Genomic DNA, 57,671 nt, shown 5'->3' on the forward strand with positions numbered 1-57,671 from the left:
GCGAGGCCGCCGGGCCGTAGTGGTTGACCCGCAGCATCGAGTCGGCGAGGGCGCCGCCGCCGGGCTGGACGGGGAGGGTCGGGTCGAGGCGCAGCAGGTCCGCGGCGAGCCCGGCGGCGGACAGGCCGGCGGGGGTGCGCAGGGTGGTGGCGACCGGCGCCGCGTGGGCGTCGTCCGGGACGAACGGGGCGACGGTGCCCAGGGCGCGGACGCCCGCCCGGACCGCCGCGGCGGCGGCGCGGTGGCGGGCGATCACGGCGGGCAGGCCGGCCGCGGCGATCCGGTCCAGGCAGGCGCCGAGCGCCAGCATCTCCAACTGGGCCGGGGCGTGCGGGAGTGCGGTGCGCCCGGCGTCCGTCCAGCGCTCCTTCCAGTCCAGCAGCGAGAGGTAGGAGCGGCGCGGCGCGGCCGGGTTGGCGGCGATCCGCTCCCAGGCGCGCTCGGAGACCGAGACGGCGGACACCCCGGCCGGGCCGCCCATCGCCTTCTGCCCGCCGATCACGCAGAGGTCGATGCCCCAGGCATCGGTGAGCAGCGGTTCGGCGGCCACCGAGGCGACGGCGTCCACCATCAGCAGCGCACCGTGCGCGCGGACCACGGCGGCGATCTCGGCGACCGGGTTGGTGTTGCCGGTGGCGGCCTCGGCGTGGACCAGCGAGACGAAGTCGATCGCCGGGTGGGCCGCCAGCGCCTCGGCGACCTGCGCGGCGGTGACGGCGGTGTCGAACGGCACCGCGAGGTCCACGACCGTCGCCCCGCAGTCGCGCAGCCAGTTGCCGAAGGTCTGGCCGTACGGGCCGGTGACGATGTTCAGCGCGGTGGAGCCAGGCCGCGCGGCGCTGCGGATCGCGGCCTCCAGCGGCAGCAGCGCCTCACCCTGGGTGACGATCACATCGGCGGAGGTGTGCAGCAGCGCGGCGACCTTGTCCTCGATCGCCGCGAAGTCGGCGGCGCTGAGCGGAGGAAGGTCGAGGAACGGGCTCACGGTGGCGGCCGGCCTTTCGGAGAACGGGACGGAGAACGGGACGGAGGGCGGAACGGAGAACGGGACGGAGGAGGGGAGGCGGTTCGGACAGGGACGAGTCTGCCTCATCCTCCCCGCGCGCCGGGAAGGCCCTGCCCGGGCGGGACCCCGCTCGGTAGAGTGCGGGGCATGAGCGATGGTGCGGTGCTGCACGTCAGGGGCCGGGTGCTGGTCGGGCCGGAGGACGTCCGGGACGAACTCTGGGTGGTGGACGGCCGGGTGGCGTTCGACCGCCCGGCGGCCGCCGCGGACGTGCGCACGGTGACCGGCTGGGTGCTGCCCGGGCTGGTGGACGCGCACTGCCACGTCGGGCTGGACGCGCACGGCGCCGTCGACGCCGCGACCAGTGAGAAGCAGGCGGTGACCGACCGGGACGCCGGCACCCTGCTGATCCGCGACGCCGGTTCGGCCGCCGACACCCGGTGGATCGACGACCGGGACGACCTGCCCCGGATCATCCGGGCCGGCCGGCACATCGCCCGTACCCGGCGCTACATCCGCAACTACGCGCACGAGATCGAGCCCGGTGACCTCGCCGCCTACGTCCGGGCCGAGGCCCGGCGCGGGGACGGCTGGGTCAAGCTGGTCGGTGACTGGATCGACCGCGGCACCGGCGACCTCGCCGCCTGCTGGCCCGGCGACGCGCTGGCCGAGGCGATCGCGGCGGCGCACGAGGAGGGCGCGCGGGTCACCGCGCACTGCTTCGCCGCCGATTCGCTGCCGGACCTGCTGGCGGCCGGGATCGACTGCGTCGAGCACGCCACCGGGCTGACCGAGGAGCTGATCCCGGCCTTCGCCGAGCGCGGCGTCGCGATCGTCCCGACCCTCGTCAACATCGCCACCTTCCCGACCCTCGCGGCCGGTGGCGAGGCCAAGTTCCCGGCCTGGTCCGCGCACATGCGTCGGCTGCACGAGCGCCGCTACGACACCGTCGGGGCCGCGCACGACGCGGGCATCCCGGTCTTCGTCGGGACGGACGCGGGCGGTTCGCTCGCCCACGGGCTGGTCGCCGAGGAGGTGACCGAGCTGGTCAAGGCCGGGCTCGCTCCCGTCGAGGCGCTGTCGGCGGCCACCTGGGGGGCGCGCCGGTGGCTCGGCCGACCGGGCCTGGAGGAGGGGGCGTCGGCGGACTTCGTGGTGTACGACGAGGACCCGCGGGCGGACGTCCGGGTGCTCGCCGATCCGCGGCTGGTGGTGCTGCGCGGGCGGCCGGTGGGCTGAGCGGTCCTCCCCGGGGGCCGTGCGGCCGATGGTCGCTTTGATGATCATCCGGGTGAACGGCCTGTCCGAGTAGGCCGATAGGGTGGCGACCATGGCACCGCGTCCACTGAACGAGATCGTCGAGCCCGGCTGGGCCACCGCGCTGGAGCCGGTCGCCGGCCGGGTCGCCGCCATGGGCGACTTCCTCCGCGCCGAGCTGGCCGCCGGCCGCACGTACCTGCCCTCGGGGCCGAACGTCCTGCGCGCCTTCCAGCAGCCCCTCGCCGACGTGCGGGTGCTGATCGTCGGGCAGGACCCGTACCCGACGCCCGGCCACGCCGTCGGGCTCAGTTTCTCGGTGGGGGCGGAGGTGCGGCCGATCCCGGCGAGCCTGATCAACATCTTCCAGGAGTACGGGACCGACCTCGGCCTGCCGCAGCCCTCCAACGGCGACCTCACGCCGTGGACGCGGCAGGGCGTGCTGCTGCTGAACCGGGCCCTGACCACCGCTCCGCGCAAGCCCGCCGCGCACCGCGGCAAGGGCTGGGAAGAGGTCACCGAGCAGGCGATCAAGGCCCTGGCGGCGCGCGGCGGCCCGCTGGTGGCGATCCTCTGGGGGCGCGACGCCCGCAACCTGCGCCCGCTGCTGGGCGAGGTGCCGGCGATCGAGTCCGCCCACCCGAGCCCGTACTCGGCGAACGGCGGCTTCTTCGGCTCGCGGCCGTTCAGCCGGGCCAACGAGCTGCTGGTGCGGCAGGGGGCGCAGCCGGTGGACTGGCGACTGCCGTAGGGCTCCCGCGGTAGGGGGCCTGCCGGAGGAGTCCTGCCGGAGGTGTCCTGCCGCAGTGCTTCGCCGGGCAGCTTTGGGCGTCAACCTCACCCGAATGAGTGAAATGACGTTCTGTGTGGCTCATGTGACGCACTGTTCGATGAAGACTGGCGACTCGTCGTACGGAGCACCGGCCCCTTGCCCCGCCTCGCGGGTGATGTCGGAGGCGCGCTCTACCGAGATCACCACCTGTGGGGGTACCGCCATGTCTTCTTCCCGTTCCACGTCCTTCGCCGGCTCCGCCGTCGCCGCCGCGGTGGCGACGGCGCTGGTCGTGGCGCCGGTGCTGGTCGTGGCGCCGGTGGCCCACGCGACCGGCCCCACGCCCGCGTCCGCCACCGCGGCCGCGGGTTCGACCGCCGCGGCCGCCGCGCCGACCGCCACGGCGGGCAGGGCGCGCGCCGTCACCGCCGAACTCGCGCTGGACGTGCAGCTGTTGAGCAAGGTCGACGTGCCGGTGAACCTCGCGCTCAACAAGGTCGAGAGCCCGGCCCAGCGCGAAGGCTCGCTGCTGACGGCCAAGGTCGACGGCGTCGACCAGCAGGGCCCGGTCACCCTGGTCAAGGCCGATGTCGGCACCTCGGTGGTGAAGTCGGACGCCAAGGGCACCGCCGCCTCGGTCAAGCTGGTCAACGCCGACGTGCACGCGCCCGGTCTCCCGGCCACCACCCTGCTCGGCCTGGAGGCGCTCAGCTCCTCGGTGACCTGCCCGGTCGACGGGCCGCCCGCCGCCGACGTCACCGCCCCCGCCAAGCTCACCGTGCTCGGCAAGCCGGTCACCCTCAGCCTGTACGGGCCGACCGACGTGGACGTGCCGCTGGTCGGCAGGGTCTCGGTGGAGTTCTCCAAGCGGGCCACCACCTCGACCACGGCCGCCGCCTCGGCCCTGGAGGTGCAGATCGAGGTGAACCCGCTCAACCTCAACGTCGCCAAGGTGACCGGGAAGATCACCGTGGCCGCGGTGAGCTGCGAGAAGCCGACCGCACCGGTCACGCCGACCCCCTCGGTCACGCCGACGGCGCCCGGCACCGCCCCGGCGGTCCAGCCCGCGGTCGACGCGACCACCACGCCGCCCGGCCGAACCGCCCGGCCGCAGGCCACCGCCACCACCGCCGGCGGCAACCTCGCCGCGACCGGCGGCAGTGACGCGACCGGTCCGCTCGCCGCCGGAGCCGCCGCCCTGGTCGCGGCCGGCGGCGGCGCGCTCTGGGTCACCCGCCGCCGGGCGGCGCACGCCCGTAAGCACTGACACCCGCCGCAGTGGGGCTCTGCGGGTCGCCGCGGCGAAGGGCCCACGCCCGTCGCGGTGAAGGGCCCACCCGCGCCGCGGTGAAGGGCCCACGCCCGTCGCGGTGAAGGAGGGACACCCGTCGCGGTGCGCCGATCGGTGCGGGGTGCCATCCACGGCACTCCCGCACCGTGACCGTGCCAACGCGGACGGTTGGTTCACCTGGGTGTTACATAGGAGGAACAACCGGGAAACGGCGGCTTGCAACGCTACGCGGGCACCCACCACCCAGTTTGCGAGGTTCACCCCCGTGGCAATCAAGGCCGAGTACATCTGGATCGACGGCACGAAGCCGACCGCCAAGCTCCGCTCCAAGACTCGGATCCTGGCCAACGCGGACAAGATCCCCACCTGGGGCTTCGACGGCTCCTCCACCAACCAGGCCGAGGGTCACGCCTCGGACCGCGTCCTCGAGCCGGTTGCCACCTTCCCGGACCCGATCCGCGGCGGCGACAACATCCTCGTCCTGTGCGAGGTCAACGAGATCGACGGCACCCCGCACGAGAGCAACACCCGTGCGCTGCTGCGCCCGATCGCCGAGCAGTTCGCCGCTCAGGAGTCGATCTTCGGCATCGAGCAGGAGTACACCTTCTTTAAGGGCTCCCGCCCGCTCGGCTTCCCCGAGGGCGGCTTCCCGGCCCCGCAGGGCGGCTACTACTGCGGTGTCGGTGCCGAGGAGGTCTTCGGCCGCGAGATCGTCGAGCTGCACATGGACCGCTGCCTCGCCGCCGGCCTCTCGCTCTGCGGCATCAACGCCGAGGTCATGCCCGGCCAGTGGGAGTTCCAGATCGGCCCGGTCGACGCGCTGACCGTCTCCGACCACATGTGGGTCGCCCGCTACCTGCTCTACCGCACCGCCGAGGAGTTCGGCATCGACGCCACCCTCGACGCCAAGCCCGCGCGCGGCGACTGGAACGGTGCCGGCGCGCACACCAACTTCTCCACCAAGGCGATGCGCGAGAACTACGACGCGATCATCACCGCCTGCGAGTCGCTCGGCGCCTCGCAGGAGATCGTCCTGGAGCACGTCACCCAGTACGGCGCCGACATCGAGTCGCGCCTGACCGGCAAGCACGAGACCGCTCCGTGGAACGTCTACAGCTACGGCGTCTCCGACCGCGGCGCCTCGGTCCGTATCCCGTGGCAGGTCGAGGTCGACCAGAAGGGCTACATCGAGGACCGTCGCCCGAACGCCAACGTGGACCCGTACGTGGTGACCCGCCTCCTGGTCAACACCTGCTGCACCGCCCTGGAGAAGGCCGGCCTCGTCTGAGCCGCCTCCCCCTGCCGCACCAACCGCCGGGCCTCCCCTCCGCTGCCGAGGGGAGGCCCGGCGGCCGTTCGCCGTCCGCCGCCCGGCGGGGGTTCTTCCCGGCGCGGTCGCGGGGGAGTGCTGGCGCGGGTGTTCCGGCCCCGGTGTTCCGGCCCCGGTGGGCTGATGTGGGTGTTCTGACACGGGTGTTCTGACGCGGGCGTCTTGTCCAGCGGGGTGGGAGTCCCGGAGAATCGGGCCATGACCGCTCCGGCCCCCTTCCTCCCTGTACGGCGACTGCACGTCGACCTGGGACGGGTGTGCACGGCCGGTTGTCGCCGCTGACGCGAACCAGGTCCACCAGCAGCCGGCAACCACCGCCAGGAGCGTGTCCGTCCATGTCCCTCACCTTTCACTGGTTCCTCCCCACCAACGGCGACAGCCGGCAGATCGTCGGCGGCGGGCACGGCTCGACGCCCGGCGCGGCCGGCTCCGACCGGCCGCCGAGCATCGCCTACCTCGGCCAGATCGCCCGCACCGCGGAGCAGTTGGGCTTCGAGGGGGCGCTGACCCCGACCGGCGCGTGGTGCGAGGACGCCTGGCTGACCACGGCGATGCTGACCCAGGTGACCGAGCGGCTGAAGTACCTGGTGGCGTTCCGGCCCGGGCAGATCAGTCCGACCCTGGCGGCGCAGATGGCGGCGAGCTACCAGCGGCAGTCCGGCGGACGGCTGTTGCTCAACGTGGTGACCGGCGGGGAGTCGGCCGAGCAGCGCGCGTACGGGGACTTCCTGGACAAGGACGCCCGTTACGCCAGGACCGGCGAGTTCCTGTCCATCACCCGCCGGCTCTGGGCCGGGGAGACGGTCGACCACGACGGCGTCCATCTGCGGGTCGAGCGGGCCACCCTGAACCGGCTCCCGGACCAGGTGCCGCCGGTGTACTTCGGCGGGTCCTCCCCGGCGGCGGGCGACGTCGCCGCCCGGTACGCCGACGTCTACCTGACCTGGGGCGAACCGCCCGCGCAGGTCCGCGAGAAGATCGCCTGGATCCGCGAACTGGCCGCCGCCCAGGGCCGGGTGGTCCGCTTCGGCATCCGGCTGCACGTGATCACCCGGGACACCTCCGCCCAGGCCTGGGCGGAGACCGAGCGGCTGCTGGCGTCGATGGACCCGGCGCGCGTCCGGGAGACCCAGCGCGCCCTCGCCGAGAGCGAGTCGGAGGGCCAGCGCCGGATGCTCGCGCTGCACGGCGGCTCGGCCGAGCGGCTGGAGATCCACCCCGGGCTCTGGGCCGGCATCGGCCTGCTGCGGGGCGGCGCGGGCACGGCCCTGGTCGGCAGCCACCGGGAGGTCGCGGACCTCATCACCGAGTACCACGAGCTGGGCATCGACGAGTTCGTGCTCTCCGGGATCCCGCACCTGGAGGAGGCGTACTGGTTCGGCGAGGGCGTGCTGCCGCTGCTCGCCGCCCGCAACCTCTGGACCCGACCGTGACCGGGGCGGCGGCCCCGTAGGTCCGCCGGTCCACCGTGCCACCGGCCCGCCGCCCCTTCGGCTCCGATCAGGGGATCCTGAACTCCTGGGACTTGTTCCCGGGGGTGCAGGTGGCCATGGTGACCTGGTTGCCCGCGCCGTTGTCGGTCATGCACGCGGAGCCCATGTAGTCCGCGAGGCGGAAGGCGCCCGGCGTGCTCCCGGCACTGACCTTCCAGTTGCTCAGGACGCTGAAGCCGCCCGAGAGCGTCACCCGCCCGTCGGTCTCCTGGACGAGCGGCGCGCCGCTCAGGTTGCACGGGTAGAGGTGGTACCAGCCGCCCGGGTCCGGGTCCGAACGCACCCAGCCGTAGGCGGTGTTGCCGCCCATGATCACGGACTGGCCGGCCGACGGGGTGTCCTTGGACAGGCCGAGCTTGAGGCCGGAGGCCACGCTGACGATCGGCCCCCACTTGGTGCCTCCGCAGCCCGGCGGCGTGACGGGCGTCTGCGGCGGGGCGCTGGTGGCCGCCGGCTGGGGGTTGGGCTGCGTGCCGGGCTGCGTTCCGGGAGCGGGCTGGTTCCCGGCCCCGGCGGTGCCGGCCGCCGGGGCCGGGACGCCGGCCGGCGGCTGGGTCGCGCGCGGGGTGCCGCCCGCTCCGGTCGCGCCGCCGCCGCCGTTCGCCGCACCGGTGCCGCCCGGCGCGGGCGTGGACTGCTGGGCGCCGGGGGTCGCGGTGGCGCCGGGCGCGGTCGGGGTGCCGGTCGGCGCGGGGGTGGTCGGCGGCGGGGTCGTCGCGTTCTCGGCCGGCGTTGCCGGGCCGCCGGGGTTCGCCGGGCCGGAGACCGTGACGGACGGCTGCGCCCCGGGCGTCTTCGCCTCGGAGGTGAAGGGCGTGCGGTCGATCAGCAGGACGGTCGCGGTGCCCGCCGTGATGATCACCGGTATGACGATGGGGACGAGGAAGCCGCGCCGTCGCCGACGGGTGCCGGGTTCGGTGGCGTCCCGGGACTCCACCTTGCCGACGTCGGCCGCGGCTACGGCGGGCGTCGCGGGTACCACCGGAACGACCGGCGGTGCCGGCAGCGCGGGGGCGCCGGGAGCGGCGGCGATCGCGGCCCGCGCCGCCGCGGCCATCGCGCCGGCGTCGGCGAAGCGGTCCTCCGGCTTCTTGGCCAGCGCGGTGGCGATCAGCCCGCGCACCGCCTCCGGAACGGCCGCCGGCAGCACCGGAGCGGGCTCCCGGATGTGCTTGAGGGCCACCTCCAGCACGCTCTCACCGACGAACGGCGGCTGTCCGGTGAGCAGTTCGTAGCCGACCACGCCGATCGAGTAGAGGTCCGAGGCCGGGGTGATGGCCTGTCCCTCGGCCTGTTCGGGGGCCATGTAGAGCGCCGTCCCGATCACCGCGTGGGAGGCGGTGATCCGGGTGCTGGCGACCGCCCGCGCGATGCCGAAGTCGGTCACCGTCACCCGGCCCTCGGACCGGACCATCAGATTGGACGGTTTGACGTCGCGGTGCACGATCTCCCGCCGGTGGGCGGCGTGCAGGGCGTCCAGCGCGGTGGCGAGCAGCCCCAGGGCCCGCTCGGGCGGCATCGGCCCGCTCTCGGCGAGCACCTTGTCCAGCGGCTGCCCGTCGATCAGCTCCATCACGATGTAGGCGACCCGGTCGTCCCCGGCGTCCTCGCCGCTCTCGCCGTAGTCGTGGACGTCCACGATGCCGGGGTGCTTCAGCGCCGCGAGCAGCTGGGCCTCGCGCCGGAACCGCTTGACGAAGGCGCCGTCCTCGACCAGCCCCGGATGCAGGATCTTCACGGCGACCTGCCGTGCGAGCACCTCGTCGTCGGCGCGCCAGACGGAGCCCATGCCCCCGCCGCCGATCCGCTCGGTCAGGGTGTAACGCCCCCCGAGCACCGTCCCCCGGCTGCTCATGCTCTCTGCCCCCACCTGTCATGCCCCGGCCCAACAGCCCCACTGGTCGCACAGTCTGCCAGAGGGCACCGGGCCCCCGTCCGCGCGCGTGCCCATGCTACGGACCGCCCCCGACGGGTCGTCAGCGGGCCTGCGGGCACCGGCCGGGCCGGGAACCGGCGGCTCCCACGGCCGCCGGCTCCGGGAGCGGCCTCCCGGCCGTCCGCCGGTACCGGTCGAACGGGCCGTCCCACCGGGCATCGGGCCTGAGTAGGGTGGGTGCGACAGCACATCGAACCCGACCAAGGAGCAGACGTGAGCGTGCCGGCGTCCATCGCCCTGCAGCAGGAGATCGCCCGGGAGCTGGAGGTCGCCGAGACCTTCCACGCCGAGAAGGAGATCGAGCGCCGGGTGGCCTTCCTCGCCGAGCGGCTGACCTCCACCGGTCTGCGCGCCCTCGTGCTCGGCATCAGCGGCGGGGTCGACTCCACCACCGCCGGCCGGCTCTGCCAGCTCGCCGTCGAGCGCGCCCGGGCCGCCGGGCACGAGGCGCGGTTCTACGCCATGCGGCTGCCCTACGGGGTCCAGGCCGACGAGCACGACGCCCAGCTCGCGCTCTCCTTCATCCGGCCGGACCACCTGCTGACCGTCGACATCAAGCCCGCCAGCGACGCCGCGCTCGACGCCGCCGTGGCCGCCGACGTGGCCTTCCGCGACGCCGGCCACCAGGACTTCGTGCTCGGCAACATCAAGGCCCGCCAGCGCATGATCGCCCAGTACGCGGTGGCCGGTGCGCACGACGGCCTGGTCGTCGGCACGGACCACGCCGCCGAGGCGGTCTCCGGCTTCTTCACCAAGTTCGGCGACGGCGCGGCCGACCTCGTCCCGCTCACCGGCCTGACCAAGCGCCGCGTGCGCGCCGTCGCGGACGCCCTGGGCGCCCCGGCCGAGCTGGTCCGGAAGATCCCGACCGCCGACCTGGAGACCCTCGCCCCGGGCAAGGCCGACGAGGACGCCCTCGGTGTCACCTACGACGACATCGACGACTTCCTGGAGGGCAAGCCGGTCGCCGAGGAGACCTTCGAGACGATCGTCCGCCGCTACCGCCTCACCGACCACAAGCGCCGCCTCCCGATCGCCCCGTAGGGCGAGCACGAGGGCGGGGACCTCAGCCGATCTGCCCGGCGGTCCCCGCCCATTGCTCTGCGGCCTGGGTGAGCTTCACCCGCTGTGGCAGTGGGTCCTCCAAGGTCCGGCTCCTCCAGAACGCGTGGACGGTTCGGGCGAAGACGGCGAGCCGATCCGGATCCGCTGTGCGATAGGCCGGGACGCGCCGCGCCCAGCGGTCCGCCTGCTCCGGGGTGTGTCCCGTGGCGATCAGGCGAGGTACCAGGAGGGCCGCATCCGCCCAGTCCGGCCCCGGACAGGCCAGCGCCCAGTCGAGTAGCCGCATCCCGGAGCCGGTCACCAGGAGGTTGAACTCGCCGGCATCTGTGTGCACCAGCATGCGTCCGTCGAAGGCGCCCTCCCCGCCGGCAGGCACGAACCGGGCCAGACGGTCGCTCAGTGACTTCTTGCCGATTCCGTCCGGCCAGGGGCGCGCCGACACCACCGAGAGTGCGTGGACCAGCAACCGAAGGTCGGGGGAGTTGGGCGCGAAGTCCGGATGTCTGCCGGTCAGTGCGCCGTACCCGTAGAGCAGCCAGCCTCCGCCTTCGGTCTGCCAGAGTACAGGCGGTGCCAGCGGTGCGACAGCGGTCACCCGCGCCTCGTGCCGGTAGACCCAGGCCGAGGGGCTGTCCGCCGGGGTGCCCTTGACGAAGACGGGGCCGTCCCGGGTGTCCAGCATGCTGGCGAGCGCGGACATGACTCCGACGTCGGCGCTCCGGGCACCGAGCACCTGGCCCGTGTGCTCCTGCACCGCATTGCGCGCCTCGGAGGGCAGGTGGAACCAACCGGTTCGCTGCGGTGACATCGTCGATCCTTTGTCTGGACAGTTGAAGCCGGTGCCCCACGGCAGGGGCACCGGCCGAGCCTGCGGAGTCAGTCCCGATAGCCCGTGAACGGGCTGTCGGAGCAGTTGGCGTGGCACTGCGAGCAGTTCGCCAGCTCGATCTCCGGCCAGAAGCCCGGTTCGATCACGTACCCCAGTGCCGCGATGGCGTCGACGGTGCGAGCCCGCAGCACCTTGCCGCCGCCGTGCTCCTCCGGGTCCAGGTAGCCCGGCCTGTGGTGCACCATCCTGCCGAACGCGGCCGTGCACCAGGTCATGTAGGCCTCGGTGTTGAGGACGAACGCGTGCCAGTAGTCGTCCACCTCGGGCGACGGGCTCAGCGGCCTGTCTCCGGACGCGCAGGCAGTCAGGAAGGCCGCCATCTGACCGACACCGAGCTCCGCGCGCTCCTCGGTCACCTCCGGGTGCCGCGCCCTGATCGTCGTGACGATCAGGGCGCGGATCTCCGGGTGGACGAGCGCGCGCGGGTCCGTGCCCGCTGCCACCAGAGTGACGGTCTCGCTCATGGTGCGTACCTCCGTGCATCGCAGTGAGTGTCGACTGCAGCGCGCCTCGTCATGACGCGAGACACATGAGCAGCGGAGAGGACCGTGCTCAGCAGCTACGAGTCAGACGGTAGGGAGCGGCGGGAGACGGCCTCCAGGGAATTGCAACCAATTGCGAGCGGATCACCCGAGAGAGTTGATCGCGGATGTGATCAAGACGCGGGCGTTCTCACCGTGAACAGCCATGGCTGACAGTTCACTGAAGGCCCGGGCGTACATGGCGATCTCGCCGGGTTGCGTCAATCGCAGGTAACCGGAGACGAGTTCGATCGAGGTTTGGGCATCGTCGAACATGTAGAAGTCCTCGGCGGGTGACCGTGCGCGGCCGGTCGCCAGAGGGATCACGCCGAGGCTGACGCTCGCCAGCGCACTCATCGAAATCAGGTGCTTGAGCTGATCGGCCATCGTGTTCCGGTCGCAGACGGTGCTTCGTAGCACGGCTTCCTCGATGACCAGTGCGAAGGTCCTGCGCCCGGAGAACAGCATGCGTTGGCGCGACATTCGGGAGTCCACCGCCGCCTCGACGTCATCCACCGTGGCGCGGGAACGTTGTACGGCCCTGAGAACAGCCGCGGTGTAGGCGCGGGTCTGCACCATGCCGGGAACAACTCGCCCGGCATAGACACGAAATGACCGCGTTCGCTGATAGATGTCAAACACCGATTCCTGCGCCCGGCGTAGCCCGGAGCGCTCCATACGTCGCCACTCGACGTACATGGAATCGACAGCCCGGGAAGCCGCGATCAGTTCTTCCGCCTGCTCGTCCGCGCCACAGACGTGACACCACGCGCGGAGGTCGGACTCGGACGGCGCAGCCTGCCCGGCCTGGATCCGCGAGGTCTTGGACGCATTCCAGCCGCACAGCTCCGAGAGTCGGCGACCGGTGAGACCGGCGTCCCTCCGGAGATCCTGAAGGCGTTCAGCCAGAGCCTTACGGGCGGCGACGACACTTGATGACGGTGTGTAGGACATGGGCGATCGATTCGGGCTGCACCTCTTGAGCGTGGTTCATCGGATGCTGTACTTCTCGTGCGGGGTCGCCCTCTCCCACACGGTCTCGAACGATTCGGCACAGAGCCGGGCCGCTGCCGGGTCCTCGGTCAGTTCGCCGCCGAGGGAATCGCCATCACCGGAGAAGTGCCCCCATCGCACGAGCTCACCGTCGAACAGCCAGAAGTCATTTCCCGGCAGAGCGATGTCGGAGGCACGTCGCCTCGGCAGCCAGCGGACCTGTTCGCCCGCCGCGATGTTGGGGAAGGTCACGTCGTACTCGTAGCGGATGTACTCGCTCACGGGCTCGGAGACGATCCGGGCACGCCGGATCTCGACGCCCCGGCCGACCGCTTCGGCGATCACGTCCAGCCAGGGCCGCCACCAGGACGCCTGATCCGCCGGTGCCAGTCGGTGCCCGGCCCTCCACGCGTGGAGGGCCGGGTCGTCCTGCATGTACCCGTCCCGCATCTCCAGGTGTACGGCCGAGTGCCGGGTTCCGCTCAGCAACTCGTCAATCCGTGCGTCGCTCCGCGACATCGCAAGCCTCCCTGATCGCCTGCGCGAGCCGCGCAGGCACTCGGACCACGGCCTCGTGGTCCGGGATGCCGCCGACCGCCCGGCATTCGGCCTCGGTAGCGCTGTCGGCCTTCCACCCCTGGATCACCAGGTCGTCGTTCTCCTCGTCCACCCACACCGTCGGTGAGTCCCCGTCCGGCGAGTTCGGGTCTTTTGCGATGAACCGTAGCGACATACTGGCCCAACTCTCCACAGAGACTGCGAGGTCTTGCGGTCATGGTGCGCCCTGAACGGGCTGCCTGTCAGGGGAACGGTGGCTGATGCCCACGATGGAGGGACATCGACGCGGTCCCCGTAGTCCGGCTCGGTGAGCTACCGGGGGCGCGCCACGGGGAAGGCACCTCGGGATTCCTGACCATCCGATCGGGCCCGATAACCCCTGGTCCCGGCGCGAGGTTCCGGCGAGGATGCCCGGTATGACGTTGCCGCTGCTCCTGCTCGATGTCGACGGGCCGTTGAACCCCTATGCCGCGAAGCGGCACCGGCGGCCGCACGGTTACGGGACGCACCGGGTGAAGCCCGACTGCTGGGTCGCCCGCTTCCCGCAGCGGCCTGCCGAGCGTGTGCGGCCGCTGCGGATCTGGATCAACCCGGACCACGGGCCCGAACTGCTGGCGCTGCGGTACGAACTGGTGTGGGCCACCACGTGGATGGACGAGGCGAACACCTTCATCGGGCCGCTGCTGGGGCTGCCCGTGCTGCCGTACATCCACTGGCCGGAGCTGCACCAGCAGGACCCGGACGGGCTGCACTGGAAGACCAGGAACCTGGTCGCCTGGGCCGCCGGGCGCCCGTTCGTCTGGGTGGACGACGAGCTGGGGCCGCAGGACGCGGAGTGGATAGCCGCGCACCACCCCGGGCCCGCGCTGACCCTGCACGTCGATCCCAAACTCGGCCTGGGCGACCGCGACTTCACGGCGCTGCGCGAGTGGGCGGAGGCGGTGGCATGAGGATCGGGACGGTGGAGCGGCTCCGGCGGTACCCGGTGAAGTCGTTGCTGGGGGAGGAGCTGGGCGAGGCCGGCGTCTCCGAGCGCGGGCTGGAGGGGGACCGGGCGCTGGGGCTGCTGGACGCCGTGAGTGGCCGGGTGGCGAGCGCCAAGAACCCGAGGCTCTGGGCGGAGTTGCTCCGGTTCACCGCCGTGCTGCACCCCGGTGGCGTCGTGATCACCGGGCCGGACGGCGGGGAGGTGGGCGAGGGCGAACTGTCCGCGCTGCTGGGCCGCGAGGTCTCCCTGGTGAGCGAGCGCCCGCCCGGTGCGACCGTCGAACGGGCCGTGCCGGAGGAGGTGCTGGCACACGGGATCGAGGAGGAGGTCGCCGTCACCGAGAACGAGATCGGCCGCGCCGCTCCCGCCGGGGGCTTCTTCGACTTCGCCCCGCTGCACCTGCTCACGACTTCCACCCTGGAGGCCGTGGCGACCGAGGCCGCCCGCTACCGCCCCAACCTGGTGATCCGCACCGAGGGCGACGGCTACGTCGAGAACGCCTGGGTCGGCCGCGAGCTGCGGATCGGCCCGGACCTCCGGTTGCGGGTGCTGGCCCCGACCCCGCGCTGCGCCGTCCCGACCCTCGCCCATGGCGAACTGCCGCGCAGCACGGCGGCCCTGAAGGTGCTCGCCGCGCAGAACCGGGTCGTGCCCGTGGAGGGGATGCCGGCGCTGCCCTGCGCGGGCGTCTACGCGCGGGTAGTGGAGCCGGGGAGGGTGCGGGTGGGGGACGCGGTGAGTCTCGGCTGATCACGGGGGTGGCGGTCGCCGCCGGTCGAGGTCGGCGCCTGCCTCCGGTTCGCCGTGAACTCGCCGTGAAGGTGTGGCGCGGGTCGATCGACAGCGTCATTCACAGCTGATCAGACACCCGGGACGGCGTCCTTGGCGTTGGTGTGCCAGTTGGTGACGACCGGCTTGTCGACCTTGACGGAGCCGACGGGGATGCTCGCCGGGTCCGGGTCGCCGGCGGCGACGCCGATGATGACGTCCTTGAACTCGACGTTCTGGTCGGTGTTGGTGCTCTTCGGGTTGATCCCCACGTAGGCGACCGCGGTGCCGGTGAGCGTGATCGGCGCACCGGCGGCCTGTTCGGCGTTGCGGGCCTCGATGCCGCCCGAACCGAAGGCGATGACCGGGTGCGTCGCGGGCAGGACGCAGGTGATCCCGGCCTTGGCCTTGGCGGTGACCAGGATGTAGCCGCCCGCCTGGGTCTCCATCTTGGCCCCGAAGGTGAGGTCGTTGGTGCCGCAGGCCTGGCCGTAGCCGGTCTTGTCGCCCGGGCTGCCCGGGGCGGGCGCGGCCGGCGTGGTGGACGTGGGCTTGGCGGACGCGGCGGGCGCGGCGGACTTGCCGGGCGCGGCGGGCGTGCCGGGCGCGGCGGGTGTGCCGGGGGCCGACGCGGACGGCGCGGCGGCGGGGGCGGAGGCGGCCGCAGGGGCGGTCGTCGGGGCGGCGCCGGCGGCGGGTGCGTCACTGTTCTCCGGGCCGCAGGCCGTCGCGGCGGCCGCGAGGGCGGTGACGGCGAGAGCGGTGAGGGCGATTCGCGAGCGCATGTGTGGTCCCAACTTCCGTCCGGCAGTGCGGTTTGTCGTCTGCCTCCACGGTAGGCCGGGCATGATCACCGGGTGGTTCGTGAAATGTCCCGGTCGTGTTTCAGCGGCCGGTGCCGGTCCGGACCGCCAGCACCGAGCCGAGCGCGTCCAGGAAACGGTCCGTCGTCCCAGGGTCCCGGACGGCGATCCGCAGCCAGTCCGGGCCCAGTCCGGGGAAGGTGTCGCCCCGTCGGACGGCGAAGCCGTGCTCGCGCAGCCGGGCGCGGACGGCGGCCGCGTCCGGCAGTTCGACGAGGACGAAGGAGGCGGCCGGCTCCCCGTGCACCCGGACGGCGGCGAAGGCGGCGAGGCCCTTGAGCAGGTGGTCGCGGTGGAGGGTGAGGTCCTGGGCGGCCTGCTCGGCCTCGGCGAGCGCCGCGGGTGCGCTGCACACCTCGGCGGCGGCCAGCGCCGGGGTGGAGACCGGCCAGAGCGGCTGGGCGGCGCCGAGCGCGGTGATCAGGTCGGCCGGGCCGAGCGCATAGCCGATGCGCAGGCCCGCCAGGCCCCAGGTCTTGGTGAGGCTGCGCAGCACGACCACCCGGCCGGGCAGGTCCCGGACGGCGGCGAGGGATTCGCACTCGCCGGGCACGGTGTCCATGAACGCCTCGTCGATCACCAGGGTGCGACCGGGGCGCGCCAGGGCGGCGACGGCGGCTGCCGGGTGCAGTACGGAGGTCGGGTTGGTGGGGTTGCCGAGGACGACGAGGTCGGCCTCCTCCGGTACCGCACCGAGCCGGAAGCCGTCCGAGGGTACGAGCAGGACCCGCTCCACAGCGTGTCCGGCGTCCCGTAGCGCCGCTTCCGGTTCGGTGAACTGCGGGTGTACGACAACGACGTGACGAGGCGTCAGAACGCGCGCGAGCAGCACGAAGGCCTCCGCCGCGCCCGAGGTGAGCAGCGTCTCCGTGACCGGTCGGCCGTGCCGGGCGGCGACGGCGGCGCGGGCGGCCGTGCCGTCAGGGTACGCCGCGAGCTCGCCGAGCGTCGCCGCGAGGTGCTCACGCAGCCACTGCGGGGGCGTGCCGGTGCGGACGTTGACGGCGAGGTCGACCAGACCGGCCCCGTCGGCGCGCACCTCCGCGTCACCGTGGTGGCGGAGGTCATGGTCGGGGGTGGTCACGAGGGGTCTCCAACAACGGCATCGACGGGAAGGGACGGCCCGGGGACGCGGGCGAGCGGGTCGCGAGGCCCGGGGCGACCGCGAGCGGCCCGGGCGACCGCCACCGTCGCCGTCGCGGACTTCTGCTTGGGGACGACGAGTTCGCCGCCCGGCGCGCTCGCCAGGGCGGCGGCCTCCGCCACGCTCAGGGTGCCGACCGCCGCGCCGACGGCGGCGGACGGGTTCGGAACGGCGACGGCGGCGAGGGCCTCCGCCGGCTGCTCGTCCACCGGGAGGCCCAGCGCGGCGGCGGCGTGGCGGACGGCGGGGTGGTCGCCCTTGCCGGTGAGGGTCGCGAGCCGGGCGACGGAGCCGCTGGGCAATCCGGCCTCGCGCAGGGCCCGGTGGATCAGCCGCGTCACGTCGGACGGGCCCGCCGCCGCGCGCAGGCCGACACCGACGACGAGGGCGCCGGGAGCGAGGGCAGAGGGGGCAGAGGGGGCGAGGCGGTCGGGGGCGAGGGCACCGATGACGAGGGCGCCGGAGGCGAGGCCGTCGGGGTCAGCCGGGCCGTCCGAGCGCCGCGCGGCGACCGGTGAGCCGTCCGGCGCGCGGTCCAGGAGTTCGCCCGGGCCCTCGCCGCCGTGCTCGGCCCGGAAGGCCGGGCAACTGTCCGGCCGCGCCGCGTGCGGCTGCTCGGCGGGTGCGTGACCCGCCGCGTCCAGGGCCGGCAGCCCGATCACGTCGCGTTCCCTTCACCCGGAGGCCGTTCGGAGGCCGTTCGGAGGCCAAGCGGAGGCCAAGCGGAGGCCGTCAGGAGGCCGCCCGGCGGTCGTCCGGCGCTCCCCGGCGGCACCGCGGCAGCCGCTCGTCGGCCGACGAAATCCCACCACGGCGGCGACGGAGGGGTCAATCGGGGCCCGTGTGACCTCCGTCGCCGGGCGCCGGAGGGTGTTCGCCTGTTCTTCACCTTCCCTGAGCGGTCCACGCCACCGCCGCGCTCCTACTGTTTGCGGCGCTCCGACGCAGTCACGCACTGCGACCCGCACAGCACGACCCCCCACCCGGGTGTTCCTGCCGAACCCCGGTTCTCCCCGACGCACGGAGGACACCATGCCCTTCGCACGACTCCGCCCCCGCAACCCCCGCCGCACCCTGACCGCCCTCGGCGCCGGCCTCGGCCTGGTCGCCGGATCGCTCGGCCTCTGGGCGGCCACCGGCACCGCACAGGCCGCGACCCTGCCGACGCCCGACCACGTGGTCGTCGTCGTCCTGGAGAACCACGCGTACTCGCAGGTCGTCGGCAGCTCCAGCGCGCCGTACATCAACAACACCCTGAAGGCGGGCGGCGCCACGCTGACCCAGTCGTTCGGGCTCACCCACCCGAGCGAGCCCAACTACTACCAGCTGTTCTCCGGCAGCGCGCAGGGGCGCACCGACGACAGCTGCGTGCCGGTCGGCTCGCTCACCGCCGCCAACCTCGGCTCCGAGCTGATCGCCGCCGGCAAGACCTGGGGCAGCTACAACGAGGGCCTGCCGAGCCAGGGTTCGACGGTCTGCAGCAGCGGCAAGTACGCCCAGAAGCACAACCCGTGGTTCGGCTTCAAGAACGTGCCGACCAACACCGCGTACACCTTCGCGCAGTTCCCGACCGACTACACGACCCTGCCCAAGGTGTCCTTCGTCGTGCCGGACCTCTGCAACGACATGCACGACTGCTCGGTCTCCACCGGCGACACCTGGCTGAAGAACAAGCTCGGCGCGTACGCCACCTGGGCCAAGACCCACAACAGCATCCTCGTCGTCACCTTCGACGAGGACAACCGTCTCTCCGGCAACCGCATCCCCACGGTCTTCTACGGCGAGCACGTCACGCCCGGCTCCACCACCGCCACCACCTACAACCACTACAACGTGCTGCGCACGCTGGAGGACCTCGCCGGGCTGACCACCCACGCGGGCAACGCCGCGTCCGCCGCGACCATCACCGGCATCTGGAACTGACCTCCCATGTACGTCGCGGAATCCCGCAGCTCCAAGGCCCCCGTCGACCCGGCCCTCCGGCCGGGCCGGCGGGCGGCCGCCATCCCCGGCACCGTCCTGGCCCTGGGCACCGTCAGCCTGGTGACCGACATCTCCTCCGAGATGGTCAGCGCGGTGCTGCCGCTGTACCTGCTCACCGGGCTCGGCCTCTCACCGCTCGGCTTCGGGCTGCTGGACGGTATCCAGAACGGGTTCAGCGCGCTGGTCCGGCTGGCCGGCGGCCACCTCGCCGACCGGCGCGGTGCGGACGGCGCGTCCCGGCACAAGGCCGTCGCGGTGGCCGGGTACGGCCTCTCGGCGCTCTGCAAGCCGCTGCTGCTGCTCGTCCACACCGTGCCGCTGATCGGCGCGGTGATCGCGGTCGACCGCACGGGCAAGGGACTGCGCACCGCGCCGAGGGACGCGATGATCTCGCTCGCCACCGAACCCGCGCACCGGGGGCGGGCGTTCGGGGTCCACCGGGCGATGGACACGGCCGGTGCGCTGATCGGGCCGCTCGCCGCCTTCCTCGTGCTCCGTCTGGCCGGCGGCCCGCTGCTCGCCGACGGCGGCCAACGGCACGGCTACGACGCGGTGTTCACGGTCAGCGCCTGTGTCGCGGTGCTCGGCGTGCTGGTGCTGCTGCTCTTCGTGCCGAACCGGCAGCCGGGCGAGACCGCGACGGCCACCGCCCCCCGGCTGCGCGACGGCCTCGCCCTGCTGCGCCTGCCCGGGCTGCGCCGGCTGACGTTCTGCGCGGTGCTGCTCGGCCTGACCACCGTGAGCGACTCCTTCCTCTACCTGCTGGTGCAGCGCCGGCTCGGCCTCGCCACCGACCTCTTCCCGCTGCTGCCGCTCGGCACGGCCGCGGGCTTCCTGCTGCTCGCCGTTCCGCTGGGCGCGCTCGCCGACCGGCTCGGCCGCCGCCGGCTCTTCCTCGCCGGTCACGGCGCCCTGCTGCTGGCGTACGGGCTGCTGCTCTCGCCGCTGGGCGGACTGCCGGCGGTGGTCTGCGTCCTGGTGCTGCACGGCGCGTTCTACGCCTCGACGGACGGCGTGCTGGCGGCCGCGGCGGCCGACGCGGTACCGGCGGAGCAGCGCGGCGCCGGGCTGGCCCTGGTCGGCACCGGGCAGGCGCTCGCCCGGTTCGGCTGCTCGCTCGCCTTCGGCGCGCTGTGGAGCGCGGTGGGCGGCACCGTCGCGCTCGGCTGGTCCGCGGCGGCGCTGGCCGGCTGCGTGCTGGCGGCCGCCTTCGTCCTGCGGGACGCCCCCGGGGACACCGCCTCCGGGACGCCCACCGCCGGGACCCCCACCGCCCCGGGCGCGTCCGGAACCGCTCCCCCCTCCGATTCCGAGGTACCGTCGTGACCCCACCGCTCCAAGGCCGGACCAGGGTGCTGATCCTGCTGGCCGCCGTCGTCCTGCTCGGCGCCGTCGGTACCGGCGCCGTCCTGCACGCGGCCGACAACTCGACCCGCACCAAGCAGGCACAGCCCGGCGCTCCGGTGGTCACCCCCGGCCCGGTGTCGCTCCGCCCGCCGGCCGGCGGCCGCCAACTGGTGTTCCGCAACATGGCCTGGGGCCCGCACCTCGACGAGCTCGTCTCCGTACCGGCCGACCAGCCGGACGGCCCGCGGACCTCCTCGGGCGTGCGGTGCCTGCGCTTCTACGCGGCGGCCGGCACCGGCATCTGCCTCCGGGCCGAGCGCGGCGCGCTGCAGGACACCTACCGCGCCGTCGTGCTCGACGACCACCTGCGCGAGCTGAAGTCCTTCCCCGCCGCCGGTATCCCGACCCGCTCCCGGGTCTCGCCCTCGGGCCACCTCGCGGCCTGGACGGTCTTCGTCAGCGGCGACTCCTACGCCGGCACCGACTTCTCCACCCGCTCGTCGATCGTCGACGTCCGCGACTGGAACCTCCGGGAGAACCTGGAGACCTTCGCGGTGATCAAGGACGGCAAGCCGTACCAGGCGTCCGACGTCAACGTCTGGGGCGTCACCTTCGCCGACGACAACACCTTCTACGCCACCGTGGCCACCGGCGGCCGGACCCACCTCGTCCGCGGCGACCTCGCCGCCCGCACCCTCACCACGCTCCACGAGAACGTCGAGTGCCCCTCGCTCTCCCCGGACGGCACCCGCATCGCCTACAAGAAGCGCGTCCCCGGCCTGTCCGAGGACTCGCCCTGGCGGCTCTACGTGCTCGACCTCGCCACCATGACCGAGACGGCCACCGCCGAGCAGCGCAACGTCGACGACCAGGCGGTCTGGGTCGACGACGCGACGCTGCTCTACGCGCTCCCCGGCGACTTCGGGGCCGATCTGTGGACCGTCCCCGCGGACGGTAGCGGTCTGGCCGAGCGGGTGCTCGAAGCCGCGGTGGCACCGGCCTATCCGGGCTGATCGGGCTGGGTGGTCCCACTCGGAACTTCGGGCGTAGGGTTCCACGTCGAGCAGTGAGAGCGGTGCGAGGCGGGGGAGCGGGGAGCGTTGAAGGAACAGGGGCGGGCTGCGCCCGAGCGGGTGGCCGGCGACTCCTGGCCCGCCCTGTCCGGCCGGCCGGTGCTGCGCCGCACGATCGCGGTGGGCCTGGTGCTCACCATCGCGCTGCTGGCGGCCCTCGCCGTCCGGGGCGTCAACGCGCTCACCCTGGGCCGGGGCGCGATCGAGACCGACCGGGACCGCGCCGAACTCCTGGCCGGCCTCCACCCCTCCCAGCACCCGGGCGCGGGCCGCTACTACGTCCCCGTGGGCGCGGTGTACACCCGCCTCGCCGACGGCGCGCCGGTCGCCTACCTGCACTACCGGCTGGCCGGCGGCCCGGACGTCGGCGTCGACGACTTCCTGCGGACCTACGACCTCCCGGCCCCCGGCCCGGTCGCCCCGCTGCCGTCCGACCTGACGGCGGCCCTGGGCGGCGACGAGCCGACCGAGGCCCGGGAACTGGCCCCGATGCCGGCGCCCTCGGCGAGCCCGACGCCCCTACCGGTCGCGACCACGCCGGCCTCCGAACCCCCGACCGTCTTCGAACCACCGTCGGAACCGGCCCCGGCCGAGCCGGTCGCCACCCCGTCGCCCTGCGCCTCGGACGCCCCGCCGCCCTCCGCCCAACCCGACCCCGACACCGAGGCCGGTCCCGGTCCCGACCCCGAGGCCACCCCGGCTCCCGACCCCGCCCCCGAGGCGGCCGAGCCCGTCGCGCCCCGGCCCGCGACGGGCCTCCGCTCCGCCGACGACCCGCCCACCCCGACCGAGACCCCCACCCCCAGCCTCACCCCCGCCCCCACCCCGTCTCCGACCCACCCCGTCGCCGGCCGCCGGATCTACATCGTGACGGTCTCCAACGGCCTCTCGGGCGCCGCCGACATCTACGTCCGCGCCACCGGCTGACCGGCGGAGCGCTGCGGTGTTGGTAGACCGCCTGCAGCATTCAGCGGAGCTGCCTGAGGGCGGCTCCGCGGTCGTTCGCCGGACCGTCACGGGCGGTCGGCAGTGGATCACCGGCCGGGGCCCGACCATTTGACCCTCTGCCCTCCCAGGACAGCCCCCGGACCTGCCGCCGCCCCTAGGCAGCGGCCGCGGCATGAGGTCGCAGGGCGAGGTAGGGCCTGAACGACCGGAAGCCGTCGACCGGGAGTAGGAAGTCGGCCGGTCCGACTTCCTACTCCGTGGGCCCGGTGAGCCCCACAGCGCCCGCCCCCGCCCCCGCCTCGTCTACCAGCGACTGAGAGATGACCACGGCGCCGGGGTGACAGGGGTCCCGGGATGGGGCCGTGCCGAAGGGCTCGTCGCCATCGATACAGGCTCTCGCGGCGTCCTGAGTGAACCGTCGTTCTCAGAAGGCTTCCCGCGCTGACGGTGATCGTCTCCAGTACCCAGGCGACGTGGACGCTTCTCGGATACTCGTGCTCGCCCAGTCCGTCAGCCGGCCGAGCGGCCGGCCGTCACAGAAGGCGGACGATCCGAGCTGTCATCCTGCGGTACATGGCGGGGAGTCGCCCAGGAAACAGTCCGTCCGGCGTTCGGTAAAGATCGACGCTATCGAATGGCCGATCAGATACCGGGCGTGATTACTTATCTACCGATCAGAATTCATCAATGATGATCATCGGCGCGTATTCCTGATGGCGGGGATCCTAGGATCAGAGGATGACTGTCACGATTGCCCTGCCGGACGAACCGGAAGAGCCGGAGGCGGATACGGTTCCGCGGAAGCTCAAGATCACCCCGGAGATCGCCGCTGAATTTCTGTCCCGGAATTCGGTCAACCGGCGCCTGGACAACGGGCAGGTGGAGGCTTTGAGGGAGGCCATCCTCCGTAACGAGTGGCAGGTGACGCACCAGGGCATCGCGTTCGACAGGAGCGGTCGCCTGCTCGACGGCCAGCATCGCCTCCATGCGATCATCGATGCCGGTGTTCCCGTGGAGATGTTCGTCTTCGACGGGCTGTCCGAGGACGCGTTCCCGGTCCTCGACACCGGCAAGCGGCGGAGCGCGGCGGACACCCTGTCGTCGACCGGCGAGAAGTATCTGACTCTGCTGTCCTCGACCATTCGCCACGTGCTGCTCTTCAGGACGATGCCGAACGAGCCCTGGACCGGGGTCCGGTCCAGGGTGTCGAACGACCGTACCCTGGCTGAGTACAAAGCGAACGTGGACAGCTACCGGGTGGCGGTGACCGTCGGCCGCGAGCTGGCCAAGCACATGTTCGCAAGCCAGACGGCCCTGGCCGTGGGCTACTTCCTGACCACAGAAGCCGCGCCGGCGGCGGACATCGACGACTGGATCTCGGGTCTCAAGTCGGGGGCGAACCTGGACCCGGGCGACGCGCGGCTCGTTCTCAGGGAAGTGCCGAAGGACACCGTGAAGCGGGGTTCCAGGCGCAGGCTGGACATGCGGGACCAGGTGTCGATGTACATCAAGGCGTGGAACGCCTGGGTCCGTCCGGAGGCGGCCGGGGAACTGGTCCTGCGGAGCCTGCGGAAGAACGAGAAGATGCCGATGCCGGTCGAGGAGCGGTTCACGCGTTAGCGTCCTGTACCGGAGGGTCGCCGTTCCAGCTCAAGTCCCACCTGGCGGACACCTTCGAACTCTCCGGTGAACAGTTCTTCGTCGCTCTCGAACGCGACATCCGTGACTGGGCCGAGGGATGGGACGAAGACCCCACACGCTCCACCTGGACCGAGGCCGCCGATGAGATCCTCGACTCCCTCGCCGATCCTGTCGATGGATCTCCGGCGCAGGACGCTGGCGAGGCGTGTGGGCGTCAGGGAAGGTTGCCGCGGACGATCACCTTCCCGGTCTCGCCCCGTACGATCACGTCCCGCCCCAGGGACTTGGCGATCCGCTCGGCGAACTCGCGAGACACCGCTTTCGAGGAATCACTCGTACTCTGCGCGACGATGACGACCCTCGCGCCCTCCCAGGAGGACCGGACGACCTCCCAGCCGAGCTTCGCGAACGAGGAGGCGATGAACTTCTCTTCGCTGATCCGACGGACTTCCCGGGTCGGCCGCAGGGGTGCCCCCTCGGCCTGCAACGTGTACTTCTCGATCTCCGCCATCCGGTGATCGAGGGAGCGGGTGATGAGGAGGATCTCCTCCGTCATGTCGGCCTCCGACCGCTTCACGGTATCGGAGGACCCGCCCTGCGACGGGAGCACACGAATGTCCCGCATCCTGCTCTCGAACTCCGGCCAGCTCCTTCGGAAGGCGCGGTCCAGCCGGTCGCGGGGGATCGCCGGCGTGCCCGAGGCGCTGTTCAGGTCGGTGAGGAACTTCAGCACCTCGTCCTCATTGTCACCGAGGACTGCCTGGAACTGGCTGAGTGGGCTGGTGAGTTCGGCGACCCTCATGCCGATGAGGAATGGCACGACGTAGCCTCCGACCTGGTTGGAGACGGCCCCGGCCTCGAAGTTGAGCCAACTGGACGACTGGTTCTCCGGAGTCGTGCAGATGATCCCGAAGTTCGCCTCGGAGAGCTTCGCGGCGATCTCCTGAGTCGCTCTGCCGCCTGCGGAGATGTCCTGGCTGGAGAGCCAGGGGTCGACGTGCTGGAGGACGTCCGGCAACCATGACCGCAGCGCCTCCGCCGTCATCCTGGCGCGCTGTCCGGACCAGCTCAGAAACAGTTTGATCGCGGTCTCCCCTCCTCGTGTTCGGTGCGCCGGAAGGTCGGATCAGACCCGGCTACCCCCGCGCGGCGTTGAGCAGCAGTGCCTGTTCCTCCCTGAGGGACCCGTGCGACTCGCGGACGTACGACAGGAACCGGCTTCCCGGGTGGCGGACCAGGACGGATTTGTCCGGGCCCGCGCCCTCCCAGTCGGACAGCAGGGCGTCGTAGGCCGTGGCGTGCGCGCAGAAGTCGAGGACGACGGCCGGCACCTCGCCCTCGATGATCAGGTCTCCCCGTGCGGTGATGATCTCCTGCATCTTCCGGGCGTTCGGGGCGAACACCGCCTCCACCCAGGTGCGCCACCGTGCCTCGTCCGGCGCCGCCAGTGGGTGGCCGCCCGGGTTCGGGCCGACGTGCATCATGAATCGGCGACGGTATTCGGCCCATGCTTTCTCGTTGGCTTCCGCGAGTACGAGAAGAGGGGCGTAGAACTCCCGCAGTTGGCTGCCGACCCAGTCGGCTCGGGCTCGTCGCAGCGACCTGCGGGTCTCTCCGTGATCGTTCAGCCAGTAGGCCAGCACGGCGATCAGGACACCGGCGCACGCCGTCACCACCGCTGCTTTCATTGGCTTCTCCAGGGCGCCGTTTGTGGGGTATTGAAGCACGGCGCGCTGAACCGTTGCCACCCCTCCGCCGAAAGGTCGTCAGTCTGCGGAGAGTTCGCGTGCGGAAGTATCGAATCTATTTGCGCACTCCAGGACGCCCGGGCGCCGGTCAGCCGCCCAAACTGGGAGGCTGACCGGCGTGCCGGGCGTGGTTTCGCTCGGGCCGCCCGGTCGGGGTGGGTCAGGCGATGGTGACGTCGACGCCCATCTGTTCGGCTCCTGGGGTGCCGGCGATGGCGAGGGTGACTCCGCTCCAGGTGCCGTCGGGCTCGTTGAGGGCCGGTGTGGTGTGCTGGCCGATGCCGGTGTTGCCGAGGGCCGGGTAGAGGTCGGTCCGGTCGCCCCGGTTGCCGGTGCCGAAGATCTTCCCCAGGTCGTTGCGGCCGTCGGCCTGCATCAGCGCGATGGCCAGGTGGTGTTCGTCGTTGACGTTGTCGATGGCTTCGTCCACCACGTAGGCGGCGACGCCCTGGGAGGGCAGGAACTCGTCCTGCCCGCGCTGGCGGCGGTACTCGACGATGATGTACTGGCTCTCCTTCATCCGCTGGGGGTTGCGGACGAACAGCAGGTCGCCGCCCTCGGCGACGGGCCGCAGCGCGATGCCGGTGGTGGTGCTGGAGACCTCCTGCGGGGTGGTCCAGCCGTGGAACATCCGCAGCATGCCGTTCGGGAAGACCGGGGTGACGCCGTCGTTGCCCCAGGAGCCGCCCGCCATCAGGCAGTAGTCCCCGAGGCCGTTGGAGGTCGTCGCCTCGACGCGGCCGGTGTCGTAGAAGTCGGCCCAGCGGGCGGCCAGGTGGCCCCACTCGTGGGCGCAGACGCCGACGGCGCAGTCCTCGGGGACGGTCAGGAAGGTCTGCACCCGCAGGCCGGGCGCGACCAGCACGCCGTCCTCGCCGGGCGGGTTCCACTTGAGGCTCCAGATGTCGCCGGGCCGCTCGGTCTGTTCGGCGCCGGAGCCGGCGTGGACGATGAACAGGGCGGTGACGAGGCCCTCGCCGAGGGCGTCGTAGCCGGCGGAGAAGTCGATGCCCTGGTCGAGCGCGAGTTGTAGCGCGTCGGCCGCCATGCCCTGGGAGTTCCGGGGCGGGTTGCCGGTGCCGGACTGGTTGTCGGCGTAGAAGGAGAGCGGCTGCGGCAGGCGGAGCCAGCCGTGCACCTCGCCCTGGATGTCGATGCCGTGCTCGGTCGGGTGGGCGGCGTCGAATCCGCTGACCAGGCGGTAGTAGTCGCGCATCGAGCCGGTCGTGAAGGTGTCGGCACTGAACAGCATCTGTTCGAAGTGGCCGACGGTGTGCTCGGGGCTGTGCGGGTGGTCGGGGAAGTCGACCAGCAGCACCAGGGTGCGGATGGTGCCGCGCAGTTTCTTGGTCGGACGGGTGATCAACTGGGCCCCGGTGCTGGGGCCGGGGCGGACGGCGCCGTCGTCGAGGCCGATGACGTTCTCACCGCGCCGCCGGGAGCGCCAGACGTAGTAGTACTGCTCGAAGGTGAGGCTCGCCGGGATCCGCCGGTGTTCGACGAGGTCCTGGTAGCGGGCCCGGAGTTGGGCGAAGGCCTTGGGGGACAGCGGCACCGGGCAGGCGTGCCGGTGGCCGGTGGGGTCGAGGGGGTGGTGATGCTGCGGGGTTAAGGTGTGACGCATCGTGACGGCTCCTTTGAGCCAGCTCACTCCGCGGGGGAGCATGGCGACCCCGCCGAGCGGGCGGTCGCCGGCAATCGGTCGGCTCGCCAAGAGGCGGTCGGGTCTGGCCGGTACCGGTTGCGAAATGGGCGATTTGCGGCTTTCAGCCCTATTCTGACGCTCCGCGTGGGCAAAGCACCAGACCCGGGGGCGCGCCGGTTCGCTCAGCCGGCGCGGTACGCGGCCGCGGCGGCCGCGAACGAGGCGGCGAGCTGCGGTGATCCTCCCCAGTGCAGGTGCAGATACGAAGCGTGAACGTTGCCCAGCGTGCCCCCGGTGAAGCCCTCGGTGTTCGGCCCGGTCGGCAGCCGCCAGCCCCAGGCGGGCCGCTCCCCGGCGCCGGGCTCGCAGACCGTGCGGTGGAACTCGTGCCCGCGCACCCGGGTGCCGGTCGGCGCCAGCGGCGAGTCGGTCAGGGCGACGGCCTCGCGGTACCCGAGGGTCAGCCGCTCGGTCATCCGGGCCGAGGTGTCCAGGATGCCGCACATCGGCAGGCCGTCCAACTCCCGTCCGAGGTAGAGCAGTCCGGCGCACTCGGCGGCGATCGGCGCGCCCGAGGCGGCGAACGCGGCGATCGCGGCGCGCAGCGTCCCGTTCGCGCTGAGTTCCCGGACGTACAGCTCGGGGAAGCCGCCGCCGATCACCAGTCCGGCGGTGTCCGCGGGCAGCGCGTCGGCGTGCAGCGGGTCGAACGGCACCACCTCGGCGCCGGCCGCGGTGAGCAGTTCGGCGTTCTCGGCGTACGAGAAGGAGAACGCGGCGCCGCCGGCCACCGCGATCCGGGGCGCGCCGGCCACCCGCTCGACCTCGGCGGCCGGGTCCCACGGCGTGGCGTCCAGCGGAGGAGCCGTCCGGGCCAGTGCCAGGACGGCGTCCAGGTCGACCGACGCGGCCACCAGCTCGCCCATGTCGGCGACGGCCCGCAGCGCCTCGGCCGAGCGCTCGACGGCCGGGATCAGGCCGAGGTGGCGGGACGGTGTGGCGACCGCCGCCGAGCGGCGCACCGCGCCGAGCACCGGCACCCCGGAGCCCTCCTCCAGGGCCTCGCGCAGCAGCAGCTCGTGCCGGTCGGAGGCGACCCGGTTGAGGATCACCCCGGCCAGCCGGACCTCCGGGTCCCAGGAGGCGAAGCCGTGCACCAGCGCGGCCACCGAGCGGGACTGCGAGGAGGCGTCCACCACCAGCACCACGGGTGCCCGCAGCAGCTTGGCGACGTGGGCGGTGGACGCCAGCTCGCCGCGTCCGGAGGCGCCGTCGAACAGCCCCATCACGCCCTCGACCACCGCGACGTCCGCCCCGGCGGCGCCGTGCAGGAAGAGCGGCGCGATGCGCTCCGGCCCGCACATGAAGGCGTCCAGGTTGCGGCCCGGCCGGCCGGCGGCCAGGGCGTGGTAGCCCGGGTCGATGTAGTCCGGGCCGACCTTGTGCGGCGAGACGGCCAGACCGCGCGCGGCGAGCGCGGCGATCAGGCCGGTGGCGACGGTGGTCTTGCCGGAGCCGGAGGACGGCGCGGCGACGACGAGACGGGGGACGCTGTTCAAGGCTCTACTGCTTTCGCGGACTCACGGACGTGTCACGGGCTTCACGGGCTTCACGGACTTCGCCGGCTTCACGGGCGGCACGGGCGGCACGGACCCGAGGGAACGCACGGGCGGCACGGACCCGAGGGAACCCACGGATCCGAGGTGACGCACGGATCCCGCGAAGCCCGCCGGGCTCACCACTCGATGCCGCGCTGGCCCTTGCGGCCGGTGTCCATCGGGTGCTTCACCTTGGTCATCTCGGTGACCAGGTCGGCGGCCGAGGTCAGCGCCTCGGTCGCGTACCGGCCGGTGATGACCACGTGCTGGCTGCCCGGGCGGTCCTTCAGCACGGCGACCACCTCGTCCACGTCGACCCAGCCCCAGTGCATCGGGTAGGTGAACTCGTCCAGCACGTAGAAGCGGTAGGTCTCGGCGGCCAGGTCGCGCTTGACCTGCTCCCAGCCCTCCTTGGCGGCCGCCTCGCTGTCCATCTCCATCTCGGTGGAGCGCTGGATCCAGGACCAGCCGGAGCCCATCTTGTGCCAGTCGACGGTGCCGCCCTCGCCGGAGGCGCCGAGCACGCGCAGCGCGTTCTCCTCGCCGACCTTCCACTTCGCGGACTTGACGAACTGGAACACTCCGATCGGCCAGCCCTGGTTCCAGGCCCGCAGCGCCATGCCGAAGGCGGCGGTGGACTTGCCCTTGCCGGGGCCTGTGTGGACGGCGGTGATCGGCTGGGTGCGGCGCTGGCGGGTCGTCAGGCCGTCGTCGGGCACGCTCTCGGGGACTCCCTTGGGCATGTGGATCAGGCCGCCTTTCGCGTCGGGGTGGCTCGGTTGGCACGGTTGTCGCGGACGAGCGAGGCCACGCCCTCGGCCCGCAGCTCGTCCAGGGTCACGGCGGTGGCGCCCAGCCGGGCGGCCAGGGTGCGGGCCAGGCCGAGCCGCACCGGGCCGGCCTCGCAGTCCAGCACCACGCTCGCCACGCCCTGGGCGGTGAACAGTCCGGCCGCCTGGTGGGAGCGCGCGACGGCGTCGCGGGAGCCGGTCGCCCGGCCGTCGGTCACCACGACCAGCAGCGGGCGGCGGTGCGGGTCGCGCATCCGCTCGACCCGCAGCACCTCGTGGGCCCGCAGCAGCCCGGCCGCCAGCGGGGTCCGGCCGCCGGTCGGAAGCGACTCCAGCCGGGCCGCGCCCACCTCGACGGAGGAGGTCGGCGGCAGGGCCAGCTCGGCGCTCGCGCCGCGGAAGGTGATCATGCCGATCTTGTCCCGGCGCTGGTAGGCGTCCATCAGCAGGGAGAGCACGGCGCCCTTGACGGCGGTCATCCGCTGCCGGGCCGCCATCGAACCGGAGGCGTCCACCAGGAACAGCACCAGGTTGGACTCGCGGCCCTGCCGGACCTGCTCGCGGAAGTCGTCCTTCTGCAGCAGCAGCGCGCGCGAGTCCCGCCCGCGTGCCACCTGGTGCGGCGCGGCGGCCCGCAGGGTCGCGCTCAGGTGCAGCCGGGCCAGGCGCCCCTGCGGGCGGCGGGCGCGGATGGTGTGGCCGCCGTCGGTCTCGGCGGGGGAGCGGCGGCCCTGGGCGCCCTTCCCGGTGCCCTCCACCTTGAACAACCGGGTGCGGTACGGCTCGCCGGCCGCCACCGGCGCGGTCTGCGGCGCGCCGCCCCGGCCCTGCTGCGGGACGGCCTCCGGCTCGGCCGGCGCCTGCGGCTCGGGCCCGCCGGCCGCGGAGCCGTCGGGCGTGTCCGCGGGCGCGGGCGCGCCGCCGCCACCGTCGGGGCCGCCACCGTCGGGGCCGTCACCGTCGGGGCCGTCACCGTCGGGGCCGTCACCGTCGGGGCCGCCGCCGTCCGGGCCGGGCCCGTCGTCCTCGGGGCCGCTCCCCTCGGGGCCCTCGCCGGGCTGCTCCCCCTCCGAGGGCCGCTCCGCGGGCTCGGGCTCCTCGGGCCCGGCGTGCTCCTTCAGGGTCCGCTCCAACTGCTCCTCGTCCAGCCCCGGCGCGTCGAAGGGGTTGCGCCGGCGGCGGTGCGGCAGGGCCAGCTGCGCGGCCTTGCGGACGTCCTCCTCCAGCACCTGAGTCCGGCCCGCCCAGGCGGCCAGCGCGACGGCGGTGCGGGCCATCACGATGTCCGCGCGCAGCCCGTCCACCTCGAAGGCGGCGCAGACGGCGGTGATCTGGCGCAGCGCCGTGTCGGTCAGCTCCACCTCGGGCAGCAGCTCCCGGGCCGCGGTGATCCGCCCGGCGAGCGCGCGCTCGTCCTCGGCGAACCGCGCGGCGAACCCGGCCGGGTCGGCGTCGTACGCCAGCCGGCGGCGGACCACCTCGGCGCGCTCGGCCGGTTCCCGGGTGGCGGCGATCTCCACGGTCAGGCCGAACCGGTCGAGCAGCTGCGGGCGCAGCTCGCCCTCCTCCGGGTTCATCGTGCCGACCAGCAGGAACCGCGCCGCGTGCCGCACCGAGACGCCCTCGCGCTCCACGTAGGAGCGGCCCATCGCGGCCGCGTCCAGCAGCAGGTCCACCACGTGGTCCTGGAGCAGGTTGACCTCGTCGATGTAGAGCACGCCCCGGTGCGCCCGGGCCAGCAGGCCCGGCTCGTACGCCTTCACGCCCTCGGCCAGGGCGCGTTCCAGGTCCAGCGAGCCGACGATCCGGTCCTCGGAGACGCCGACCGGCAGCTCGACCAGCCGGGCCGGGCGGTGGGTCTCGTCGGCGCCGTCGTGCGCGCCGTCCGGGCAGGCCGGGTCCGGCGCGACCGGGTCGCAGGCGAAACGGCAGCCGTCGACGGCGGCGATGGACGGGAGCAGACCGGCCAGCGCCCGCACCATGGTCGACTTGGCGGTGCCCTTCTCACCCCGCACCAGCACGCCGCCGACGGCCGGGGAGACCGCGTTGAGCAGCAGCCCGAGCCGCAGGTCGGCCATTCCGACGATCGCGGTGAAGGGGTAGCGGACGTCACTCATGATTCTCCAAGGGGGCCCCGGGCGGCAGGAACGGCAGCGAACCCGCGGCCGGCACCCCGCCCTCGATCAGCTTCCACAGCGCGTCGGTGTCCGCGTGCTCCTCGATCAGGTCGCCCAGCCGGTCCAGCCGGGCCTCGCGCGCCTCGGCGAACGAGGTGTCCGGCGCGGGCACGAACGCCCGGCCCGACAGAGCGGCGACCTCGCGCAGCAGCGCGCGCCGGAAGCCGTCGTTCTCCAGCGCGCCGTGCCAGGTCGTGCCCCAGACCGCCCCCACCCGGCAGCCGTCCAGGAACGCCTCTCCGCCCTCCACGGTGACGATCCCGTGGTGGATCTCGTACCCCTGGACCGGCTGCCCGTAGGCCTCGCCGACCGGCCGGCCGAGCACCTTCTCGGCGCCGAACCGGACGTGCGTCGGGAGCAGCCCGAGGCCGTCGACGGCACCGGCCTTCGACTCGACGTCGTCGTGGATGGCGCGCGCGAGCATCTGGTAGCCGCCGCAGACGCCGAGGACCGGCAGCCCGGCCGCGGCCCGGGCCCTGAGGGCCGGCTCCAGGCCGCGCTCGCGCAGCCAGGCCAGGTCGGCCACGGTGGCCCGGGTGCCGGGCAGGATCACCAGGTCGGCGTCGGCCAGCTCCTCGGGCCGGGTGGCCCAGCGGACCAGCACCCCGGGTTCCTGGGCCAGCGCGTCCACGTCGGTGAAGTTGGACAGCCGGGGGAAGCGCACCACGGCCACCCGCAGCACGTCGGCGCCGAGCGGCCCGCGCCCCTCGGCGCGGTCCACCACGGTGGTCAGGTCCAGGGAGTCCTCGGCGTCCAGCCAGAGCCCGGACAGCATCGGCAGGGTGCCCAGCACCGGACGGCCGGTCAGCTCGCGCACCATCTCCAGCCCGGGCGCCAGCAGCCGCGCGTCGCCGCGGAACTTGTTGACGAACCAGCCCGCCACATGGCGCTGGTCCTGCTCCGACAGCAGCGCCAGCGTCCCGTACATCGCGGCGAACACGCCGCCGCGGTCGATGTCGCCGACCACCACGACCGGCAGGCCGGCGGCGGTGGCCAGGCCCATGTTGGCGATGTCCCGGTCCCGCAGGTTGATCTCGGCGGGCGATCCGGCGCCCTCGCAGACCACCACGTCGTAGCGCCGGCGCAGGTCGGCCAGGCACTCCAGGGCGCGCTCCAGCAGGACGGGCTTGCGGTCGCGGTAGTCCAGCGCGCCGACCTCGGCGACCGCCCGGCCGAGCAGCACCACCTGGCTGCGGCCGTCCGCGCCGGGCTTCAGCAGCACCGGGTTCATCGCCGCCTCGGGCTCCACCCGGGCCGCCTGGGCCTGCATCGCCTGGGCGCGACCGATCTCGGCACCGTCGGCGGTGACGAAGGAGTTCAGCGACATGTTCTGCGCCTTGAACGGCGTCACGGCGACGCCCTGACGGGCCAGCCAGCGGCAGATGCCCGCGGTGACCACGCTCTTGCCGGCGTCCGAGGTCGTCCCGGCGACCAGCAGTGCGTTGCTCATGCGCTCCCCCTTCTCGTCCCCGCCTTGAGTGCCTGCACGACGGCGTGCCCGGCGACGGTCGTACCCAGTGCGAGCAGTCCCACCCGGCGGGAGAGCCGGCAGGCGCGCTCGATGTCGTCCACCGTCACCGGTCTCAGCTCGCCGCCCAGTACCGGCCGGTGCTCGACCCGGGCGCCGTACCGCAGGGTGCCGCCGAGCCGCACGCCGACCGCGCCGGCGAAGGCCGACTCGGCCTGGCCCGCGTTCGGGCTGGGGTGGGCGGAGCCGTCCCGGCGCCAGACCCGCCAGGCCGTCCGGGGCTCGGGCGCGGCGGCGACGGTCAGCAGCGCGGTCAGCCGCGCGCCCGGCCAGCCCGCCACGTCGTCCAGCCGCGCCGAGGCCCAGCCGAACCGGGCGTGGCGCGGCGAGCGGTGGCCGACCATCGCGTCCAGGGTGTTGACCGCGCGGAACGCCAGCAGCCCGGGCGTGCCCGCGAGGGCGCCCCAGACGAGTGCGTTGACCACGGCGTCGGCGGTGTTCTCGGCGACCGACTCGACCACCGCGCGGGCGATCTGCCCCTCGTCGAGGGCGCTCGGGTCACGGCCGCACAGGTGCGGCAGCCGCTGCCGCGCCGCCGTCAGGTCGTGCGCGGCGAGCGAGCGTCCGATCGTGCGGGCCTCGCGGGTGAGCGAGGTGCCGCCGAGCACCGTCCAGGTCGCGGCGGCGGCCAGCGCGGCCCGCCCGAGCGGGCGGCGGCCCAGGGTGCGGTCGGCCGCCAGCGCGCCGGCCGCGACGGTGCCCACGCAGAGCGCCGTGAAAGCCGTTCCGACGGCGCGGTCGTCCCGCCAGATCCGCCGCTCCAGCCGGCCGGCCGCACCGCCGAAGACGGCCACCGGGTGGCCGCGGCGCGGGTCGGCGAAGCGGGCGTCGGCGAGGTACCCGGCCGCGGCCCCCAGGGCGAAGGCGGCGGCGCGGGTCAGCGGGCGCACGGTGGACAGCAGAGGGCTCGGAAGGTCGGGGCAGCCTGCATCGCGTGCGTGTCCTCACTCAGGGTCCGCGCCCTGGATCGACGTACCGGGGGCGAGAGTCTCCTGGCTTCCGGGTCGAACGCACCCCCGGGCCCGGCGGCGGCTTCTGACGGCCCGCCGCGGTGGGCCCCCTCCGGCGCCGTGGCCGGCGGAGGAGGGACTCCGAGTGTGCTCCCCGGTGACAGTGGCGGGACCGCGCCGGACTCGCACCGGCTTCCTCTGCATGCCTCCGTTTGGCTGAAGGATCCCATCACGCGGCCGAACCGTGCGTCAACCAAGGTCACGGAGGGGTTGGTCACAGCGGAGCCGGGCCGCCCGACCCCGTCACTACCTCCGATCGGCACCCCCCGCAGGGGCATGACAGCCTGTGCGATCGTCCAGTCGCCCGGAGGAGCCTCCGGGCCCGCTTCGTGTGTTCGGCGGCTGGGGGGCGGCCGGACCACCCCCTACCGTCGGGCCATGCGACGCAGACAGCCACCCGCCGTGCCCCCGGTGCCCTTCTCGCCCGCGGCCGCCCGCGCGCACCGCGCCGGCCTCGGGCTGACCCCCGAGCAGGTGGTCGAGGGCATGGCCGCGCACGGCGTCCGGCTGCTGCCCTCCCACGTGCTTGGCTGGGAGAGCGGCGAGCTGCGCCCCGCCGAGGACGAGTTCATCGCCCTGGCCCGGGCGCTCTGGTGCCCGCCGGCCCAGCTGATGGGCGTCCGCCCGGCCCGGCTGCGGGACTTCCGGGTCGCCCGGGAGCTCAACCAGGAGAGCGCGGCCCACCGGATCGGCCTCGCACTGGACCGGTACCAGCGGGCCGAGGCGACCGGTCAGTGGGACGGCGACCAGGAGCAGACCTACGCGCTGGCCCAGGTGCTCGGCACGACCCTGCGCGAGCTGGTCGCGGTGACCGGCCGGGCGCAGGAGCTGGACCGGCGGCTGCGGCAGTGCGTGGACGGCCGGTGGCAGGCGCAGCTCCGGCCGATCGGCCGGATCGTGCCGGTGCACGAGGGCGACCTCACCGCCGTGCTGACGGCGCTGCAGAACGAGTACCAGGTGACCTCCCACTGGGGCGCCGGCAGCTGGGGCTCCCCGGCCCCGGCGGCGGACACCCGCGCGGCGGCGGCCCGGCCGCTCGGCGAGCGGTTCTGGGAGCTGCTGGAGCGCCTGGAGACCGAGATCCCGGTCTGACGGGCCGGTACCGCGCCGCCCCCGCGCGGCGCCTCCCCCTCCCTGCCCTATCTCTGCCGCTTCCCGTGCCGCCGTGACCAGAGGGCCGAGAACCGCGCCGCCGCTTCCCGTGCCGCCGTGACCCGGCCAGGACCCGCGCCGCCGTGACCCGGACGGCCGCGTCCGGTGGCCGGGTGGCGCCCCCGCGAGTGGACTGGTGGGCAGACTGCCCAGTCCGCGACCAACAGAGCGGGGAGCGATATGCGTTGGGGAACCGCAGCCGCCGTGGCGGCCGCCGCCGTCGGCACCGGGGCCGCCGTCCTGCTGATCGGCCGGAGGGCCTCCGAGCGGATGGTCCGCCCGGCGGTCGGCCGCGAGCGGGCCGCCGGCCCCGTCGTGGTGCTGACCCTCGCCGCCGGACGGGCCACCTTCACCCGCGGCGCCGAGAGCGCCCGCCCCGGCCGCTGGGCCGTCGAGTGGGGCGACGGAGGGCACGCGGTGGTCGGCGAGATCCTGCACGCCGACGAGCGGGGCGTCAGCCGCCGGCTGGTCCGCGCCGACCGCGGCACCCTTGCCCCCGGTACGGCGGTCCGCTTCACGCCCCGCGTCCATCTCGGCGACCCGACCAGCGCCCTCGGCCTGCCGTACACCGAGACCGCCGTCCAGGGCGAGCTGGGCGCGCTGCCCGCCTGGCGGCTGGACGGCAAGCGGGGCACCTGGGTGATCCTGGTGCACGGCCCCGGCGCCGACCGGCAGCAGACCCTCCCGGTGATGCCCGTCCTGCACCGGCTCGCGCTGCCCGTCCTGGCCGTCACCTACCGCGGCGACGAGGGCGCGCCGGCCTCCCCGGACGGCCTCGGCCACTTCGGCGAGACCGAGTGGCGCGACGTCGAGGCGGCCCTGCGGCTGGCCCTGGACAGCGGCGCCGGGCGGGTCATCCTGTACGGCTGGTCGCTCGGCGCGACCATGGTCCTGCAGACCGCGGCCCGCTCCGCCTGGGCCTCCTCGATCCGCGGCCTGGTGCTGGACTCGCCCGTGCTCGACTGGTCGGCCACCGCCCGCCGGGGCGCCGCCCGGGCCGGCTACCGGGGCGCCGCCGCCGAGCTGGGCGCGCTCGCGGCCGAGGGCCGGGCCGGCGTGGATCTGGCCGACTTCGCCCGCCTCGCGGACGGCACCGACCTGCGGGTGCCCACGCTCCTCCTGCACGGGCCCGACGACGCGCTGGCCCCCTGGCAGGCCGCCGCCCGGCTGGCCCACCGCCGCTCCGACGTGGTCGGCCTCCAGGCCGTCCCCGGCGGCGAGCACGCCGGCCTCTGGAACGCCGACCCCGACCGCTACGAGGAGCACCTGCGGCGCTGGCTCACCCCGCTGCTCTGAGGCCCGTCGCGGGCGCTCCCAGCCGTGTTCCGGACAGCCCCTCGGGCCCCTTCCCGCACCCCGTCCGCCCCGTCTTTGCCCAGGCTGGCGTGTCCGCGTCACACAGATCCGGCTAGGCGGTTTGGCCTCTGTTGCCCGATCTTGTCGACCCCCTGCGACCACCTGTCGGGAGTCGGGGCCGATCGGATGTGACAGAAGGCCGGTACAAGGGGAAGACTGCTCGACGTGACGTCTCGGAATCCGCGCGACCGTGATGCCCAGCTCCCGCCGACGATCGGCTCCGGTGCGACGGTGACCCGTCTCCCCGGAACTGCCCACCGCCCCGCCGGCGCCAGGCCGGGCGGCTCCGGCGTACCCCGCCGACGAGGCCCCGCACCAGCCCCCGGCCGTGGCCGGGTCCCGGTGCCGGACGGCTTCCCCGCTCCCGCCGAGCTCGCCCCGCTGGCCCGTCGGATGCTGATCGACGCCGTCCGCATCGCCCGCTGGGCCGGTGAACTCGCCGAGGTCGACAAGCGCGGCGAGCTGCTCCCCGAGGACGCCCGCGACGCGGGCCGCGCCCTCGCCATGACGGTGGGCGCCGCCGGCAAGGCCTGGGGCCAGGCCCTGCTGGTCGGCCTGGTCGAGGCCCGGGACGGCGGCGCCGCCCCCGGCTGGCGGCTGCACGCCTGGGAGCACGACGACGAGGCCGTGGTCCGCGGCTGGTCCGCCCTGTTCGACGCCTGGACGCTGCTCGCCCCGGTGCCGCCCGCCGCCCTGCGCGGCGTGTTCGCGGTGCTCGCCGGGCAGGCCGTCGACCAGGCGCCGCAGCTGCTCTCCTTCCTCCACCTGGTGGCCGGCCCGGTCGCCGACAGCGAACTGCTGGAGCTGCTGCGCCGGGGCCTGGACGAGCGCCGGGTCGGCGGCGGCGACGGCGCGCTGGGCCTCTCGCCCGTGCCGCACGCCGCCTCCGCGGTCTCGGCCGTCCGCGGCACCTGCCGCGAGCCGCAGATCGACACCCCGGCCGCGCCCTCCGACGTGGCGGCCGTCCTGGACTGGATGCTGGACGGCCTGGCCGCGGTCGGCGCGGTGGTCCGCAAGGACGACGCCGCCGAGCTCTCCCCGCTCGGGCACTGGGCGGTGCGGGCCAAGCTGGAGGAGATCTGCACCGTCGCGCAGACCGCCGCCGGGCACATCGAGCAGAGCGCCTTCGAGCTGCTCAACGCCTGCGCCGACTACTCGCCGGGCCCGGCCCGGGCCGAGTTCCGCGCCTGGGTGGCGGCCCGACCGGCCGACCGGGCGGTGGCCGAGCTGCTGGACGCCGCCCAGGGTGACGACGCGCTGGTGCGCGGCCTCGCCTTCGAGGCGCTGCGGGTGGCCGGCTCCACCGCCGAGCAGGCCGTCCGGGCGGCCGTGGACGCCCCGGTGCTGCGCCCCTACGCGCTGCTCTGGCTGGCCGAGCAGTCGGACGAGGGCGTCGCCCCGGCCGATGTGCTGGGCGCGGAGGACGCCGCCTGGCTCTGGGTGGACACCGCGGCCGCGGTGCTCGACCACGGTGAGACCGAGCTGCTGGTGGGCCATGTCGAGGGCGCCTCGGCCGGTGACCCGGTCCGGCTGTTCGCCCGGGCCCGGCAGTCCGGCCACCCGCGGGCGGCGTCGGTGCTGACCGCGGTCTCCGGCGTCCACCCGGACCCGGTCGTGGCCCGCGCGGCCCGGCGCTCGGCCTTCAGCGTCCACCGCGGCGGCGCGTAGCCGTCAGGGCGCACCGCGGCGGCGCGGAGCCGCTCGGGCCTGACCGCGGCGGCCGACGGCCGCCACCCGGCCCGGCAGGGCCGCGGCCGGCCGCCGCGGGGCCGCACGCCGCCCGCACGGCCGTCACCACCGGCCCGGCAAGGGCCGCAGGGCATGCGAGAGGGCCCGGATCCGTCGAGCGGATCCGGGCCCTTCGTCGTACGTCCCTCGGGGTCAGCCGAGCCGGGACTCCGCCCGGCGCGCCCGGACGTCCCCGACCTTCTGGCCGACCTTGCGCCGGATCACCAGCAGCGGGGCCATCGCGGCGAGCGCGATCTGGCCGTAGGCGCCGATGTGCAGCAGGTAGTCGCCGCCCTTCAGGCCGGTCGCCCAGGCCGCCAGGCAGCCGATCGAGAGCACGATCCAGCAGAGCGTCGCGGTGGCCAGCAGCCCCTGCGGCTTCGGGTACTCGATCCGGCTCATCATCAGGTACGCGGTACCGGCGATGGCGAGCAGACCGGGCAGGAACGGCGGGTCGAGCAGCACGATGGCGATCACCGTCATGGCGCCCATCGGGCAGGGCATGCCCTGGAACACCCCGGGTCGCATCTTCACGGCGGAGAACCGCGCCAGCCGCAGCACCACGGACAGCAGCACCGTCAGCGCGATCAGCGCCGAGAGACGGCTGTCGGAGCCCGGCGAGACCATGCCCCAGACCGCGACGAAGTAGGCCGGCGCGATGCCGAAGCTGATCAGGTCGGCCAGGTTGTCGAGTTCGGCCCCGAGGGCGGAGGAGCGCAGCTTGCGCGCCACCAGTCCGTCGAAGAGGTCGCACATCGAGCCGATCAGCAGCAGCGTCACCGCGGTGGCGGCGCTGTGCTTGTCCGGCGCGGCGTCCGGGTTGGTGATGTGCGGGACGAGGACCCCGGTGGTGATCGAGTAGATCGCCAGGAAGCCGCAGACGGCGTTCCCCAGGGTCAGGAAGTCGGCGGTGGACAGGTGCTGGGGAGAGCGCGGGGCACGCAGCTCGCGGTCCCGCGCCCAACGGCGGCGGCGCAGGGCCGTCTCCTCGTCGTCCAGGCCGACGATCGTCTCAGGTTCAGTCACGGTCAAGGCGCGTCACCCCGGCTGTGGTCTTCTGGCCGACCTCGACGCCGACCTCGACGCCGGCCGGCAGGTAGGTGTCGACCCGGGACCCGAAGCGGATCAGACCGATCCGATCGCCCTGCTCGACCTTGGTACCGGCGTCGACGTACGGCACGATGCGGCGGGCCACGGCCCCCGCGATCTGCACCATCTCGATGTCGCCGAGCTCGGTGTCGAAGTGCCAGACGACCCGCTCGTTCTGGTCGCTGTCCTTGTTGAACGCGGGCACGAAACCACCCGCGACGTGCTCGACGGAGGTCACGGTGCCGGGCAGGGGCGCCCGGTTGACGTGGACGTTGAGCGGGCTCATGAAGATCGCCACCCGGGTGCGGCCGTCCGGCCAGGCGTCGATGCTCTGCACCACGCCGTCGGCGGGGGAGATCACTCTGCCCGTGCCGATCTCACGCTCGGGGTCGCGGAAGAACCACAGCATGCCGGCGCTGAGCGCACAGGCGGGCACCGCCGCCAGGGCCCACGCGCCATTGCGCCGGGTGAGGGCGGTGGTCACGGCTGCCGTGGCGAGGGTGGGGACGAACCAGGGGGTGGCTCCGCGCGCGATGGTCACGCGGGGTCGCCGGCCGGCCGTCGTGGCGGCGAGGGCATCGCTGTCCGTGACGGAGGTGTGAGGGGACGGGCTGATGGGCATCGAAGACCTTTGTCGCGGGGGATCATGGCCGCTGGACGGGGGCCACCGCGGGGATCGAGTAATAAAGGGACGGCGTCTGTCCCGGTGGATGCTATCGGGACCACACGGTGGGTGGGCAACCCGCCTGCTCGGTCATGTGTCCTGCGTGCGGCGCAGCTGCGCCTTCTGTGTATACGACCGTAGCTCGACCCGCTCCGGTTCCCAAGGGTCCGGGCAGGGCTGGTGACTCTTGTCTCAACAGGCATGCCCGGGGAACCCCGGGCCGTCGGCGCAGGGGCGCGCGCGGGGTGCGCCGAAGCGGCCGCAAGGCGCGTGACAGCAGCTGTACGCCCTACGGCCGCTTCGGGGAGCCGTGCCGGACCCCAGGCGGACCAGGCCGGGGTCGTGGTGGCACGGCGGGGTGCCGGGACGGGCCCGCACGCCCGTCGACCGGCCGTCACCGGGCCGTCAACCCGCCGGGCGGAGCGTCACCGCGCCGCCCGGGCGAGTCTTCGTGCTGGTCGTCCTCACTCCGCGATGCGGTACTCCTCCAGCAGACGACGTCCGACGATCATCTTCTGGATCTCCGCAGTACCTTCACCGATGAGCAGCATCGGAGCCTCGCGGTAGAGGCGCTCGATCTCGTACTCCTTGGAGAAGCCGTAGCCGCCGTGGATGCGGAAGGCGTCCTCGACGACCTCCTTGCAGTACTCGGAGGCGAGGTACTTGGCCATGCCGGCCTCGAGGTCGTTGCGCTCGCCGCTGTCCTTCTTGCGGGCGGCCATCACCATCATCTGGTGGGCGGCCTCGACCTTGGTGGCCATCTCGGCGAGCTTGAACTGGATCGCCTGGTGCTCGGCGATCTTCTTGCCGAAGGTGGAGCGCTGCTGGGCGTAGGAGATGCCCAGCTCGAAGGCGCGGCGGGCGACGCCGCAGCCGCGCGCGGCCACGTTGACGCGGCCGACCTCGACGCCGTCCATCATCTGGTAGAAGCCCTTGCCCGGGGCGCCGCCGAGGACGCGGTCGGCCGGGACGCGGACGTCCTGGAGGATCAGCTCGGTGGTGTCGACGCCCTTGTAGCCCATCTTCTCGATCTTGCCGGGCACGGTGAGCCCGGGGACGGTCGGGTTCGGGCCGAAGCCCGCCGTCTTCTCGATCAGGAAGGTGGTCATGTTCTTGTACGGGGAGCTGCCGCCCTCGTCGGTCTTGCAGAGCACCGCGACCAGGGTGGACGTGCCGCCGTTGGTGAGCCACATCTTCTGGCCGTTGAGGACGTAGGAGTCCCCGTCCCTGACGCCCTTGGTGGAGATCGCGGAGACGTCGGAGCCGAGGCCCGGCTCGGACATCGAGAAGGCGCCGCGGATCTCGCCGGCGGCCATCTTCGGCAGGAAGTAGTCCTTCTGCTCCTGGGTGCCGTGCGCGTTGATCATGTGGGCCACGATGAAGTGGGTGTTCACGATGCCGGAGACGGACATCCAGCCGCGTGCGATCTCCTCCACCACCAGGGCGTAGGTGAGGAGCGATTCGCCGAGGCCGCCGTACTCCTCGGGAATGGTGAGGCCGAAGAGGCCGAGCTGCTTCATCCCCTCCACGATGGCGGTGGGGTACTCGTCCTTGTGCTCCAGCTCGGTCGCGACCGGAATGATCTCCTTGTCGACGAAATCCCGCACGGTGGCGAGGATGTCCCGCTGGATCTCGGTGAGGCCGTCGGTCTGTGCGAGGCGTCCCATCGTGCGGCTCCTGTGGCGAAAGAGGGAGAGGGTGGGGGGAGGGCAGAACAGCGGGGGGGGGGGGATTTTCCGGGGGCCCTGCCGGCGTGGCTGCGGCAGCAGGGCCCCCGGAACCGGGGTGGGGATCGGCCGATGACGGCGGCCTACCCCTCCGGGGCTCCTGGGTGGTACGGCTCTGGACGGGCTAGGACAGCGGAGTCGGGCGGCCGGGCTGCTCGCCGCCGCGCTCCTTGATGTACGTCGCCGTCGGCACCATCACCTTGCGGCGGAAGATGCAGACGACCGTGCCGTCCTGCTTGTAGCCCTTGGTCTCGACGTACACGATCCCGCGGTCGTCCTTGGACTTGGACGGCCACTTGTCGAGCACGGTGGTCTCGCCGTACAGGGTGTCGCCGTGGAAGGTCGGCGCGATGTGGCGCAGCGACTCGATCTCCAGATTGGCGATCGCCTTGCCGGAGACGTCCGGGACGGACATTCCGAGCAGCAGCGAGTAGATGTAGTTGCCGACCACGACGTTCTTGCCGAAGTCGGTCGTCCGCTCCGCGTAGTTGGTGTCCATGTGGAGCGGGTGGTGGTTCATGGTGAGCAGACAGAAGAGGTGGTCGTCGTACTCGGTGACCGTCTTGCCGGGCCAGTGCTTGTAGACAGCGCCGACCTCGAACTCCTCGTAGGTGCGTCCGAACTGCATCTCAATGGTCCTTAGGAGGTCAGGAGGGGTCAGGCCTGCGGGGGCTCGAACTTGGAGGTGCGCTCGAACCCGGCGGCGCGGCCCTTGCCCGCGATGACCAGGGCCATCTTGCGGCTGGCCTCGTCGATCATCTCGTCGCCGAGCATCGCGGAGCCCTTGGCACCGCCCGCCTCGGAGGTGCACCAGTCGTAGGCGTCGAGGATCAGCTCGGCGTGGTCGTAGTCCTCCTGCGAGGGCGAGAAGATCTCGTTCGCGGCGGAGACCTGGTCCGGGTGGAGCACCCACTTGCCGTCGAAGCCGAGCGCGGCGGCGCGGCCGGCCACCTCGCGGTAGCCCTCCTGGTTGCGGATCTGCAGGTAGGGGCCGTCGATGGCCTGCAGGTCGTTGGCGCGGGCGGCCATCAGGATGCGCATCAGGATGTAGTGGTAGGCGTCGGCCGGGTAGCCCGCCGGCTGCTCGCCGACCACCAGGGACTTCATGTTGATCGAGGCCATGAAGTCGGCCGGGCCGAAGATGATCGTCTCCAGGCGCGGGGAGGACTCGGCGATCGCGTCGACGTTGATCAGGCCCTTGGCGTTCTCGATCTGCGCCTCGATGCCGATCTTGCCGACCTCGAAGCCCATGGTCTTCTCGATCTGGGTGAGCAGCAGGTCGAGCGCCCGGACCTGCTCGGCGTCCTGGACCTTCGGCAGCATGATGCAGTCGAGGTTGGGGCCGGCGCCCTCGACGACCGTGATCACGTCGCGGTACGTCCAGTGGGTGGTCCAGTCGTTGACGCGGACGACCTTGGTCTTCTTGCCCCAGTCACCGTTGTTCAGCGCGTCGACGATGTTGTGCCGGGCGCTCTCCTTGACCAGCGGGGCGCAGGCGTCCTCCAGGTCGAGGAAGACCTGGTCGGCCGGGAGGCCCTGGGCCTTCTCCAGGAAGCGCGGGTTGCTGCCCGGTACGGCGAGGCAGGAGCGGCGGGGGCGGAGCCGGTTGACGGGGGTGTCGCTGGCGTTGCTCATGAGGGGTGGTCAGTTCCTTCCACGATCAGCTGGTGGACGCGGCGGTGGTGGGCGTCCACGGCTGGAGCCTGTTGGCCAGCCGGATCTCGTCCACGATCCGGCCGATGATGGTGGTGATGCCGAAGTCCTTCGGGGTGAACACGGCGGCGACGCCGGCGGCCTTGAGGGCCTCGCCGTCCGCTGCCGGGATGATGCCACCCACGATCACCGGGACATCCTCCACCCCGGCCCGGCGGAGCCGGTGCAGGACGTCGGGCACCAGCTCGGAGTGCGCCCCCGAGAGGATCGACAGGCCCACGCAGTGCACGTCCTCCGCGACGGCGGCCGAGACGATCTGCTCGGGCGTCAGCCGGATGCCCTGGTAGACCACCTCGAACCCGGCGTCACGGGCCCGGACGGCTATCTGCTCGGCGCCGTTGGAGTGTCCGTCCAGGCCGGGCTTGCCGACCAGCAGGCGCAGCTTGCCGACACCGAGCTCGGCGGCGGTGGCGGCGACCGCCTCGCGGACCGCGGCCAGCTCACCGCCGGGCTCGGCGGCCACCGCGACCGGCGCGCCGCCGACGCCGGTGGGCGCGCGGTACTCGCCGAAGACCTCGCGCAGGGCGAAGGCCCACTCGCCGGTGGTGACCCCGGCGCGGGCGCAGGCGAGCGTCGCCTCCATCAGGTTGACGTCGGTGCCGGCGACGGCCTTGAGCTCCTCCAGCGCCTGCTGGGCGGCGGCCTCGTCGCGCTTGCCGCGCCACTCCTCCAGTGCGGCCAGCACGGACTGCTCGGAGGCCGGGTCGACCACCATGATCGCGGTGTCGAGGTCGGCCGTGAGCGGGCTCTCCTCAGTGGTGTCGAAGCAGTTGACCCCGATGATCTTGTCCTCGCCGGACTCGATCCGGGCCCGCCGGGCGGCGTGCGAGGCGACCAGGTTGGACTTCAGGTAGCCGGACTCGACGGCCGGGATGATGCCCCGGTTGCCCGCCTTGACGCCCATCTCCAGCACCTTGGCGATCTCGGCCTCGGCGCCGGCCAGCAGCTCGGCGGTCTTGGTCTCGATCACCTCGGAGCCGTTGAAGAGGTCCCCGTACTCCAGCAGGTCGGACTCGTAGGCGAGCACCTGCTGGATCCGCAGCGACCACTGCTGGTCCCACGGGCGGGGCAGGCCGAGCGCCTCGTTCCAGGCGGGCAGCTGGACGGCCCGGGCCCGGGCGTCCTTGGAGAGCGTGACGGCGAGCATCTCCAGCACGATCCGCTGGACGTTGTTCTCCGGCTGCGCCTCGGTCAGACCCAGCGAGTTGACCTGGACGCCGTAGCGGAAGCGGCGCTGCTTGGCGTCCTGGATGCCGTAGCGCTCCAGCGTGACCTTCTCCCAGAGCTGGGCGAAGGCGCGCATCTTGCACATCTCCTCGACGAAGCGCACGCCGGCGTTGACGAAGAAGGAGATCCGGGCGACCACCTCGCCCATCCGCTCGGCCGGCACCTGGCCGGAGTCGCGCACCGCGTCCAGCACCGAGATCGCGGTGCACATCGCGTAGGCGATCTCCTGGACCGGGGTGGCGCCGGCCTCCTGCAGGTGGTAGCTGCAGATGTTGATCGGGTTCCACTTGGGGATGTTGCCGACGGTGTAGGCGATCATGTCGGTGATCAGCCGGACCGAGGGCCCGGGCGGGAAGACGTGCGTCCCGCGCGAGAGGTACTCCTTGACGATGTCGTTCTGGGTGGTGCCGGTGAGCTTGGCGATGTCGGCGCCCTGCTCCTCCGCGACCACCTGGTAGAGCGCCAGCAGCCACATCGCGGTGGCGTTGATCGTCATCGAGGTGTTGGTCTGTTCGAGCGGGATGCCCTCGAACAGGGCCCGCATGTCCCCGACGTGGCCCACCGGGACGCCGACCCGGCCGACCTCGCCGCGGGCGAGGACGTGGTCCGAGTCGTAGCCGGTCTGGGTCGGCAGGTCGAAGGCCACCGACAGGCCGGTCTGCCCCTTGGCGAGGTTCTTGCGGTAGAGCGCGTTGGAGTCGCTCGCGGTCGAGTGCCCCGCGTAGGTGCGCATCAGCCAGGGGCGGTCGCGTCCGGCCATCAGACGTTCCGGAAGCGGTTGATGGCGTCGATGTGCTTCGCCCGGAACTCCGCGTCCCGCACGCCCAGGCCCTCCTCCGGCGCCAGGCAGAGCACGCCGACCTTGCCCTGGTGCTTGTTGTGGTGCACGTCGAGGGCGGCCTGGCCGGTGTCCTCCAGCGAGTAGACCTTCGAGAGCGTCGGGTGGATCTTGCCCTTGGCGATCAGGCGGTTGGCCTCGAACGCCTCGCGGTAGTTGGCGAAGTGCGAGCCGACGATGCGCTTGAGCGACATCCACAGGTAGCGGTTGTCGTACTGGTGCATGAAGCCCGAGGTGGAGGCACAGGTGACGATGGTGCCGCCCTTGCGGGTGACGTAGACCGAGGCGCCGAAGGTCTCGCGGCCCGGGTGCTCGAAGACGATGTCCACGTCCTCGCCGCCGGTGAACTCGCGGATCTTCGCGCCGAGCCGCTTCCACTCGCGCGGGTCCTGGTTGTTCTCGTCCTTCCAGAACTTGTACCCCTCGGCGGAGCGGTCGATGATCGCCTCGGCGCCCATCGCCCGGCAGATCTCGGCCTTCTGGTCGTTGGAGACCACGCAGATCGGGGTGGCGCCGCCGGCCAGCGCGTACTGGGTGGCGTACGAGCCGAGGCCGCCGCTGGCGCCCCAGATCAGCACGTTGTCGCCCTGCTTCATGCCCGCGCCGTTGCGCGAGACCAGCTGGCGGTAGGCGGTGGAGTTGACCAGGCCGGGGGAGGCGGCCTCCTCCCAGGTCAGGTGCTTCGGCTTCGGCAGCAGCTGGTTGGTCTTCACCAGCGCCAGCTGGGCCAGACCGCCGAAGTTGGTCTCGAAGCCCCAGATCCGCTGCTCCGGGTCCATCATCGTGTCGTTGTGGCCGTCCGGGGACTCCAGCTCGACCGAGAGGCAGTGCGCGACGACCTCGTCGCCCGGCTTCCAGACGTTGACCCCGGCGCCGGTGCGCAGCACCACGCCCGCGAGGTCGGACCCGAGCACGTGGTACGGCAGGTCGTGGCGCTTGGTCAGCGGGGAGAGCCGGCCGTAGCGCTCCAGGAAGCCGAAGGTGGAGACCGGCTCGTAGATCGAGCTCCACACGGTGTTGTAGTTCACGGCGCTGGCCATGACGGCGACCAGGGCCTCGCCCGGGCCCAGCTCGGGCAGGGCGACCTCGTCGAGGTGGAGGGACTTGCGGGGGTCCTTGTCGCGGCTGTCGAGGCCGGCGAACATCTGCTCCTCGTCCTTGTGGAGCGTGACCGCCCGGTAGGACTCCGGCAGCTTGAGCGCGGCGAAGTCCGCCGCGGTGCTGTCGGAGTTGAGGATCGCGTCGAGGATTTCCTTCATGGCTGCCTCCGAAGGCGTACCTGTGTGAGGGGCACAGGGCGTCTGGGGGAGCCGGGAGCGGACACCGGCTTCGCTGAGATGGGTGGTTGGGTGGCCTGGCTGGGACCGTGCGGTGGATCTGCGGTGGACCTTGCTGGGCACAGCTCCCGGGGTGTGGGAGCGCCGGACGACGGCGCGCCGTGGTGGGGAGCCGCGGCGCCGCGACTGGTGGGTAACAAGGTAGTGGCACCCTGTGCCACTCGTAAAGACACCGGGTGTCATCAATTCAGGTGAATCAAATCCGCGTTCGAGCGCCCGCCGACGGGTGCGCGAAGGGCCCGCACCGGATCGTCGGTACGGGCCCTTCGAACTGCTCTGACCTGCGGAAACGCTAGCTCTCAGGCGTGCCTGGCACTGCTCAGCGCGGCCCTGATGCTGTCCACCACGACGTCCAGCGGAGCGTCGGTCCGGGCCACTGTGATGAGTACCTCACCTCCGGGGCTGGCACTCAGTGCGCTCGCGGCCGCCTCCTCCAGGGGGGTCACACTGGCACCGGGTGCCACCAGGGACCCCCGCCGTCTCACCCCCGGCGCCGCGGAGGCCCAGAAGGTCCGCCGGATCACCTCGAAGGAGTGGTCCAGCTGCGCCTCCACGTCGCCCCGGCCACCGGCCCTCAGCCAGCGCCGCAGCACGTGGTTGTGGGCCGCGACGACCGCCGCCGCCGACACCTCGGCCAGCATCGAGTCGTCCTCGCCGGCCCGCTGCCAGCCCGAGGGGATCTCGCCCCCGGTGTCGAACCGGCCCAGCAGGTAGCGGGTGAACAGCCGCTCGTACCGGGCCACCACGGCGATCTCCCGCTCGCGCAGCGCCGGCACCTGACGGATCAGCTGGTACCGGGCGACCGAGACCGCCGGGGTGGAGGCGTACATCCGCAGCACCTCCTTGATGCCGCGGCAGACCACGTCCAGCGGGTGCTCGTCGGCCTCGGCACTGGCCAGCAGGTCGGCCACCCGGACGAGGGTGTCGTCGTGGTCCGGGAAGATCGCCTCCTCCTTGGACCGGAAGTACCGGAAGAAGGTCCGCCGGGCCACGCCGGCGGCCGCGGCGATCTGGTCGACCGTGGTCTCCTCGTAGCCCTGCGAGGCGAAGAGCTCCATCGCCGCCGTGGCCAGGTCCTGACGCATCTGCTGGCGCTGCGCGGCCGCCCGGCGGTTGCCGGGATTCCCCTCGGCGCCGGCCCCGGACGGCCGGTCGGCGCCGCGCGGTCCGGCGGAGTGCTGCGGGGAGGCTGACTGAACCCGATCCATGCCCGGAACGCTACACGCCCCCGGCGCCGGCGCCGCGGGCCTTCCCCGTCGTACCGGGGCGACCGGTCCGGTCACGGCCGGTCTCGGCCAGCGCGCCGACACCGCCCCGGGGCTCCAGCCGGTGCGCGGCGGCCCGTACCCGGGCTGCCCCGGCAGGAGCGGTGCCGGGCCGGCCGGGCCCGTCCCGGTGGGGCCCGCGCCCAGCGGCGCGGCGCCCCCAACCGACGGCGTGGTCACCGGCGCGCGTGGTCGCGGAACCCGCGGCCGGTCTTGCGGCCCAGGCAGCCGGCCGCCACCAGGTGCTCCAGCAGCGGCGCCGCCGCCAGGCCCGGCTCGCGGAACTCCTGGTGCAGCACCTGCTCGATGGTCAGCGAGACGTCCAGGCCGACCACGTCCAGCAGCTCGAACGGGCCCATCGGGTAGCCGCAGCCGAGCTTCATCGCGGTGTCGATGTCGTCCACCGTCGCGTAGTGCTCCTGCAGCATCCGCACGGCGTCGTTCAGGTACGGGAAGAGCAGCGCGTTCACGATGAACCCGGCCCGGTCGCCGCACTCCACCGGGTGCTTGCGCACCTTGGCGCAGATCTCCAGCGCCGTCGCGGTGACGTCCGGCGCGGTCAGCACGGTGGAGACCACCTCGACCAGCTTCATGGCCGGCGCCGGGTTGAAGAAGTGCAGGCCGATCACGTCCTGCGGCCGCGAGGTGGCCGCCGCGCAGCTGATCACCGGCAGCGAGGAGGTGGTGGTGGCGAGCACCGCGCCCGGCTTGACGATCTTGTCCAGGGTGGCGAACAGCTCGCGCTTGACCGCGAGGTCCTCGGCCACCGCCTCGACCACCAGGTCGACGTCGGCCAGCTCGGTGTACTGCCCGACCGGCGTCACCAGGGCCAGCGCCGCGTCGCGCTGCTCCTCGGAGAGCCGGCCCTTGGCCACCGAGCGCTCCAGCGACCGGGCCAGCTGCGCCTTGGCCCGCTCGGCCTTCTCCTGGCTGCGGGCGGCCAGCAGCACCGGGTACCCGGCCTTGGCGAACACCTCGACGATGCCGGTGGCCATCGTGCCGGAGCCGCAGACGCCGACCCGGCGCACCTCCCGGCCGGGCGCCTTCGCCGCGGTGGCCCCGGTGGCGGCGCCGACCACCTTGGACGAGCCGGGCGCCTCGTAGGTGTAGAAGCCCCGGCCGGACTTGCGGCCCAGCAGCCCGGCGAAGACCAGCTGGCCGAGGATCGGCGCGGGTGCGTGCAGCCGGTCCCGGGACTGCTCGTACATGGCCTCCAGGACGGTCCGCGCGGTGTCCACGCCGATCAGGTCGAGCAGCGCCAGCGGTCCCATCGGCAGCCCGCAGCCGAGCCGCATCGCGGCGTCGATGTCCTCGCGGGTGGCGTACTTGGACTCGAACATCGCGGCGGCCTGGTTCAGGTACGCGAAGAGCAGCCCGTTCACCACGAAGCCGGCGCGGTCGCCCGCCGCCACCGGCTCCTTGCCGAGGTCGCGGGCGAACGCCGCGGCGTCCTCGGCGACCTGCGGGGCGGTCAGCACGGTGCGGACCACCTCGACCAGCTTCATGGTGTGCACCGGGTTGAAGAAGTGCAGGCCCAGCACGCGCTCCGGGCGCGCGGTGGCGGCGGCGATCCGGGTCACCGACAGCGCGGTGGTGCCGGTGGCCAGCACCGTCGCGGGCGGGCAGATCCGGTCCAGCTCGGCGAAGAGCTCCCGCTTCAGCTCCAGCTGCTCGGGGACCTCCTCGATCACCAGGTCCGCCGCGGCGGCGGCGTCGAGCGCGTGGCCGACCGAGATCCGCTCGAGCAGCGCGGCCCGGTCCTCGGCGGTGATCCGCTCGCGGGCGACGGCGTGCGCGGTGGCCTCCTCGATCCGGGCCAGGGCCCGGGCGGCGGAGTCCTCGGTGGCCTCGATGCCGATCACTCGGCGGCCGCTCTGCGCGACCGCCACCGCGACGCCGGCACCCATCGTGCCGAGGCCGACCACGGCGACCGTGGGGAAGGGACGCTCCATCTGTCCTGACTCCTTGTCATAAGGGCCCGCGCGCGCTCCGGCGGACGCGCCGCCGGAGGAGGGTCCGCGCGCGGGGGCATGGGGAGATGACGGTTGCGGCCCACCGGCGCAGCCGCCGGTCCGCTCCGGCCGTGCTGCGGGTGTGCCGTGGTACTCAGGCGCTCGGGGTGAAGGAAGCGACTCTGATACGAGGCGAGAATCCGGCCCGCCGCGACCCGCGGCTACGACCGGTGAAGACGCACCGCCCGCCGCCGGACCGTTCCGCGCGATCACGCGCCGGCCGGCGACCCCGTCGGTGCGGCTCCCGAAGCCCGACGGTGGTGCGTGCGGACACTGTAGCGAAGCTACTCGCCAGTAGGAAGGGGGCGGGCGCCACCGGATTCCCGGCCGCCCCGGGTCGCCGCCGGCCCGCGCCCGGGGCGGCCGGGTCCCGGGGTCCGCGGCGGCCCGGGGTGCGACCCGCGGGAGTGAGCGGGTGGACAGGCGTCCGCCGGAACCACCCGATAGGGGAATTCCCCCTGGTCGGCGGGCAGGACAGCATGGCCGCATGAGCACCGGAGCCGTCTCCTCCGCCGGCCTCGCCGACCCGTCCGAGCCCAGCCGGGGCGCGGCGCCCGCCGCCGCGTCCGGGCCCGCCGCCGCGCCCGACCCGTCCGCGGGCCCGGCGGCCGCCGTCGCGCTGCCGCCGCGGGCCGAGCGCGGCGAGCGGGCGCAGGCGGCCGTCGAGCGGCTGCGCCCGGCGGGGGTCGAGGCGGTCGCCGTCACGTGGGTGGACAACGCGGGCATCGCCCGGGTCAAGGCCGTCCCGCTGGACGGGCTGGTGCACGCCGCCGAGTGGGGTGTCGGCACGGCGCCCTGCTTCGACGTCTTCCTGGCCGACGACTCGATCGTCACCAGCCGGTCGATCGGCGGGCCCACCGGGGACCTCCGGCTCTACCCGGACCTCGACCGGGTGGTCCCGCTGGCCGCCCAGCCCGGCTGGGCCTGGGTCCCGGGCGAGCGGTACACCCAGTCCGGCGCCCCGCACCCGGGCTGCCAGCGGCTGTTCGCCCGCCGGATGACGGCCGCCGCCGCCGAGCGCGGGATCACCGTCAAGGCCGGTATCGAGGTCGAGTGGGTGGTCGCGCTCGCCGGGCCGGCGCAGGAGGAGCCCCGCTACCCGACCGACGGCCCGGCCTACGGCATGCAGCGCCTGACCGACCTCTCCGACTACCTGCGCGAGGTGCTGCACGCCCTCGGCGCGCAGGGCCTCGCCGTCCTGCAGATCCACCCCGAGTACGCGCCGGGCCAGTTCGAGGTGTCGGTCGCCCCGGAGGGGCCGGTCGAGGCCGCCGACACCTCCGTCCTGGTCCGCCAGACCGTCCGCGCCGTCTCCGCCCGGCACGGCCTGCGCGCCTCCTTCGCCCCGGTGGTCGAGGCCGGTTCGGTCGGCAACGGCGGCCACCTCCACCTCAGCCTCTGGCGGGACGGCCGGAACCTCGCCCGCGGCGGAGCCGGCCCGCACGGGCTGACGGCCGAGGCGGAGGGCTTCCTCGCCGGAGTGCTCGGCGCGCTGCCCGGGCTGCTGGTGCTCGGCTCCTCCAGCCCGGCCGGGTACCTGCGGCTGGTGCCCTCGCACTGGGCCGGCGCCTACCAGTGCTGGGGTCTGGAGAACCGGGAGGCGGCGCTGCGGCTGGTGACGGGCTCCACCGGGGAGCGCGCCACCGCGGCCAACGCCGAGATCAAGTGCTTCGACGCCACCGCCAACCCGTACCTGGCGATCGGCGGGGTGCTCGCCACCGGTCTCGCCGGGCTGGCGCAACGGCTCGCGCTCCCGCCCGAGTTCACCGGCGACCCGGCCGAGGCCGCGCCCGGCACGGTGCCCCGGCTCCCGGCGGGCCCGGGTGACGCGCTCGCGGCCTACCAGCGGTCGGCGGTGCTCCGCGAGGCGCTCGGCGAGCCGTTGTACGAGGCGGTGCTGGCCGTCCGCCGCGGCGAGAGCGAGCGCCACGCCTCGGCCACCCCGGAGCAGCTGGTCGCGGCCACCCGCTGGCGGTACTGACCGGTGCGCTCGCTGGAGGTGCCGGCGCTGGTCGACCACCACTGCCACAGCGTGGTGGTGGCCGACCTCGCCGACGGCGCGCTGGCCGGGCTGCTCACCGAGTCCGACCGCCCGCCCGCGCCCGGCACCACGCCGTTCGACAGCGCCCTCGGCCTGGCCGTGCGGCGCTGGTGCCCGCCCGCGCTGGGGCTGCCCGTGCACGCCCCCGCCGCCGACTACCTGGCCCGGCGGGCGGAGCTGGGCGCCGCCGAGGCCACCCGGCGGCTGCTGGCGGCCGCCGGGCTGGACACCTGCCTGGTGGACACCGGCCTGGCCGAGGCGGCCGGCCACCCGCTGCTCCCGCTCAGCGAGTTCGCCGAGGCGGCCGGCGCCCGGGTGCGCGAGGTGGTCCGGCTGGAGTCCGTCGCCGAGACCGTCTCGGCGCCGGCCGGGTCCTGGCCGGCCCTCGTCCGCGAGGCGCTGGCCGCGTCGGCGGCCGGCGCGGTGGCGGTCAAGTCGGTGGTGGCCTACCGGCAGGGCCTGGCGGTACCGGCCGAGCGCCCCGCCCCGGCGGCGGTGGTGGCGGCCGCCGGGGAGTGGCTGCGCGCCGGGCGCGGCCGGCTGAGCCACCCCGTGCTGCTGCACCACCTGCTCTGGACGGCCCTCGACGTCTGCGCCGAGCTCGGCCTGCCGCTCCAACTGCACACCGGGTTCGGCGATCCGGACCTCACCCTGCACCGGGCCGACCCGTCGCTGCTGACCGACTTCGTCCGGGCCGCCGAGCCGAGCGGCGTTCCGCTGGTGCTCCTGCACGGATATCCCTACCACCGGCAGGCGGCCTGGCTGGCCCAGGCCTTCCCGCTGGTGTACACCGACCTCGGGCTGACGGCCTCCTACGTCGGGCCCCGGGTGGCCGCCGTCCTCGGCGAGATGCTGGAGCTGACGCCGTTCGGCAAGCTGCTCTTCTCCACCGACGCCTATGGATTGCCGGAGCTTTACCTGGTGGGCACCGCCCAGTTCCGGCACGGCCTGGGCGCCCTGCTGGACGGCTGGCGCGCGGACGGCGCCTGCTCGGCGGCCGACGGCCGCCACCTCGCCCGGCAGGTCGCGGCGGACAACGCCCGTCGCCTGTACCGGCTCTGAGCGGCGGGCGGCCGCGGTGGCGGCCCGGGCCGGCCGGCCGGTGGAGCGTCCGGCCCTGGTCGGCGCGGTGCGGGCGCCCCGGCGGCGGCCCCTGACCGGGTGCGCCGAGCGGCCCCGGTGGCCCGGGAATTGTGGATCGTCTACGCCCCGGTGAGGGAAAGCGCGCGCGGGCCGGATATTCACCGTATGGATTGACACCGGGTCGGATCGGCCGGAGCCGCACCCCTCGGAAGTGGCCGAACGGTGTCGATTAGATGACTACCTCTTGCGGATTACAACGCATGTTCACTAGCGTCCCGATCATTCCACTGCACCTGCCATCCGCAGCTGCACGACGACTCGGGAGGGCCAACCCCTATGAGTGTTCCTCGGATCAGCCGGACCCGGTACGCCGCAGTGGGCGTCGCCCTCGCCGCGGCCAGTGCCCTGGCACTGCCTGCCGGGACCGCCGTCGCCGCCTCCGGGGCCGAGCCGACCACCGGGCCGCTGCTGAGCTACGTCGTCAACACCCAGGCCAACCACGGCCAGGTGCAGAAGGTCGAGAAGGCCGTCACGACCCTCGGCGGCACCGTGGTGTACTCGTACGAGCAGATCGGCGTGGTGATCGCCCGCTCGACCGACACCCAGTTCGCCGCCAAGCTGCGGAAGGCGAAGGGCGTCCAGTCGGTCGGCACCAGCCGCACCAAGGGCATCACGGCCGCCGAGACGCAGAAGGCCGAGGTCGCCGCCGAGCCGGTCACCGCCGCCGCGGCCGGCCAGGAGCCCTACTGGGCCAACCAGTGGGACATGCGTCAGATCGGCGTGGACAAGGCCCACAAGCTCTCCCTGGGCAGCCGCAACGTGACCGTCGGCGTGCTGGACTCCGGCATCGACGGCACCCACGAGGACCTCGCCGCCAACGTCGACGCCTCGCAGTCGGTCTCCTGCATCGACGGCGGCAAGCCGAACACCGACTGGGCGGCCTGGCAGCCGGGCCCCGACGGCGACCACGGCACCCACGTGGCCGGCACCATAGCCGCGGCCAAGAACGGCAAGGGCATCGAGGGCATAGCCCCGAACGTCAAGCTGGCCGCCGTCAAGGTCGTCGACGACGGCGGGTTCATCTACCCGGAGTACGCGATCTGCGGCTTCGTCTGGGCCGGTGAGCACAAGTTCAAGGTGACCAACAACAGCTACTACGTCGACCCGTGGATGTTCAACTGCCAGAACGACGCGGACCAGGCGGCGATCACCACCGCCGTGCGCCGCGCGGTCGAGTTCTCGCAGCGCAAGGGCGTCCTCAACGTGGCCGCGGCGGGCAACGAGAACATCGACCTCGCCCACAAGACCGTGGACGTCAGCAGCCCGGACGACACCACCCCGGGCACCCGCCCGATCACCCAGGACTGCCTCAACCTGCCGACCGAGCTGGACGGCGTGGTCTCGGTCTCCTCGGTGGGCGTCAACGGTGACAAGTCGTACTACTCCAGCTACGGCAAGGACAAGGTGACCGTCGCCGCCCCCGGTGGCGACCGGCTCTACCAGATCCCGGACACCCCGGACAAGAACGGCCGCACCCTCTCCACCATCCCCGGCGGCCGCTACGGCTACATGCAGGGCACCTCGATGGCCTCCCCGCACGCGGCCGGCGTCCTGGCGCTGCTCGCCAGCACCTTCCCGTGGGCGAGCCCGGAGGAGCTGACCGAGATGCTGACCAACCAGGCCGAGTCGCACGCCTGCCCGTCGGGCCCGTACAACCCGGGCGGCACCGGCAGGTGGGCGGCCACCTGCGAGGGCGGCGCGGACGACAACGGCTTCTACGGCGCGGGCATCATCAACGCCGAGAAGGCGGTCCAGTGGTGGCGCTGACGCGCTGACCGCACGGTAGGCGCCGACGGTCCGAGCGGCCGGGGCTGATCGAACCGAGGGGTGGGGAGCGGGACTTCGGTCCCGCTCCCCACCCCTCACGGGTACCGGCGGCGCCCCGGCCCTCACTCGAAGTGGTGGTCCCAGACCGTCTCGACCGCCGGCTTGCCGTGCAGGTCCGGCACCTCCTGGAGCCAGGCCGGCCGGCCGGCCCGGCTGGCGGCGGCCCGCCGGCGTTCGGCCTCGCGCACCTGCTCGGGCGTGGCGAAGCCGTCCGGCAGCCAGTCGCGGGAGCGCGCCGCACGGGCGGCGAGGTGGGCGACGTAGGCGTGCCGCACCGCCGCCACCGAGTCGAAGCCGGGCTCGTCGGCCAGCCACGCGTCGGGGACGAGCGCCACGACCTCCTCCAGCAGCGCGGGGGTGACCAGCGGCCCGAGCTCGTCGTCGGCCAGCGCGACGTCGGGGGCGTAGCCGCCGAGGGCGTGGGCGCTCAGGTCGTAGCGCTTGCCCACCGAGCCCGCGGCGCCGGACCAGCGGTGGTGGAAGACCAGCGCGGCGCCGTTGTCGATCAGCCAGAGCTTGCCGTGCCAGACCATCAGATTGGGGTTGTGCACGCTGCGGTCGACGTTGCCGGTGAGCGCGTCCAGCCAGACGACCCGGCCGGCCTCGGCCGGCCCGACGGGGATCATGCCGGGCCTGAAGTCGCGGGCGCCGGGCAGCAGGTCCATCCCGAGGTTGAGTCCGCGGCTCGCCCGGAGGATGTCCTGGACCTCCGGGTCGGGCTCGGCGCCGGCGACCGCCGGGTCGAAGTCGACCAGCCGGAGCTCCGGCACCGGCAGGCCGAGCCGCCGGGCCAGTTCACCGACGATCACCTCGGCCACCAGGGCCTTGCGGCCCTGCGCGGCACCGATGAACTTGACCACGTAGGTGCCGAGGTCGTCGGTCTCCACGACGCCGGGGACGGAGCCGCCGGCCCGCAGCGGATCGACGTAGCGCACTGCTGTCACCTGATCGAGCACATCCGTCACCCTAACCCGTGCGCTTGCGGGCCCGACCCGTTCAGCGGTCTTCCAGCGCCACCTCGCGCGCGTCCGCGAGCGCCTGCCGGACGGCGGCGGGGATGTCGGTGACCGGGAAGGCCACCCGGCGCACCACCCGGGCGCGGTCCAGCACGAGCACCGCCCGCTTCAGCCGCAGGCCCTGGCCGACGTGGAAGGTGGGCAGCCGCAGGGCGGCCGCCAGCCGGACGTCCAGGTCGGACAGGAGGGGGAAGGGGATCTCCTCCGCCGCCGCGAACTCCCGCTGTTCGTCGGGCCGTTGGGTGGAGACCCCGCGCAGCGCCAGACCGGCCGCGCGGAACTCGGGGTACGCCTCGCGGAAGAGTCGGTTCTCCAGCGTGCAGCCGACCGCGCCGGGGATGTCGCCCCAGCCCGGCGGCAGTGGCCCGGGGCGGCCGGTGGCCGGGTAGCAGAACAGCACGGTGGCGCCGGCCGCCGGATCGACCGGGTCCAGCTCGCCGCCGGTGTGCGCGGGCAGGGTGAGCGCCGGCAACCGGGTGCCGGGCAGCGCCGCCAGCCGGGCGGCCTCCGCGCTGTCGGGCGCGGCCGAGCCGGAGAGCGCGCCGTCGCCGAGCAGCCAGCGGTCCGCCCAGTCCTGCATCGCGACCAGGACCGGCAGCAGCGCCCGGCCGGCCTCGGTGAGCCGGTACTCGTGGCGCACCGGGGCGCTCTGGTACGGCACCCGGACCAGCACGCCGGCCTCGGTCAGGTGGCCGAGCCGCTCGGTGAGGACCTTCCGGGAGATGCCCAGCTCGTGCTGGAGCTCGTCGAAGCGCAGCAGGCCGCGCGCCGACTCGCGGACGATCAGGATGCTCCACCAGTCGCCGATCACGGCCGCCGACTGGGCGATCGCGCAGGTGGCATCCCGCGCGGGTACCTCTTTGAGCACCGTCGCTCCTCTCACGTCCAGGACGGTCCATCCTCGCACCCCCTTGCGAGTTCCGAAAGGGAACTTGTAAGTTCCTGATGAAAACTCACGCGGAACGAGTGCGCCTGAGGACGAACGAGAACGAATGGGGGAGCAGATGTCCGTCGCCTGGGCGACGCTGCGCCGCACCTGGACGATGACCTTCCGGGCCTACCCGTGGTCCTACGCCGTCGGCTGTCTGCTGATCGGCGTCTTCACCCTCGGCCTGTCCTACCTGGGCCTGCACGCCATCGGCGGCGGCTCGGTGGCCGAGGACTTCACCGCCC

Annotated in this window: 49 protein-coding genes and 1 riboswitch (2 of these 50 only partly in view); of the genes, 20 read left to right on the plus strand and 29 right to left on the minus strand. The window is 73.4% G+C overall.

Translation table 11 applies throughout. The annotated features are described in order from the left end of the window. Positions 1-1,093, minus strand: partial view of an aminotransferase class V-fold PLP-dependent enzyme gene (locus tag ABT263_RS06545; protein WP_352288220.1) — the 5' portion only. Its footprint begins 143 nt before the window's first position; 1,093 of the gene's 1,236 nt are visible here — the first part of the coding sequence; the start codon lies at positions 1,091-1,093; the stop codon falls past the left edge of the window. Between the two features lie 60 nt (positions 1,094-1,153). Here ABT263_RS06545 and ABT263_RS06550 point away from each other — a divergent pair, with 60 nt between their 5' ends. From ABT263_RS06550 to ABT263_RS06570, 5 genes are all read left to right on the plus strand, one after another. Then, positions 1,154-2,245, plus strand: a complete 1,092-nt coding sequence (locus tag ABT263_RS06550; RefSeq protein ID WP_352288222.1) for an amidohydrolase family protein — start codon at positions 1,154-1,156, stop codon at positions 2,243-2,245. A 91-nt stretch (positions 2,246-2,336) separates the two neighbouring features. Continuing rightward, on the plus strand, positions 2,337-3,014 hold the full coding sequence (locus ABT263_RS06555) for a uracil-DNA glycosylase (protein WP_329490063.1): 678 nt from the start codon (positions 2,337-2,339) through the stop codon (positions 3,012-3,014). A 244-nt stretch (positions 3,015-3,258) separates the two neighbouring features. Beyond that, positions 3,259-4,302, plus strand: a complete 1,044-nt coding sequence (locus ABT263_RS06560; protein WP_352288225.1) for an SCO1860 family LAETG-anchored protein — start codon at positions 3,259-3,261, stop codon at positions 4,300-4,302. Between the two features lie 289 nt (positions 4,303-4,591). Continuing rightward, complete coding sequence (gene glnII, locus ABT263_RS06565; protein WP_352288227.1) at positions 4,592-5,614, plus strand: glutamine synthetase; 1,023 nt, start codon at positions 4,592-4,594, stop codon at positions 5,612-5,614. A gap of 377 nt (positions 5,615-5,991) precedes the next feature. Further along, a complete protein-coding gene (locus ABT263_RS06570; protein WP_352288230.1) occupies positions 5,992-7,089 on the plus strand; it encodes an LLM class flavin-dependent oxidoreductase in 1,098 nt (365 codons plus the stop codon). A 67-nt stretch (positions 7,090-7,156) separates the two neighbouring features. Here the strand turns inward: ABT263_RS06570 and ABT263_RS06575 are convergent, their stop codons facing one another. Further along, a complete protein-coding gene (locus ABT263_RS06575; protein ID WP_352288233.1) occupies positions 7,157-9,004 on the minus strand; it encodes a serine/threonine-protein kinase in 1,848 nt (615 codons plus the stop codon). A gap of 294 nt (positions 9,005-9,298) precedes the next feature. Here ABT263_RS06575 and nadE point away from each other — a divergent pair, with 294 nt between their 5' ends. Beyond that, positions 9,299-10,129, plus strand: coding sequence for an NAD(+) synthase (gene nadE / locus ABT263_RS06580; protein WP_352288236.1), 831 nt, complete (start codon positions 9,299-9,301; stop codon positions 10,127-10,129). Positions 10,130-10,151: 22 nt separating this feature from the next. On the opposite strand, the gene ABT263_RS06585 is transcribed toward nadE, so the two are convergent. From ABT263_RS06585 to ABT263_RS06605, 5 genes are all read right to left on the minus strand, one after another. Beyond that, positions 10,152-10,958: a phosphotransferase gene (locus ABT263_RS06585; RefSeq protein WP_352288239.1), complete on the minus strand. Its 807-nt coding sequence runs from the start codon at positions 10,956-10,958 to the stop codon at positions 10,152-10,154. A gap of 68 nt (positions 10,959-11,026) precedes the next feature. Further along, entirely contained in the window at positions 11,027-11,503 is a 477-nt protein-coding gene (locus tag ABT263_RS06590; protein WP_352288242.1) for a UCP032817 domain-containing protein, read from the minus strand. A gap of 162 nt (positions 11,504-11,665) precedes the next feature. Next, positions 11,666-12,514, minus strand: coding sequence for a helix-turn-helix domain-containing protein (locus tag ABT263_RS06595; protein ID WP_352288244.1), 849 nt, complete (start codon positions 12,512-12,514; stop codon positions 11,666-11,668). 36 nt (positions 12,515-12,550) lie between these two features. Beyond that, positions 12,551-13,072 (minus strand): DUF6879 family protein, encoded by a 522-nt coding sequence (locus tag ABT263_RS06600; protein ID WP_352288246.1) that lies wholly within the window; start codon positions 13,070-13,072, stop codon positions 12,551-12,553. Continuing rightward, complete coding sequence (locus ABT263_RS06605; RefSeq protein WP_352288249.1) at positions 13,047-13,286, minus strand: hypothetical protein; 240 nt, start codon at positions 13,284-13,286, stop codon at positions 13,047-13,049. Before ABT263_RS06605 ends, ABT263_RS06600 begins: the two co-directional genes overlap by 26 nt. Positions 13,287-13,527: 241 nt before the next feature. On the opposite strand from ABT263_RS06605, the gene ABT263_RS06610 reads away from it, so the two are divergent. Further along, a complete protein-coding gene (locus tag ABT263_RS06610) occupies positions 13,528-14,061 on the plus strand; it encodes an HAD domain-containing protein (RefSeq protein WP_352288252.1) in 534 nt (177 codons plus the stop codon). Then, the gene (locus ABT263_RS06615) at positions 14,058-14,849 is read left to right on the plus strand and encodes an MOSC domain-containing protein (protein WP_352288255.1); all 792 of its coding nucleotides are present in this window, start codon (positions 14,058-14,060) and stop codon (positions 14,847-14,849) included. The genes ABT263_RS06610 and ABT263_RS06615 overlap by 4 nt, the downstream gene beginning before the upstream one ends. Before the next feature lie 110 nt (positions 14,850-14,959). Here ABT263_RS06615 and ABT263_RS06620 read toward each other — a convergent pair whose 3' ends face one another. The 3 genes from ABT263_RS06620 to ABT263_RS06630 form a co-directional block, all read right to left on the minus strand. Further along, positions 14,960-15,652 carry a hypothetical protein gene (locus tag ABT263_RS06620; protein WP_352288257.1) on the minus strand — a complete coding sequence of 231 codons (693 nt, stop codon included), beginning with the start codon at positions 15,650-15,652 and terminating at the stop codon, positions 14,960-14,962. Positions 15,653-15,752: 100 nt separating this feature from the next. Next, positions 15,753-16,814, minus strand: a complete 1,062-nt coding sequence (cobC, locus tag ABT263_RS06625; RefSeq protein WP_352288259.1) for an Rv2231c family histidinol phosphate aminotransferase CobC — start codon at positions 16,812-16,814, stop codon at positions 15,753-15,755. Next, positions 16,811-17,536: a cobalamin biosynthesis protein gene (locus ABT263_RS06630; protein WP_352288261.1), complete on the minus strand. Its 726-nt coding sequence runs from the start codon at positions 17,534-17,536 to the stop codon at positions 16,811-16,813. Before ABT263_RS06630 ends, cobC begins: the two co-directional genes overlap by 4 nt. A 370-nt stretch (positions 17,537-17,906) precedes the next feature. On the opposite strand from ABT263_RS06630, the gene ABT263_RS06635 reads away from it, so the two are divergent. The 5 genes from ABT263_RS06635 (at position 17,907) to ABT263_RS06655 (ending at position 23,845) form a co-directional block, all read left to right on the plus strand. Next, on the plus strand, positions 17,907-18,797 hold the full coding sequence (locus tag ABT263_RS06635; RefSeq protein WP_329490074.1) for an alkaline phosphatase family protein: 891 nt from the start codon (positions 17,907-17,909) through the stop codon (positions 18,795-18,797). Positions 18,798-18,803: 6 nt separating this feature from the next. Next, complete coding sequence (locus ABT263_RS06640; RefSeq protein ID WP_352288264.1) at positions 18,804-20,183, plus strand: MFS transporter; 1,380 nt, start codon at positions 18,804-18,806, stop codon at positions 20,181-20,183. Next, entirely contained in the window at positions 20,180-21,217 is a 1,038-nt protein-coding gene (locus ABT263_RS06645) for a TolB family protein (protein WP_352288266.1), read from the plus strand. Before ABT263_RS06640 ends, ABT263_RS06645 begins: the two co-directional genes overlap by 4 nt. 87 nt (positions 21,218-21,304) lie before the next feature. Then, a complete protein-coding gene (locus ABT263_RS06650) occupies positions 21,305-22,204 on the plus strand; it encodes a hypothetical protein (protein WP_352288268.1) in 900 nt (299 codons plus the stop codon). 759 nt (positions 22,205-22,963) lie between these two features. Further along, a complete protein-coding gene (locus tag ABT263_RS06655) occupies positions 22,964-23,845 on the plus strand; it encodes a hypothetical protein (protein WP_352288271.1) in 882 nt (293 codons plus the stop codon). A gap of 235 nt (positions 23,846-24,080) precedes the next feature. On the opposite strand, the gene ABT263_RS06660 is transcribed toward ABT263_RS06655, so the two are convergent. The 8 genes from ABT263_RS06660 to ABT263_RS06695 all read right to left on the minus strand — a co-directional run bounded on the left by ABT263_RS06660 (position 24,081) and on the right by ABT263_RS06695 (position 34,243). Beyond that, on the minus strand, positions 24,081-24,950 hold the full coding sequence (locus ABT263_RS06660) for a TIR domain-containing protein (RefSeq protein ID WP_352288381.1): 870 nt from the start codon (positions 24,948-24,950) through the stop codon (positions 24,081-24,083). 52 nt (positions 24,951-25,002) lie between these two features. Beyond that, a complete protein-coding gene (locus tag ABT263_RS06665) occupies positions 25,003-25,614 on the minus strand; it encodes a hypothetical protein (RefSeq protein WP_352288273.1) in 612 nt (203 codons plus the stop codon). A 160-nt stretch (positions 25,615-25,774) separates the two neighbouring features. After that, on the minus strand, positions 25,775-27,238 hold the full coding sequence (locus tag ABT263_RS06670; RefSeq protein ID WP_352288275.1) for a M6 family metalloprotease domain-containing protein: 1,464 nt from the start codon (positions 27,236-27,238) through the stop codon (positions 25,775-25,777). A 203-nt stretch (positions 27,239-27,441) separates the two neighbouring features. Further along, positions 27,442-28,818, minus strand: a complete 1,377-nt coding sequence (locus tag ABT263_RS06675; protein ID WP_352288277.1) for a cobyrinic acid a,c-diamide synthase CobB — start codon at positions 28,816-28,818, stop codon at positions 27,442-27,444. Between the two features lie 176 nt (positions 28,819-28,994). Then, complete coding sequence (gene cobO / locus ABT263_RS06680; protein ID WP_329490083.1) at positions 28,995-29,600, minus strand: cob(I)yrinic acid a,c-diamide adenosyltransferase; 606 nt, start codon at positions 29,598-29,600, stop codon at positions 28,995-28,997. A 5-nt stretch (positions 29,601-29,605) separates the two neighbouring features. After that, a complete protein-coding gene (locus ABT263_RS06685) occupies positions 29,606-31,765 on the minus strand; it encodes a putative cobaltochelatase (protein ID WP_352288280.1) in 2,160 nt (719 codons plus the stop codon). Beyond that, on the minus strand, positions 31,758-33,275 hold the full coding sequence (locus ABT263_RS06690) for a cobyric acid synthase (protein ID WP_352288283.1): 1,518 nt from the start codon (positions 33,273-33,275) through the stop codon (positions 31,758-31,760). Before ABT263_RS06690 ends, ABT263_RS06685 begins: the two co-directional genes overlap by 8 nt. Then, a complete protein-coding gene (locus tag ABT263_RS06695) occupies positions 33,272-34,243 on the minus strand; it encodes a cobalamin biosynthesis protein (protein ID WP_352288284.1) in 972 nt (323 codons plus the stop codon). Before ABT263_RS06695 ends, ABT263_RS06690 begins: the two co-directional genes overlap by 4 nt. A gap of 93 nt (positions 34,244-34,336) precedes the next feature. Beyond that, positions 34,337-34,529: riboswitch (cobalamin riboswitch) on the minus strand. 212 nt (positions 34,530-34,741) lie between these two features. Between ABT263_RS06695 and ABT263_RS06700 the strand changes: the two genes are divergently transcribed. The 3 genes from ABT263_RS06700 to ABT263_RS06710 all read left to right on the plus strand — a co-directional run bounded on the left by ABT263_RS06700 (position 34,742) and on the right by ABT263_RS06710 (position 38,539). After that, entirely contained in the window at positions 34,742-35,455 is a 714-nt protein-coding gene (locus tag ABT263_RS06700) for a helix-turn-helix domain-containing protein (RefSeq protein ID WP_352288287.1), read from the plus strand. A gap of 240 nt (positions 35,456-35,695) precedes the next feature. After that, a complete protein-coding gene (locus ABT263_RS06705; protein ID WP_352288290.1) occupies positions 35,696-36,811 on the plus strand; it encodes an alpha/beta hydrolase family protein in 1,116 nt (371 codons plus the stop codon). Between the two features lie 402 nt (positions 36,812-37,213). Further along, positions 37,214-38,539, plus strand: coding sequence for a hypothetical protein (locus tag ABT263_RS06710; protein WP_329490089.1), 1,326 nt, complete (start codon positions 37,214-37,216; stop codon positions 38,537-38,539). A gap of 213 nt (positions 38,540-38,752) precedes the next feature. Here ABT263_RS06710 and ABT263_RS06715 read toward each other — a convergent pair whose 3' ends face one another. The 9 genes from ABT263_RS06715 to ABT263_RS06755 all read right to left on the minus strand — a co-directional run bounded on the left by ABT263_RS06715 (position 38,753) and on the right by ABT263_RS06755 (position 50,411). After that, complete coding sequence (locus tag ABT263_RS06715; protein ID WP_380391186.1) at positions 38,753-39,631, minus strand: CDP-alcohol phosphatidyltransferase family protein; 879 nt, start codon at positions 39,629-39,631, stop codon at positions 38,753-38,755. Next, positions 39,618-40,310 (minus strand): phosphatidylserine decarboxylase, encoded by a 693-nt coding sequence (locus tag ABT263_RS06720; RefSeq protein ID WP_329490090.1) that lies wholly within the window; start codon positions 40,308-40,310, stop codon positions 39,618-39,620. Before ABT263_RS06720 ends, ABT263_RS06715 begins: the two co-directional genes overlap by 14 nt. Before the next feature lie 506 nt (positions 40,311-40,816). Further along, a complete protein-coding gene (locus ABT263_RS06725) occupies positions 40,817-42,019 on the minus strand; it encodes an acyl-CoA dehydrogenase family protein (protein ID WP_329490091.1) in 1,203 nt (400 codons plus the stop codon). Positions 42,020-42,203: 184 nt separating this feature from the next. Beyond that, positions 42,204-42,707, minus strand: coding sequence for a MaoC family dehydratase (locus ABT263_RS06730; protein ID WP_352288293.1), 504 nt, complete (start codon positions 42,705-42,707; stop codon positions 42,204-42,206). Between the two features lie 29 nt (positions 42,708-42,736). Further along, positions 42,737-43,714, minus strand: coding sequence for an HpcH/HpaI aldolase/citrate lyase family protein (locus ABT263_RS06735; RefSeq protein WP_329490093.1), 978 nt, complete (start codon positions 43,712-43,714; stop codon positions 42,737-42,739). A gap of 25 nt (positions 43,715-43,739) precedes the next feature. Beyond that, entirely contained in the window at positions 43,740-45,779 is a 2,040-nt protein-coding gene (locus tag ABT263_RS06740) for an ethylmalonyl-CoA mutase (protein WP_329490094.1), read from the minus strand. Next, on the minus strand, positions 45,779-47,116 hold the full coding sequence (gene ccrA, locus ABT263_RS06745; protein WP_352288294.1) for a crotonyl-CoA carboxylase/reductase: 1,338 nt from the start codon (positions 47,114-47,116) through the stop codon (positions 45,779-45,781). The genes ABT263_RS06740 and ccrA overlap by 1 nt, the downstream gene beginning before the upstream one ends. A 377-nt stretch (positions 47,117-47,493) precedes the next feature. After that, positions 47,494-48,402: a TetR family transcriptional regulator gene (locus ABT263_RS06750; protein ID WP_352288296.1), complete on the minus strand. Its 909-nt coding sequence runs from the start codon at positions 48,400-48,402 to the stop codon at positions 47,494-47,496. 233 nt (positions 48,403-48,635) lie between these two features. After that, complete coding sequence (locus ABT263_RS06755; protein WP_352288299.1) at positions 48,636-50,411, minus strand: 3-hydroxyacyl-CoA dehydrogenase family protein; 1,776 nt, start codon at positions 50,409-50,411, stop codon at positions 48,636-48,638. 547 nt (positions 50,412-50,958) lie between these two features. Between ABT263_RS06755 and ABT263_RS06760 the strand changes: the two genes are divergently transcribed. From ABT263_RS06760 to ABT263_RS06770, 3 genes are all read left to right on the plus strand, one after another. Continuing rightward, positions 50,959-52,452: a type I glutamate--ammonia ligase gene (locus ABT263_RS06760; protein ID WP_352288302.1), complete on the plus strand. Its 1,494-nt coding sequence runs from the start codon at positions 50,959-50,961 to the stop codon at positions 52,450-52,452. Between the two features lie 3 nt (positions 52,453-52,455). Beyond that, positions 52,456-53,574 carry an amidohydrolase family protein gene (locus ABT263_RS06765; RefSeq protein ID WP_352288305.1) on the plus strand — a complete coding sequence of 373 codons (1,119 nt, stop codon included), beginning with the start codon at positions 52,456-52,458 and terminating at the stop codon, positions 53,572-53,574. 357 nt (positions 53,575-53,931) lie between these two features. After that, on the plus strand, positions 53,932-55,422 hold the full coding sequence (locus tag ABT263_RS06770) for a S8 family peptidase (RefSeq protein ID WP_352288307.1): 1,491 nt from the start codon (positions 53,932-53,934) through the stop codon (positions 55,420-55,422). 122 nt (positions 55,423-55,544) lie between these two features. Here ABT263_RS06770 and ABT263_RS06775 read toward each other — a convergent pair whose 3' ends face one another. Then, positions 55,545-56,438 carry a HipA family kinase gene (locus tag ABT263_RS06775; RefSeq protein WP_352288310.1) on the minus strand — a complete coding sequence of 298 codons (894 nt, stop codon included), beginning with the start codon at positions 56,436-56,438 and terminating at the stop codon, positions 55,545-55,547. Between the two features lie 40 nt (positions 56,439-56,478). Continuing rightward, a complete protein-coding gene (locus ABT263_RS06780; RefSeq protein WP_352288312.1) occupies positions 56,479-57,366 on the minus strand; it encodes a winged helix-turn-helix transcriptional regulator in 888 nt (295 codons plus the stop codon). Positions 57,367-57,490: 124 nt separating this feature from the next. Here ABT263_RS06780 and ABT263_RS06785 point away from each other — a divergent pair, with 124 nt between their 5' ends. Continuing rightward, positions 57,491-57,671: the 5' portion of an ABC transporter permease gene (locus ABT263_RS06785; RefSeq protein WP_352288315.1), read on the plus strand. The gene runs 635 nt beyond the window's last position; 181 of the gene's 816 nt are visible here — the first part of the coding sequence; its start codon is at positions 57,491-57,493; its stop codon lies beyond the right edge, outside the window.

This window comes from Kitasatospora sp. NPDC001603 (assembly GCF_040298365.1).
In the GTDB taxonomy this organism is placed as follows: Bacteria; Actinomycetota; Actinomycetes; order Streptomycetales; family Streptomycetaceae; genus Kitasatospora.

Coding starts and splice junctions, on each gene's coding strand:
- ABT263_RS06605 (WP_352288249.1), bottom strand. CDS start 13,286: ATGTCGCTACGGTTCATCGCAAAAGACCCGAACTCGCCGGACGGGGAC.
- ABT263_RS06700 (WP_352288287.1), top strand. CDS start 34,742: ATGCGACGCAGACAGCCACCCGCCGTGCCCCCGGTGCCCTTCTCGCCC.
- ABT263_RS06735 (WP_329490093.1), bottom strand. CDS start 43,714: ATGAGCAACGCCAGCGACACCCCCGTCAACCGGCTCCGCCCCCGCCGC.
- ABT263_RS06690 (WP_352288283.1), bottom strand. CDS start 33,275: ATGAGCAACGCACTGCTGGTCGCCGGGACGACCTCGGACGCCGGCAAG.
- ABT263_RS06730 (WP_352288293.1), bottom strand. CDS start 42,707: ATGCAGTTCGGACGCACCTACGAGGAGTTCGAGGTCGGCGCTGTCTAC.
- ABT263_RS06570 (WP_352288230.1), top strand. CDS start 5,992: ATGTCCCTCACCTTTCACTGGTTCCTCCCCACCAACGGCGACAGCCGG.
- ABT263_RS06760 (WP_352288302.1), top strand. CDS start 50,959: ATGAGCACCGGAGCCGTCTCCTCCGCCGGCCTCGCCGACCCGTCCGAG.
- ABT263_RS06635 (WP_329490074.1), top strand. CDS start 17,907: ATGCCCTTCGCACGACTCCGCCCCCGCAACCCCCGCCGCACCCTGACC.
- ABT263_RS06720 (WP_329490090.1), bottom strand. CDS start 40,310: ATGCCCATCAGCCCGTCCCCTCACACCTCCGTCACGGACAGCGATGCC.
- ABT263_RS06620 (WP_352288257.1), bottom strand. CDS start 15,652: ATGCGCTCGCGAATCGCCCTCACCGCTCTCGCCGTCACCGCCCTCGCG.
- ccrA (WP_352288294.1), bottom strand. CDS start 47,116: ATGAAGGAAATCCTCGACGCGATCCTCAACTCCGACAGCACCGCGGCG.
- cobO (WP_329490083.1), bottom strand. CDS start 29,600: ATGCCCAAGGGAGTCCCCGAGAGCGTGCCCGACGACGGCCTGACGACC.
- ABT263_RS06750 (WP_352288296.1), bottom strand. CDS start 48,402: ATGGATCGGGTTCAGTCAGCCTCCCCGCAGCACTCCGCCGGACCGCGC.
- ABT263_RS06575 (WP_352288233.1), bottom strand. CDS start 9,004: ATGAGCAGCCGGGGGACGGTGCTCGGGGGGCGTTACACCCTGACCGAG.
- ABT263_RS06585 (WP_352288239.1), bottom strand. CDS start 10,958: ATGTCACCGCAGCGAACCGGTTGGTTCCACCTGCCCTCCGAGGCGCGC.
- ABT263_RS06615 (WP_352288255.1), top strand. CDS start 14,058: ATGAGGATCGGGACGGTGGAGCGGCTCCGGCGGTACCCGGTGAAGTCG.
- ABT263_RS06705 (WP_352288290.1), top strand. CDS start 35,696: ATGCGTTGGGGAACCGCAGCCGCCGTGGCGGCCGCCGCCGTCGGCACC.
- ABT263_RS06560 (WP_352288225.1), top strand. CDS start 3,259: ATGTCTTCTTCCCGTTCCACGTCCTTCGCCGGCTCCGCCGTCGCCGCC.
- ABT263_RS06600 (WP_352288246.1), bottom strand. CDS start 13,072: ATGTCGCGGAGCGACGCACGGATTGACGAGTTGCTGAGCGGAACCCGG.
- ABT263_RS06685 (WP_352288280.1), bottom strand. CDS start 31,765: ATGAGTGACGTCCGCTACCCCTTCACCGCGATCGTCGGAATGGCCGAC.
- ABT263_RS06755 (WP_352288299.1), bottom strand. CDS start 50,411: ATGGAGCGTCCCTTCCCCACGGTCGCCGTGGTCGGCCTCGGCACGATG.
- ABT263_RS06550 (WP_352288222.1), top strand. CDS start 1,154: ATGAGCGATGGTGCGGTGCTGCACGTCAGGGGCCGGGTGCTGGTCGGG.
- ABT263_RS06590 (WP_352288242.1), bottom strand. CDS start 11,503: ATGAGCGAGACCGTCACTCTGGTGGCAGCGGGCACGGACCCGCGCGCG.
- ABT263_RS06595 (WP_352288244.1), bottom strand. CDS start 12,514: ATGTCCTACACACCGTCATCAAGTGTCGTCGCCGCCCGTAAGGCTCTG.
- ABT263_RS06725 (WP_329490091.1), bottom strand. CDS start 42,019: ATGGGACGCCTCGCACAGACCGACGGCCTCACCGAGATCCAGCGGGAC.
- ABT263_RS06655 (WP_352288271.1), top strand. CDS start 22,964: ATGACTGTCACGATTGCCCTGCCGGACGAACCGGAAGAGCCGGAGGCG.
- ABT263_RS06670 (WP_352288275.1), bottom strand. CDS start 27,238: ATGCGTCACACCTTAACCCCGCAGCATCACCACCCCCTCGACCCCACC.
- ABT263_RS06610 (WP_352288252.1), top strand. CDS start 13,528: ATGACGTTGCCGCTGCTCCTGCTCGATGTCGACGGGCCGTTGAACCCC.
- ABT263_RS06770 (WP_352288307.1), top strand. CDS start 53,932: ATGAGTGTTCCTCGGATCAGCCGGACCCGGTACGCCGCAGTGGGCGTC.
- ABT263_RS06740 (WP_329490094.1), bottom strand. CDS start 45,779: ATGGCCGGACGCGACCGCCCCTGGCTGATGCGCACCTACGCGGGGCAC.
- ABT263_RS06555 (WP_329490063.1), top strand. CDS start 2,337: ATGGCACCGCGTCCACTGAACGAGATCGTCGAGCCCGGCTGGGCCACC.
- ABT263_RS06640 (WP_352288264.1), top strand. CDS start 18,804: ATGTACGTCGCGGAATCCCGCAGCTCCAAGGCCCCCGTCGACCCGGCC.